Origin of the sequence: Nosocomiicoccus sp. HMSC09A07, from assembly GCF_001808485.1 — a bacterium.
GTDB classification, from domain to species: Bacteria; Bacillota; Bacilli; order Staphylococcales; family Salinicoccaceae; genus Nosocomiicoccus; species Nosocomiicoccus ampullae_A.
In genome coordinates, this window is the sequence record NZ_KV793634.1 from 169,338 (window position 1) to 225,821 (window position 56,484).

50 protein-coding genes and 1 pseudogene are annotated in these 56,484 nt (G+C 35.4%); 36 read left to right on the forward strand and 15 right to left on the reverse strand.

Annotated features, from left to right (window positions below):
- The first annotated feature begins 61 nt into the window (after positions 1-61).
- The 3 genes from HMPREF3177_RS05150 (at position 62) to putP (ending at position 3,993) form a co-directional block, all read left to right on the forward strand.
- A complete protein-coding gene (locus tag HMPREF3177_RS05150; protein ID WP_070457442.1) occupies positions 62-1,006 on the forward strand; it encodes a beta-ketoacyl-ACP synthase III in 945 nt (314 codons plus the stop codon).
- A 14-nt stretch (positions 1,007-1,020) separates the two neighbouring features.
- Positions 1,021-2,259: a beta-ketoacyl-ACP synthase II gene (gene fabF / locus HMPREF3177_RS05155; protein WP_070457444.1), complete on the forward strand. Its 1,239-nt coding sequence runs from the start codon at positions 1,021-1,023 to the stop codon at positions 2,257-2,259.
- Positions 2,260-2,442: 183 nt separating this feature from the next.
- Positions 2,443-3,993, forward strand: coding sequence for a sodium/proline symporter PutP (gene putP, locus HMPREF3177_RS05160; protein WP_068127841.1), 1,551 nt, complete (start codon positions 2,443-2,445; stop codon positions 3,991-3,993).
- 38 nt (positions 3,994-4,031) lie between these two features.
- Here putP and trpS read toward each other — a convergent pair whose 3' ends face one another.
- Positions 4,032-5,030 carry a tryptophan--tRNA ligase gene (trpS, locus tag HMPREF3177_RS05165; RefSeq protein ID WP_070457446.1) on the reverse strand — a complete coding sequence of 333 codons (999 nt, stop codon included), beginning with the start codon at positions 5,028-5,030 and terminating at the stop codon, positions 4,032-4,034.
- Between the two features lie 228 nt (positions 5,031-5,258).
- Between trpS and spxA the strand changes: the two genes are divergently transcribed.
- The 4 genes from spxA to pepF all read left to right on the forward strand — a co-directional run bounded on the left by spxA (position 5,259) and on the right by pepF (position 9,399).
- Complete coding sequence (gene spxA / locus HMPREF3177_RS05170) at positions 5,259-5,654, forward strand: transcriptional regulator SpxA (protein ID WP_068127847.1); 396 nt, start codon at positions 5,259-5,261, stop codon at positions 5,652-5,654.
- A 122-nt stretch (positions 5,655-5,776) separates the two neighbouring features.
- Positions 5,777-6,532: an adaptor protein MecA gene (locus HMPREF3177_RS05175; protein WP_068127849.1), complete on the forward strand. Its 756-nt coding sequence runs from the start codon at positions 5,777-5,779 to the stop codon at positions 6,530-6,532.
- 50 nt (positions 6,533-6,582) lie between these two features.
- On the forward strand, positions 6,583-7,557 hold the full coding sequence (locus HMPREF3177_RS05180) for a competence protein CoiA (RefSeq protein ID WP_070457448.1): 975 nt from the start codon (positions 6,583-6,585) through the stop codon (positions 7,555-7,557).
- Between the two features lie 42 nt (positions 7,558-7,599).
- Complete coding sequence (gene pepF / locus HMPREF3177_RS05185) at positions 7,600-9,399, forward strand: oligoendopeptidase F (protein WP_070457450.1); 1,800 nt, start codon at positions 7,600-7,602, stop codon at positions 9,397-9,399.
- Between the two features lie 65 nt (positions 9,400-9,464).
- On the opposite strand, the gene HMPREF3177_RS05190 is transcribed toward pepF, so the two are convergent.
- From HMPREF3177_RS05190 to HMPREF3177_RS05200, 3 genes are read right to left on the reverse strand one after another with little or no spacing between them, the layout of a single operon-like run.
- Entirely contained in the window at positions 9,465-10,244 is a 780-nt protein-coding gene (locus HMPREF3177_RS05190) for a DsbA family protein (protein ID WP_083286877.1), read from the reverse strand.
- 27 nt (positions 10,245-10,271) lie between these two features.
- Complete coding sequence (locus tag HMPREF3177_RS05195) at positions 10,272-10,637, reverse strand: globin domain-containing protein (protein ID WP_070457454.1); 366 nt, start codon at positions 10,635-10,637, stop codon at positions 10,272-10,274.
- Positions 10,638-10,647: 10 nt separating this feature from the next.
- A complete protein-coding gene (locus HMPREF3177_RS05200) occupies positions 10,648-11,217 on the reverse strand; it encodes a CYTH domain-containing protein (RefSeq protein ID WP_083286878.1) in 570 nt (189 codons plus the stop codon).
- Positions 11,218-11,332: 115 nt separating this feature from the next.
- Between HMPREF3177_RS05200 and HMPREF3177_RS05205 the strand changes: the two genes are divergently transcribed.
- The 5 genes from HMPREF3177_RS05205 (at position 11,333) to fabI (ending at position 15,381) form a co-directional block, all read left to right on the forward strand.
- Positions 11,333-11,683, forward strand: coding sequence for a UPF0738 family protein (locus tag HMPREF3177_RS05205; protein ID WP_070457456.1), 351 nt, complete (start codon positions 11,333-11,335; stop codon positions 11,681-11,683).
- 15 nt (positions 11,684-11,698) lie between these two features.
- Positions 11,699-12,319 (forward strand): GTP diphosphokinase, encoded by a 621-nt coding sequence (locus HMPREF3177_RS05210; protein ID WP_070457458.1) that lies wholly within the window; start codon positions 11,699-11,701, stop codon positions 12,317-12,319.
- A gap of 17 nt (positions 12,320-12,336) precedes the next feature.
- Positions 12,337-13,134 carry an NAD kinase gene (locus tag HMPREF3177_RS05215; protein ID WP_068127875.1) on the forward strand — a complete coding sequence of 266 codons (798 nt, stop codon included), beginning with the start codon at positions 12,337-12,339 and terminating at the stop codon, positions 13,132-13,134.
- 5 nt (positions 13,135-13,139) lie between these two features.
- The gene (gene mgtE, locus HMPREF3177_RS05220; RefSeq protein ID WP_070457460.1) at positions 13,140-14,543 is read left to right on the forward strand and encodes a magnesium transporter; all 1,404 of its coding nucleotides are present in this window, start codon (positions 13,140-13,142) and stop codon (positions 14,541-14,543) included.
- Positions 14,544-14,613: 70 nt separating this feature from the next.
- Positions 14,614-15,381 (forward strand): enoyl-ACP reductase FabI, encoded by a 768-nt coding sequence (gene fabI, locus HMPREF3177_RS05225; protein WP_040929324.1) that lies wholly within the window; start codon positions 14,614-14,616, stop codon positions 15,379-15,381.
- Between the two features lie 39 nt (positions 15,382-15,420).
- On the opposite strand, the gene HMPREF3177_RS05230 is transcribed toward fabI, so the two are convergent.
- Entirely contained in the window at positions 15,421-16,146 is a 726-nt protein-coding gene (locus tag HMPREF3177_RS05230) for an alpha/beta hydrolase (protein ID WP_083286879.1), read from the reverse strand.
- Positions 16,147-16,272: 126 nt separating this feature from the next.
- Between HMPREF3177_RS05230 and HMPREF3177_RS05235 the strand changes: the two genes are divergently transcribed.
- Both HMPREF3177_RS05235 and HMPREF3177_RS05240 read left to right on the forward strand, forming a co-directional pair.
- Positions 16,273-17,379, forward strand: coding sequence for an AI-2E family transporter (locus HMPREF3177_RS05235; protein ID WP_070457465.1), 1,107 nt, complete (start codon positions 16,273-16,275; stop codon positions 17,377-17,379).
- Positions 17,380-17,448: 69 nt separating this feature from the next.
- Positions 17,449-18,120, forward strand: a complete 672-nt coding sequence (locus tag HMPREF3177_RS05240; RefSeq protein WP_168161313.1) for a peptidoglycan DD-metalloendopeptidase family protein — start codon at positions 17,449-17,451, stop codon at positions 18,118-18,120.
- A 38-nt stretch (positions 18,121-18,158) separates the two neighbouring features.
- On the opposite strand, the gene HMPREF3177_RS05245 is transcribed toward HMPREF3177_RS05240, so the two are convergent.
- The gene (locus HMPREF3177_RS05245) at positions 18,159-18,560 is read right to left on the reverse strand and encodes a hypothetical protein (protein WP_068127890.1); all 402 of its coding nucleotides are present in this window, start codon (positions 18,558-18,560) and stop codon (positions 18,159-18,161) included.
- A gap of 196 nt (positions 18,561-18,756) precedes the next feature.
- Here HMPREF3177_RS05245 and HMPREF3177_RS05250 point away from each other — a divergent pair, with 196 nt between their 5' ends.
- The 8 genes from HMPREF3177_RS05250 (at position 18,757) to HMPREF3177_RS05285 (ending at position 29,486) form a co-directional block, all read left to right on the forward strand.
- Positions 18,757-19,551 (forward strand): gluconate 2-dehydrogenase subunit 3 family protein, encoded by a 795-nt coding sequence (locus tag HMPREF3177_RS05250; RefSeq protein WP_070457470.1) that lies wholly within the window; start codon positions 18,757-18,759, stop codon positions 19,549-19,551.
- 15 nt (positions 19,552-19,566) lie between these two features.
- Entirely contained in the window at positions 19,567-21,294 is a 1,728-nt protein-coding gene (locus HMPREF3177_RS05255; protein ID WP_070457472.1) for a GMC family oxidoreductase, read from the forward strand.
- Positions 21,295-21,785: 491 nt separating this feature from the next.
- A complete protein-coding gene (tatC, locus tag HMPREF3177_RS05260; RefSeq protein WP_070457474.1) occupies positions 21,786-22,556 on the forward strand; it encodes a twin-arginine translocase subunit TatC in 771 nt (256 codons plus the stop codon).
- 68 nt (positions 22,557-22,624) lie between these two features.
- A complete protein-coding gene (locus HMPREF3177_RS05265; protein WP_070457477.1) occupies positions 22,625-24,109 on the forward strand; it encodes a UDP-N-acetylmuramoyl-L-alanyl-D-glutamate--2,6-diaminopimelate ligase in 1,485 nt (494 codons plus the stop codon).
- 30 nt (positions 24,110-24,139) lie between these two features.
- Complete coding sequence (locus HMPREF3177_RS05270) at positions 24,140-25,696, forward strand: peptide chain release factor 3 (protein WP_070457479.1); 1,557 nt, start codon at positions 24,140-24,142, stop codon at positions 25,694-25,696.
- 186 nt (positions 25,697-25,882) lie between these two features.
- Entirely contained in the window at positions 25,883-26,674 is a 792-nt protein-coding gene (locus tag HMPREF3177_RS05275) for a TerC family protein (RefSeq protein WP_070457481.1), read from the forward strand.
- Positions 26,664-28,037: a S1C family serine protease gene (locus HMPREF3177_RS05280; protein ID WP_070457484.1), complete on the forward strand. Its 1,374-nt coding sequence runs from the start codon at positions 26,664-26,666 to the stop codon at positions 28,035-28,037. Before HMPREF3177_RS05275 ends, HMPREF3177_RS05280 begins: the two co-directional genes overlap by 11 nt.
- Positions 28,038-28,136: 99 nt before the next feature.
- Complete coding sequence (locus tag HMPREF3177_RS05285; protein ID WP_083286880.1) at positions 28,137-29,486, forward strand: TrkH family potassium uptake protein; 1,350 nt, start codon at positions 28,137-28,139, stop codon at positions 29,484-29,486.
- 75 nt (positions 29,487-29,561) lie between these two features.
- On the opposite strand, the gene nhaC is transcribed toward HMPREF3177_RS05285, so the two are convergent.
- The 3 genes from nhaC to HMPREF3177_RS05300 all read right to left on the reverse strand — a co-directional run bounded on the left by nhaC (position 29,562) and on the right by HMPREF3177_RS05300 (position 31,798).
- Entirely contained in the window at positions 29,562-30,989 is a 1,428-nt protein-coding gene (gene nhaC, locus HMPREF3177_RS05290) for a Na+/H+ antiporter NhaC (protein ID WP_070457486.1), read from the reverse strand.
- 99 nt (positions 30,990-31,088) lie between these two features.
- Complete coding sequence (locus HMPREF3177_RS05295) at positions 31,089-31,262, reverse strand: DUF2187 family protein (protein WP_148128608.1); 174 nt, start codon at positions 31,260-31,262, stop codon at positions 31,089-31,091.
- An 80-nt stretch (positions 31,263-31,342) separates the two neighbouring features.
- On the reverse strand, positions 31,343-31,798 hold the full coding sequence (locus HMPREF3177_RS05300; protein WP_070457490.1) for a sigma-70 family RNA polymerase sigma factor: 456 nt from the start codon (positions 31,796-31,798) through the stop codon (positions 31,343-31,345).
- Between the two features lie 197 nt (positions 31,799-31,995).
- On the opposite strand from HMPREF3177_RS05300, the gene HMPREF3177_RS05305 reads away from it, so the two are divergent.
- The 6 genes from HMPREF3177_RS05305 to HMPREF3177_RS05330 are packed head-to-tail and all read left to right on the forward strand — an operon-like array spanning position 31,996 to position 37,999.
- On the forward strand, positions 31,996-32,505 hold the full coding sequence (locus HMPREF3177_RS05305; protein WP_068127919.1) for a competence protein ComK: 510 nt from the start codon (positions 31,996-31,998) through the stop codon (positions 32,503-32,505).
- A gap of 27 nt (positions 32,506-32,532) precedes the next feature.
- Positions 32,533-33,354, forward strand: a complete 822-nt coding sequence (locus HMPREF3177_RS05310; RefSeq protein WP_068127922.1) for a hypothetical protein — start codon at positions 32,533-32,535, stop codon at positions 33,352-33,354.
- A 55-nt stretch (positions 33,355-33,409) separates the two neighbouring features.
- Positions 33,410-34,135: a WecB/TagA/CpsF family glycosyltransferase gene (locus tag HMPREF3177_RS05315; protein ID WP_068127925.1), complete on the forward strand. Its 726-nt coding sequence runs from the start codon at positions 33,410-33,412 to the stop codon at positions 34,133-34,135.
- 17 nt (positions 34,136-34,152) lie between these two features.
- Positions 34,153-34,743, forward strand: a complete 591-nt coding sequence (locus HMPREF3177_RS05320; protein ID WP_068127928.1) for a YveK family protein — start codon at positions 34,153-34,155, stop codon at positions 34,741-34,743.
- A 19-nt stretch (positions 34,744-34,762) separates the two neighbouring features.
- A complete protein-coding gene (locus HMPREF3177_RS05325; RefSeq protein ID WP_070457492.1) occupies positions 34,763-35,395 on the forward strand; it encodes a tyrosine-protein kinase family protein in 633 nt (210 codons plus the stop codon).
- Positions 35,396-35,407: 12 nt separating this feature from the next.
- Positions 35,408-37,999, forward strand: a complete 2,592-nt coding sequence (locus tag HMPREF3177_RS05330) for a CDP-glycerol glycerophosphotransferase family protein (protein WP_070457495.1) — start codon at positions 35,408-35,410, stop codon at positions 37,997-37,999.
- 22 nt (positions 38,000-38,021) lie between these two features.
- Here the strand turns inward: HMPREF3177_RS05330 and HMPREF3177_RS05335 are convergent, their stop codons facing one another.
- Genes HMPREF3177_RS05335 through tagD form a run of 4 tightly spaced genes read right to left on the reverse strand, consistent with a single transcriptional unit; the run spans position 38,022 to position 41,354 of the window.
- The gene (locus HMPREF3177_RS05335) at positions 38,022-38,447 is read right to left on the reverse strand and encodes a GNAT family N-acetyltransferase (protein ID WP_070457497.1); all 426 of its coding nucleotides are present in this window, start codon (positions 38,445-38,447) and stop codon (positions 38,022-38,024) included.
- A gap of 54 nt (positions 38,448-38,501) precedes the next feature.
- A complete protein-coding gene (locus tag HMPREF3177_RS05340; protein WP_070457499.1) occupies positions 38,502-39,809 on the reverse strand; it encodes an LCP family protein in 1,308 nt (435 codons plus the stop codon).
- A 35-nt stretch (positions 39,810-39,844) separates the two neighbouring features.
- Positions 39,845-40,969, reverse strand: coding sequence for a CDP-glycerol glycerophosphotransferase family protein (locus tag HMPREF3177_RS05345; protein ID WP_070457501.1), 1,125 nt, complete (start codon positions 40,967-40,969; stop codon positions 39,845-39,847).
- Positions 40,962-41,354, reverse strand: a complete 393-nt coding sequence (tagD, locus tag HMPREF3177_RS05350) for a glycerol-3-phosphate cytidylyltransferase (protein ID WP_070457503.1) — start codon at positions 41,352-41,354, stop codon at positions 40,962-40,964. The genes HMPREF3177_RS05345 and tagD overlap by 8 nt, the downstream gene beginning before the upstream one ends.
- Before the next feature lie 157 nt (positions 41,355-41,511).
- On the opposite strand from tagD, the pseudogene HMPREF3177_RS05355 reads away from it, so the two are divergent.
- The 4 genes and pseudogenes from HMPREF3177_RS05355 to HMPREF3177_RS05370 form a co-directional block, all read left to right on the forward strand.
- Positions 41,512-42,681, forward strand: a pseudogene (locus HMPREF3177_RS05355) (CDP-glycerol glycerophosphotransferase family protein); the annotation flags it as partial.
- 19 nt (positions 42,682-42,700) lie between these two features.
- On the forward strand, positions 42,701-43,522 hold the full coding sequence (locus HMPREF3177_RS05360) for an ABC transporter permease (protein ID WP_070457507.1): 822 nt from the start codon (positions 42,701-42,703) through the stop codon (positions 43,520-43,522).
- A 12-nt stretch (positions 43,523-43,534) separates the two neighbouring features.
- On the forward strand, positions 43,535-44,872 hold the full coding sequence (gene tagH, locus HMPREF3177_RS08725; protein ID WP_070457510.1) for a teichoic acids export ABC transporter ATP-binding subunit TagH: 1,338 nt from the start codon (positions 43,535-43,537) through the stop codon (positions 44,870-44,872).
- Between the two features lie 3 nt (positions 44,873-44,875).
- Positions 44,876-46,768, forward strand: a complete 1,893-nt coding sequence (locus HMPREF3177_RS05370) for a glycosyltransferase (protein ID WP_070457512.1) — start codon at positions 44,876-44,878, stop codon at positions 46,766-46,768.
- Between the two features lie 39 nt (positions 46,769-46,807).
- Here HMPREF3177_RS05370 and HMPREF3177_RS08405 read toward each other — a convergent pair whose 3' ends face one another.
- Positions 46,808-48,979: a bifunctional glycosyltransferase family 2 protein/CDP-glycerol:glycerophosphate glycerophosphotransferase gene (locus tag HMPREF3177_RS08405; protein WP_083286882.1), complete on the reverse strand. Its 2,172-nt coding sequence runs from the start codon at positions 48,977-48,979 to the stop codon at positions 46,808-46,810.
- A 156-nt stretch (positions 48,980-49,135) separates the two neighbouring features.
- Here HMPREF3177_RS08405 and HMPREF3177_RS05380 point away from each other — a divergent pair, with 156 nt between their 5' ends.
- From HMPREF3177_RS05380 to HMPREF3177_RS05395, 4 genes are all read left to right on the forward strand, one after another.
- On the forward strand, positions 49,136-49,894 hold the full coding sequence (locus HMPREF3177_RS05380) for an RsiV family protein (protein WP_070457514.1): 759 nt from the start codon (positions 49,136-49,138) through the stop codon (positions 49,892-49,894).
- An 85-nt stretch (positions 49,895-49,979) separates the two neighbouring features.
- Positions 49,980-53,120: an efflux RND transporter permease subunit gene (locus tag HMPREF3177_RS05385; protein ID WP_070457516.1), complete on the forward strand. Its 3,141-nt coding sequence runs from the start codon at positions 49,980-49,982 to the stop codon at positions 53,118-53,120.
- 100 nt (positions 53,121-53,220) lie between these two features.
- A complete protein-coding gene (locus tag HMPREF3177_RS05390) occupies positions 53,221-54,999 on the forward strand; it encodes an SLC13 family permease (RefSeq protein WP_070457518.1) in 1,779 nt (592 codons plus the stop codon).
- A gap of 62 nt (positions 55,000-55,061) precedes the next feature.
- Entirely contained in the window at positions 55,062-55,574 is a 513-nt protein-coding gene (locus HMPREF3177_RS05395; protein ID WP_068127980.1) for a type 1 glutamine amidotransferase domain-containing protein, read from the forward strand.
- Between the two features lie 90 nt (positions 55,575-55,664).
- On the opposite strand, the gene HMPREF3177_RS05400 is transcribed toward HMPREF3177_RS05395, so the two are convergent.
- Positions 55,665-56,312 carry an immunoglobulin-like domain-containing protein gene (locus HMPREF3177_RS05400; protein WP_068127983.1) on the reverse strand — a complete coding sequence of 216 codons (648 nt, stop codon included), beginning with the start codon at positions 56,310-56,312 and terminating at the stop codon, positions 55,665-55,667.
- Positions 56,313-56,484: the final 172 nt, after the last annotated feature.

Consider the following 56,484-nt stretch of genomic DNA (forward strand, 5'->3'; position numbering starts at 1 on the left):
GATTAAAACAAAAAAATGTGCTAAATTAGTACCTAGTAATAAAAGGGTGAGGTGTGGTGAGATGACGGATGTAGGGATCATCGGTATGGGTAGTTATTTACCAGAAAAAGTAATGACCAATCACGACTTTGAAAAGATTTTAGATACGTCAGATGAATGGATTACTGAAATGACGGGTATAAAAGAAAGAAGATTTGCTGAAGAAGATATGGATACGAGTGATATGGCAGTAATAGCAGCTAAAAGAGCGATGGAGAACTCTGGAGTACCAAAAGATGACATCGATATGATTATCGTTGCTACTTCAACACCAGACCATCACTTTCCAACAGTCGCGAATATCGTTCAAAGTAAACTTGAGTTAAATCATGTACCATCATTTGACCAAGCAGCGGCTTGTACAGGATTTATATATGGGTTAGCGACTGCTTATAATTACATAAAAGCAGGGACTTATAAAAAGGTGCTTGTCATCGGTGCAGATAAGTTATCAAAAAAGATCGATTTTGACGATCGATCTACGGCGATACTTTTTGGAGATGGTGCGAGTGCAGCTGTCGTTGGTGAAGTCAGCGAGGGTTATGGTATTAAATCGTTTGAACTCGGAAGTAACGGTGACGGTGGTAAGTGGCTATATGACGATAAAGATACGAAATACATTAAAATGAACGGAAGAGAAGTCTTTAAGTTCGCAGTAAGAATTATGGGTGAACTTAGTGTCTCTGTTACAGAAAAAGCAGGTATGTCAAGTGAAGATATCGATATGCTCATACCACACCAAGCGAATATTCGTATTATGGAGTCGGCTAGAAAGAGAATGAACTTACCGAGAGGAAAAATGAGTGAAACGATTCAATTATATGGAAATACGTCTGCGGCTTCAATTCCAATTAGCATTGAACATGAAGTCAAACATAATAAAATAAAAGATGGAGATAATATCGTCTTAGTTGGGTTCGGCGGCGGCTTAACATGGGGCGCTGTCTGTATGACTTGGGGAAAATAATAGGAGGAATATAAATGAACGAAAGAAGAGTTGTAATTACAGGTATGGGAGCATTAACACCGATTGGAAATACTGTCGATGAGATGTGGGAAAACGCATTAAACGGTGTAAACGGAATTGGTGAAATTACGAGAATAGATACGAGTGATTATGATGTACACGTCGCTGGTGAGCTTAAAGACTTTGACGGTGAAGAATATTTTGGCCGTAAAGAAGCACGTCGTATGGACCGTTTTACGCAATATGCAGTTGCTGCTTCAGATGAAGCGGTTAAAGATTCTGGGTTAAATATCGACGAAATTTCAGAACGTACAGGTGTATGGATAGGTTCAGGTATCGGTGGTATTCAAGCATTAGAGGACGGGTTAAGAGTATTATTTGACCGTGGTCCAAAACGTGTGAGCCCATTATTTGTACCGATGATGATTCCAGATATGGCAGCTGGTCAAGTATCGATTCGCCATAACGCAAAAGGGCCTAATGGTGCGACTGTAACTGCATGTGCAACAGGTACGAATTCAATTGGTGACGCGTTTAGAATCGTTGCAAGAGGCGATGCTGACGTTATGATTACAGGTGGAACAGAATCGCCAATTACACATATGGGTGTTGCTGGATTCCAAGCGAACCGTGCATTAAGTAAGTCGAATGATCCAGATTATGCTTCTGTACCATTTTCAAAAGACCGTTCAGGTTTTGTAATGGGTGAAGGTGCAGGGATCGTTATTTTAGAAGAGTTAGAGCATGCGAAAGCACGTGGTGCTAAAATCTATGCTGAAGTCGTCGGTTACGGCTCAACAGGAGATGCGCATCATATTACAGCACCAGCACCTGAAGGTGAAGGTGGTGCACGTGCGATTCAAGCGGCGTTAAACGATGCTGGTATTCAACCAGAACAAGTTCAATATATTAACGCACACGGTACATCAACACCATACAACGATGAGTTTGAAACGCTTGCGATTAAAACAGTGTTTGGAGATCATGCATACAATTTAAAAATCAACTCAACAAAATCAATGACTGGTCACTTACTCGGTGCAACTGGTGCTATGGAAGCGATTATTACTGCGAAAAGTATTCAAGAAGGCAAAATCCATCCGACGATTAACTTAACAAATCAAGATCCTAAACTTGATTTAGACTATGTTAAAGATGGACAAGAAGAATTAGACATCGAATATGCGGTTACAAATAGTCTAGGATTCGGTGGTCATAACGCGACACTTGTGTTAAAAAAATATACAGAATAATATATAGGCAAACTTTTAATACATGCGATATCTAAATTGATATCGCGTGTATTTTTTTATACTAAATAAACATGTATTAAAACAATAAAAAAGAATTATTTATATAAAAACGCTTTAAATACTATGTAAAACGCTTTTATGATTTTGTATACTAAACTTATATTGTAAAAGGAGGCGCTATTAGTGCTATTATTAGGAGCTACACGTGTACGTGATGCTGTCACTTTAGATTGGCAAACGTACGTTATGATTGTACTTTACTTCTTAATATTATTATTCATTGGTTGGTACAGTTACAAAAGATCTACTGGAGACTTAAACGAGTATATGCTAGGTGGTCGTAACATTGGACCATATGTAACCGCACTATCCGCAGGAGCAGCAGATATGAGTGGTTGGATGATCATGGGGCTACCGGGTGAGGTATACTCAGTTGGTCTTTCAGCAGCATGGCTTGCGATTGGTTTAACAGTGGGTGCTTATGTGAACTACTTCGTCGTTGCACCGAGATTACGTGTGTATACTGAAATCGCAAATGATTCGATTACGATTCCTGAATTTTTAAATAACCGTTTAAGTGATAACACAAACTTAATTAAGATTATTTCAGGTCTGATTATCGTTGTATTCTTTACATTATATGTAAACTCAGGACTCGTTGCAGGTGGACGTTTATTTGAAAGTGCATTTGGTACGTCATACCACTTCGGTTTAATCTTAATTGGTGTAATCATCATCGTTTACACATTCTTTGGTGGATATCTAGCAGTATCACTCACAGACTTCTTCCAAGGTGTTATTATGTTAATTGCGATGGTAATGGTACCGATTGTGGCGATGCTTCAATTATCAGGCTTTGATACGCTAAGCCAAGCAGCAGAAATTAAACCGACAAACTTAGATTGGTTTAAAGGTACGACAGTTATCGGTATTATTTCATTTATTGCATGGGGTCTAGGTTACTTCGGACAACCACATATCATCGTTCGATTTATGTCTGTTCAAAACGTTAAAAAATTAAGAACCGCACGTCGCTTTGGTATTGGTTGGATGGCAATCAGCTTACTCGGTGCGGTACTCGTTGGTTTAACAGGAATTACGTTCGTAAATAGTAACGGATTAGTACTCGAAGACCCAGAAACAATCTTCATTTTAATGGGGCAATTATTATTCCACCCATTAATTGGTGGGTTCTTACTCGCAGCAATTTTAGCAGCGATTATGAGTACGATTGCGTCACAATTAATCGTAACGTCTAGTGCGTTAACAGAAGACTTCTATAAGTTAATTCGTGGTAAAGAAAATGCTGAAAATCGTCAAAAAGAATTTGTTATGGTTGGACGTGTTTCAGTACTACTCGTTGCAGCAGTAGCGATGGTTATTGCATGGAGTCCGAATGCTACAATCCTAGACTTAGTAGGTAACGCATGGGCAGGATTCGGTGCAGCATTTGGTCCAATCGTAATCCTCTCACTTTACTGGAAAGGTTTAACAAGAACAGGTGCATTATCAGGTATGATCGCAGCATCAGTGACGGTTATTCTTTGGATTACAGTTATTTCACCAATGGGTGAGACGGGTTCAGATTTCTGGAACTTATATGAAATTTTACCAGGTTTCATCGTTAACTTAATCGTAACTGTTGTTGTAAGTCTATTTACAGCAAAACCAGCTCAAGATGTTGAAAAAGAACTTAATACAGTAAAATCAATTATCAAACATGAATTAGAATAAAATAAAACGGGGAAATTTTCCCCGTTTTATTTTTGTGCTTATTTTCTTTTTCGTCCAAGTCCGACGGCATTTTCCATTTTAGTTAACGTTTTTATTGTCTTCTTAAATGCACGATCACGGCCTTCATCTAAAATTTCGTCGAGTTCTTCAGAGTTTAAGTAATGATTTACTTTTTCTTGGAAATCGATTAAAAACTCTTTAACGATTTCGCCTAAGTCTTTTTTAAAGTCGCCGTAAGTTTTACCTTCATATTTCACTTCGATTTCTTCAATCGTATAATCTGTAAAACTCGAATAAATGACGAGTAGGTTAGAAATTCCTGGTTTATTTTCTTTATCATATTTTACAACCATGTCAGAATCCGTCACTGCGCTACGGATTTTTTTTGCAGCAGCATTTGGATCGTCCATTAGAGAAATAAACGCTTTTTGATTTGCATCACTTTTGCTCATCTTGCTCGTTGGATCTTGTAGGCTCATAATACGCCCACCAAATTTTGGAAGTCGTGTTTCAGGAATCGTAAAGATTTCTTTATAACGGAAGTTGAAACGCTCAGCGAGTGTGCGCGTTAACTCTAAGTGTTGCGCTTGGTCATCACCAACTGGTACTACGTCTGCATTGTATAGTAAAATATCTGATACCATTAATGTTGGATAAGTAAATAATCCGACTGGAATACCTTCTTTTTGAGATTGTTTACGTGCTTTATCTTTAAATTGTGTCATACGTTCTAATTCACCCATGTACGATAACGTCTGGAAAATCCACGTTGCTTGTGTATGCGTTGGAACTTCAGATTGTATAAAAAGTGTAGCCTTTTTAGGATCCAATCCAGCTGCAAGATAAATTGCAGCGAGTAGTTTAGTATTTTTACGTAATTCTAATCGATCTTGTGGTACAGTAATCGCGTGTTGGTCGACGATACAAAAATAAGACTCATACTCTTCTTGCATTTCGACGAACTGGGTAATCGCTCCGATATAGTTACCAATTGTTGGTATACCACTCGGTTGAATACCAGAAAATAATGTTTTCATATGGTTTGCCTCCGAAAAATGTATTATCTTTATTTTAATACTGTTTATAGTTTCTATCAAATGTCGATTTTTCTAGCATAATTTAACATTTTTATCAAACTTTTTAAGAAATTTTCATGTTATTTTAATGTTCAGGGTTTATAATATAATCATCAGGGGAATAAGATGTTTAATTAATTAAAAAATGTCTGTTTTTACTATAAATGAAAATATTGGAGTGTGAAAATTATGGTTACATTATTTACATCACCGAGTTGTACGTCTTGTCGCAAAGCTAAAGCATGGTTAGAAGACAATAACATTCCATACACTGAAAGAAATATTTTTTCAGAAGCATTAACGCTTGATGAAGTTAAAGAAATTTTAAGAATGACTGAAGACGGAACAGATGAAATCATCTCAACACGTTCTAAGACATTCCAAAAATTAAATGTAGATATAGACAGTTTACCAATGAATGAACTGTATACTTTAATTATGGATAATCCTGGTATGTTAAGACGTCCAATCATTATCGACCATAAACGACTACAAGTCGGTTATAATGAAGATGAAATTAGACGCTTCTTACCAAGAAAAGTTCGTACATTACATTTAGAAGAAGCAAAACGTATGGCTGAATAATTATATAAACTAATAGCTTGTAACTGAAAAGTTACAAGCTTTTTTATTTGAGTTTTTAAATTGGCATTTTTGTTGCAAAACTCGTATAATGAACGTTACTATTAAAAGTGAGGGGTGAGTGCATGAGATTTGAAAGAATTGACGATGAGACGTTGAAATTCTATATTTCTTATAATGATATTGAAAATCGAGGTTTTAGTCGAGAAGAGTTATGGATGGATCGTAAACGTGGTGAAGAATTTTTCTGGAAACTCATGAACGAAGTTAGTGACGAACATACAAAAGAATTCATGAGTGATGGCCCGTTATGGATTCAAGTTCATGCATTTGACCGAGGAATCGAAGTAATCGTGTCAAAATCCCAATCAGAAAACAAAAATGGATTTGGACTTTCAAGTAAACATGATGATTTTGAATTACAACAATTACTCGATGAAACGTTCAACGACGATGATGATATAGATAATAAAAAAGATAAAGATGATTTAATTGAAGACTTTTTAGAAACGCAAGAATCAATGGATGTAGAAGAATTCGAGAAATTAAAAGAAATGTTACAAGAAGAAATGGAGCGTGATTATACGCGACCGTTTATCGTTAAATTTGATGATATCGATACATTAATTGATTATAGCTATCGTCAAGAAGAAGATGAAACGCTATATGACGATTTACTTTTATCATATAATAATTCGTTCTATTATTTAGTGTACTTCACAAATGAGGGCCATCCGTATGCAGAGAAAATGAAACTCAATTTACTTGAGTATGGTGAACGCTCAGATAGAAACGAAGCAGTTTTAATCGAATACGGAAAGACAATTATGGCATACAACGTAAGACGTCAATTAAGAAAACAATTCGAAATTAAAAAATAAAAAAAGACAAAGCCCCTTTTTCTAGCATATATAGAAAAAGGGGTGTTTTTATGTTAATCGCAATTGATAAATTCGGAAATGAAATCGATGCAAAAGACGCCAAACGAAATGAAAAATATTACTGTCCGGTATGTAATAGCGAAGTTCAACTAAAACGTGGCGATATTAAAAAAGAGCACTTTTCACACATCAGCATTCATATGTGTGAGCGCCATTTATATAACCGTGAATCTGAACTTCATCTAAAATTAAAACACGACTTATACTTTAAATTTGGACAAATTTTTAACGTGAAAATGGAATACTATTTAGAACGTATCCAACAAATACCAGATTTACTTATCGATGATAATCACGCAGTTGAAATTCAACTATCAAAAGTTTCTCCGACGATTATATTAAATCGAACAAAAGGATATAAAAAAGAAGGAATTGACGTCACGTGGTTATTAAAAGAAGAGGACTTAATTCTAAGAGGGAATCTTCTGTACTTAACACAGTTTCACTATGCAGTGATGAAAGATTTCGTATTATATACAGTTAACGATCAACTCACTGTAAAACGCTATGTATTACTTAAAAATATTGAACAAAACAAGTGGCTCTTTAAAATCGAAACGATTAGATACGCAGAAATATTTAATCATTATTGTCCTTTATTTTCGATTGAAACGAGAAGTAATGATGATCTATTATCTGAAATTCAAAAAGAAAGAAATAAACGTAGTTATTTAAACCCGACGATTTCACTTTTATATCAGTTATCCCTTAATACAAATCATTTACCAAAATTTCTATACTACATGACACCATCCGAGAGATTTATTAATAATAATCCACTTGAATGGAAGCTCTTTTTGTACCATGCTGCAATTAATAAAAATTATGACTTTAATCAATTTGTAAAATCTCTAAGTATACGAAAAGTGAATGGGATGAGTGAATATGATATCGCGAATCGATTATTAAAAGAATTTAAAGAAATATTTCGAATTGCGAACAAAATTAGTTGCATCAAAGTCTAAATATTGAGAAAATGTAAGTGATTACAAATTTGGAGGTACATTATGGGAGAATTATTAAAACGTGAAGATCAACGCGTAGAAGATACGTGGGATTTAACATCAATTTTTGAATCAGATGAAAAATGGGAGGAAGCATATAAAGAAGTAGAAGATCGTCTTTCTGAAGCGGATACGTTCAGAGAAAAAGGCATTCAAAGTTCTGACGACTTACTAGAAGTGCTTGAAGCTGAAAGAGATTTAGGGGTTACTTTATCTCAAGTATATGTATATTCGCATTTAAAACATGACCAAGATACATCAAACAGTAAATACCAAAGCATGGAATCTCGTGCAATGTCTTTATATACAAAATTTGCTTCAGCATGGAGCTTCTTAACTCCAGCACTTATGCAAATCGATGAAGAGACGTTAAACAGCTATGCTGAAGAAGATAAATTAAAAGAATTTAAGTTCGACCTAGAAAAGATTAACAAACAACGTGCACACGTATTAAGCGATAAAGAAGAAAAGTTACTCGCTCAAGCAGGTCTCGTATTAAACAACCCAGGATCGACATATGCGATTTTTAATAACGCAGATTTATCGTTTGATAATGCAGTAGACTCTGACGGAAATTCACACGTATTAACTCAAGGGACGTATATTGATTTACTTAAATCAAGCGATAGAACGCTTAGAAAATCAGCATATGAAACTCTATACAAGAAGTATGGAGAATATGAAAATACGTTAGCTCAAACACTTTCTGGTGAAGTCGATAGTCATGTGTTCACTGCTGAAGCACGTGGCTACAAGTCAAGCCGTGATCAAGCGTTATCAAACAACCACATTCCTGAAGAAGTATATGACCAACTTGTTGACGTAGTTAATGATAACCTTCATTTACTACACAGATATACTGAATTACGTAAAGAGATGTTAGGTTTAGATGAGTTAACGATGTATGATATTTATACACCACTTGTTAACGAAGACTTTAAAGTCACATACGAAGAAGCAAAAAATCACGTCATCGAAGGAATGGCACCACTCGGTGAAGAGTATCAAGAGATTTTAAGAGAAGGATTTAACAACCGCTGGGTAGATATTTACGAAAACAAAGGTAAACGTTCTGGTGCGTATTCTTCTGGAACATATGGTACAAATCCATATATTTTAATGAACTGGCAAGATAACGTTGATAACATGTTTACGTTAGCACATGAGTTTGGGCATTCAGTACACAGCTACTACAGCCGTAAAAACCAAACAGCGAACCAATCAGGGTATTCAATTTTCGTCGCAGAAGTGGCTTCTACATTTAACGAGGCATTACTTGCAGATTATCTATATAAAAATTTAGATGACGATAAAAAGAAATTATATCTATTAAATGAGCAACTTGAAGGATTCAGAGGAACGGTATTCCGTCAAACGATGTTTGCTGAATTCGAACATAAGATTCATACGTTAAAAGAAAGCGGCGAGCCGTTAACAGCGGACAAATTAAACGAAGTGTATGGTGATTTAAACAAGAAATATTACGGTGACGCAGTATCATATGACGATTTAATAAGTAAAGAGTGGGCAAGAATTCCACACTTCTATATGAATTACTACGTCTATCAATATGCAACAGGTTATTCAGCAGCTGCGACGTTATCTGAAATCGTATTAAACGGTACAAAAGAAGATAGCGATCGCTACATTAACGAATTCCTGAAAAAAGGTTCATCAAACTATCCAATTGAAATCTTAAAAAATGCGGGTGTCGATATGACTACGCGTGAACCAATTGAAAAAGCGATGAAATTCTTTGAAGAGAAGTTAGATCAATTCGAACAACTCATTAAAAATAAATAATGATATAAACTAAATATGAGAGTCACTCGTGACTCTCATATTTTTATATATAAAAAAGCAACCATTTATACATGGTTGCCGACTGCTTCAAAATAGATTTCATCTCCGTGTGTGACAGAGCTGATATACTGTGACAATTGTAGTTGTTTTAATTCTTTTAGTAGTACAGAATCTTGCCAATCATAGATTATCTTTAACTCATCGATGCTGACGAGTTCGTTCTTTTTAATATATTCATAAATATGAGGCAATGCTTTCTTTTGTATATCGATTTCTAGTAATTCATGGATGACGTATGAGTAAATGAAATATTCGTTAACACCTTCAATTTTGAGACCTTCGGACTCAATGTCACCACTAAAAAATACAAATGTTGGTAGTAGATTGATATCTAGTTCATGATATAATGCAAGATCACGATTTAATAACGTGTGTAAGTTTTCAGATTCCATCTCATCCATAAATGAATGAATATCAAGGTTTGCGAGCGTTGCGCTTTCGATAATATGTTCTTTTGTGCACACAGAATTCGTCGGTGAAATTCTGTTAAATAAATAACGCATAAACTTACGTGCTCTATTTCTTCCTTGCACTTCTGCTGCTTTGTACGCAAGAGCGATATTGTCAATCTTTGAAGTCGACTGTGCCTGACATTTTGTCAGTACTCTTAATGAGGGAGCAAGTATTTTATTGATACGAACATAATCACCATACTCGAGTAGTAGCTTGTTTACGATTGCTTCCATTTTTAAAGCATCTTTATGGAACGGATCAAAGAAATAATATATTTCAATTTGATGTTCTACTGGTTCGAGGAATAGTGAAATTACATTTGAATGTTTCAAAATCTGTCACCTCTAAATAATAATAAATCAGCGACTGTTAACCATCGCGTTTGCTGTAATTTCATAACGTCTTAATACTTGAATTTTAACTTCGTCTGGAATGTTTAAGTCATTCATTGCCTTAGACATATTGTCGAGCCAAGCATCTCTTTCCTTTGTTGTGATAGGAAACGGCATATGTCTCATTTTTAACATCGGATGACCAAATGTTTCATTATACTTATTTGGACCACCGAGAAATTGGATTTGAAAGAGTTTTTGTTTGTAGCGCGTTTCAGTTAAATCATCTGGAAATAAAAAACGCATGCGTGGGTCTTTATCAACATAATCATAAAAACGATCGACTAACGCTTCGATTGTCTCTTCACCAAGTTGCTTATATACTGTAACCATCTATTTCTCCTTAATTCGACTCTAATGCATTATAAAAACGTTCAACTTTAACGGGTGTATCTTTTTTTGTAATGTTAAACGTATCTAACAGCTCATTGAAGACCGTCTCTTTCGACACGTCATCTACTTCAAATTCGATTTCGTAATCTTCATGACCTAAATATGTACTGTAATCTAAAACGAGTGTTCCACCATTATAATCTATTTCTTTACGAAGTGTCGTTAATTTGCCTACGACACGTAATGTTCGGTTAATTAAATGACTACGTATAATTAAAAACATCGGACGACTGAGCATATCTTTATTTACAATATCTCCGATATGTATATCTTCATAAAGAGGGTTGTGAAACTCTTCAGTCACGTGTTCATCCATCGGAACTTTTAGCGTCAACATATTCATATCTTCACGCTTTCGAATACGTAGCATTAAGTGATTACTTCTTAAATCGAAACGGTCCGTATCGACGTAGTAATTCGTCTGAGAGACAGCTTCAACATCTTTAAATAACGCACGTTCTATATTTTCAAATTCATCTTTAGTTAATAAGTTTTTAAATTCAATTTCAGTCTCTTGCATAATGACCTCCTATTCATTATTATTGCGATTTCATAAGATTAAGTAAAGCATTACACATTAAGTACGTCGAAAGGGTACAAGTGTGGTAGAATAAGTACCGGTAGAGGTGAAAGTAATGGATATCTATATTAATGAAATTAAATATGAAGACGATACATTAAAATGTTATGTTGAAAATGATTTGACGAATAAAACACTCATAAGTACAGAGCAAATGATTGTAGACTCTGATAACTTTACGATTATTTACATATTAGATGATGGTGAAGAGTACATCCGCACGCATTTCGTATCCGAAACGTGGGAAATGTTAGCGAGATACTATAACAAAACTGTCACTGTAAACGATCAAGTAGAGCTTAAAGAGTTTTTCACGGAATTAGATGTGTTACTCGACAATATTAAAGATAATAGTAATTATGGCAAAGAGTTTGAAGGTAAAATTGTAGAAACTTTTGCAATTTAAAAGGGGGCTTAAAATATGGATGAGTGGAGCGTATTTTTATCTCCGTATCGACAAGCCATCGATGAACTTAAAATTAAGTTAAAAGGTATTCGACAAGAATATAAATTAACGAACCGTTCGTCTCCAATAGAATTTGTTACTGCAAGAGTAAAGCCAGTACAAAGTATTATTGAGAAGGCGAGTAAAAATAATATCTCTTATGACGAACTTAGAAAAGATATGTACGACATCGCTGGTGTCCGTATTATGTGCCAGTTCGTCGATGATATTATGATTATTAGAGACTTAATCGATAAGCGAGAAGATATGAGAATTATCGAAGAGCGTGATTATATTAAACATACGAAAGAAAGTGGATATCGTTCGTATCACATCATTATAGAATATCCCGTTTCAACAGTAGAAGGTACGGTGAATATATTAGCAGAGATTCAGATTCGTACACTTTCTATGAACTTTTGGGCGACGATTGAACACTCGCTGAACTACAAATATAAAGGTGAGTACCCAGTAGAAATAAAAGAAAGACTTCAAAATGCAGCGGACGCCGCGTATCAGCTCGACCAAGAAATGTCATTAATACGCGAGGAAGTTCAAGAGGCACAGAAATTCTTTTCTAAGAAGCGCAACATCTAAACGAGGAGGAGATAATTATGCGATTTACAGTTATCTCAAAAAACGACGAAAAGTCAAAGTATACACGCGAGTATTTAATTCAAGGGATGAAAAAACGCGGTATGGAAGAAGATAATATACATCCGGAAATTATTATCTCCGTCGGTGGCGATGGAACGTTACTCGGTGCGTTTCATATGTATCAACATTTATTAAAAGAAACGATGTTTGTCGGTGTCCATACTGGAAACCTTGGATTTTACGCAGACTTTCATCCAGAAGAAGCGGACCTGTTAATAGACTTAATAGACCGTGGGAAATTTGTTGAAACAGAATTCCCATTAGTCGCTGTTACAGTAAATACAGATGACGGTGAAGAACGTCATCTCGCGTTAAATGAGACGACATTAAAAATGGTACAAGGGTCGACGCTTGCGGTGGATGTTGGTATCGGTGGGAAACATTTTGAAAAGTTTAGAGGAGACGGTATTTGTGTGTCCACACCGTCTGGTTCTACAGCATACAACAAGTCACTGGGTGGTGCGTTAATTCACCCGTCATTTCGATCGATTCAACTTACAGAAATCGCATCGATTAACAACCGAGTATTTAGAACGATTGGTTCATCGATTATTTTACCGAGCCATCACACGTTAAACGTGTATCCAAATAAAGCAGATACGCATTTACTGACAATCGATCACCTACATTTTCAGAAAAATGGTATTCGTTCAATTGAATATCAAGTGGCAGAGGAAACGATAAAATTTGCCCGTTTTAGACATTTTCCATTTTGGCATCGAGTCAGGGAGTCGTTTATATCAAGTGAGAGGTGAGTAAGATGTCAGTTGAAACAGAAGAAAAAGACTACACAAAACATGTGGAAGATATAGAGATAAAAGCAGCATATGATAACTTGATTATGCTGTTAGGACAAGAATCTTATGAGCCGTTTCGAGAAGATTTTTTAAAACTCCACGAATACGAACAAGGTGAGTTCTTCAGTCTATTAAATGATGAAGATAGAGAAAAATTATATCATTTACTCAGTCCAAAAGAAGTGGCGGATTTCTTTGACACGCTATCTATTTCGAATGAGGAAATGGAAGAGATTTTAACAAGTATGGACGCGAGATACGCTGCACAAGTACTCGGTGCAATGCAGTACGACAACGCAGCGGACATTATGAACTTCTTACCAAAAGAAGTCATGATGAGCTTCTTAGCACTAATGAAAAAAGAAGACCGCGAAGAAATTCGTATATTAATGAACTACGAAGATGATACTGCGGGAGGTATCATGACGACGGAGTTCGTCTCAATCGACAGTGAAATGACTGTCCATGAGGCGATGGTGCACTTAAGGAAAGTAGCTCCAGATAGCGAGACGATCTACTACTTATTTGTCACTGATATTAACAACAAACTCGTCGGTATTATTTCGCTTAGAGATTTAATAATTGCGGATGAAGACGAATATATTGGCGATATTATGAAAGAACGTGTCATCTCGGTAAATGTCGCAGACGACCAAGAACAAGTTGCGTACATGATGAGAGACTATGACTTCTTAGCAGTACCAGTTCTAGATTATCAAGAACACTTAGTCGGTATCATTACTGCCGACGATATCATGGACGTTATCCAAGAAGAAGCAGAGGAAGACTACTATAGACTTGCCGGTATGAGTGATGAAGGGTCACCACTTGACGATTCATCATTTACAGCAGCTAAAAAGAGACTTCCATGGCTCATTGGTTTAACGCTTATGGGTATGATTACCGCGACGATGTTATCTACGTTTGAAGAAACGCTTGAAAAAGTAGCGTTACTTGGAGCGTTTATACCGATTATCGGTGGAATGTCAGGGAATGCTGGGACGCAAAGTTTAGCGGTCGCTGTCCGTGGACTTGCTACAGGTGAAATTAAACGTGTGAGCCTATTAAAACTTGCGATTAAAGATATTCTTACAGGTATGATGACAGGGTTCACTTGCGCGGTATTACTATTCATTATCATTACGATTCTATTCGGACAACCTGTCGTCGGAATTATTGTAAGTATTTCATTATTTGTAGCGATGACATTTGCGACGTTGTCTGGAACATTTATACCGATGGGGATGTCAAAGTTTGGAATTGACCCTGCAGTAGCAAGTGGTCCGTTTATTACAACATCGAACGATATTATTAGTTTAATGATCTATTTCTCACTCGCAAATGCATTAATGAGTGCTTTAGTATAGATTTTCGTTGCATTTTTTTGAGAATTAATTTAAAATTAGTAGTAGGTACTAATAAGAATGGGGGATTCTCATGGATTTAAAAGGTAAAACATATGTAGTAATGGGTGTTGCGAACCAACGTTCAATTGCTTGGGGAGCAGCGCGTGCATTAGACAAAGCGGGAGCGAATATCGTATTCACGACGTTAAACGACCGTTTTAAAGATCAAATCGAAAAGTTAAAAGGTGAACTCGAAGGCGACCATGACTTCATGGTAAACTGTGACGTTACGTCAGACGAAGACGTTGAGCGTGCATTTAAAGAAATCGGTGAACACACAGGTGGGATTGATGGTGTGTTACACGCAATTGCATTTGCGAATAAAGACGAGTTAAAAGGTGGATACTCTGAAACATCACGTGCAGGATTCCAACTTGCATTAGACATTTCAGCATATTCTCTTGCGATCGTTTCAAAAGAAGCGAAGAAAATCTTAAACCCAGGTGGGTCAATCGTAACGATGACTTACTTAGGTGGAGAGCGTGCACTTCCAAACTATAACGTTATGGGTGTTGCGAAAGCGGCATTAGAAGCAAGTGTTAAATACTTAGCACTTGACCTTGGTGAAGATGGATACCGTGTAAACGCGGTATCAGCTGGTCCAATTCGTACGTTAAGTTCATCAGGAATTGGTGAATTCAAAACGATTCTTAAAGAAATCGAAGAACGTGCACCATTAAAGAGAAACGTCGACCAATTAGAAGTTGGTAATGCTGTAATGTTCTTATTATCAGATTTAGCATCAGGAATTACAGGAGAAGTATTACACGTCGACTCAGGATATCACGCAATGGCATAAAAATTAAGCTAAGACAATCTGGTCTTAGCTTTTTTATCTTTACACTCCATAAAAAAATCTAAGTGCGTGTTCAATTTCTGGTTTCCACGTCTTCCATATATGGCCACCGTCTAGCTCTTTATACTCGTATCGTTCTGGAATTGAAAAGAGCACTTCGTTTAATTCGCGGTTTGGATCTAAGAAGTTCGCTTGTCTGCCTGTAATTGTTATGAAATCTTGCTCTTCAAGTCCGATTGTATGGTAAAGATGAATGTTTTCAGTGCCTTCTCTTTCGATAATTTCATTATAAAATTCATCAGTAACCTCGGGACTAAAAGCGAGAACATTTTTAAACATTTTTGGGTAATTAATCGCGAGTTTAATACTGAAACTACCCGCTAAGCTTTCACCCATTAAAGCTCTACTGTCGCGATTTTGAATTGTAGGAAACGTATCGTCGACAAACGGAACAAATTCTTTAGCTATAAATTCCATAAATTCGTCTGTATGTTCACCTTCTGGTTGGAAGTGATGGTTACGCCACTCGACACTCGGGTATGGGATTCCGACGATAATCGCAGCTTCTATCTCACCGTTATTGTAAAGTCTTTCGTATATACGATTGATTTGTCCATATTTAAAAAAGTCTTGTGAGTCAAACGTATAATAGACATGATATTTACGATTCTCGTCAAAATTCTTTGGTATATAATACTCAAATTTAATCGTTTCGTTTAAAACTTTGGAATGTATTTCGTTATTATGAATGCCTATTGTAAAATTCATTATTATCTCCTTTTTATATATAGTGTAACGTATTTACAAAATATTGCAGTTAATCAGGATAATTCTTTCAACTATTTCTTGCATTCAATGATATAATAAAAACAAGTTTCGAAAGGAGACACGTCTATGCTGAATAAGGTTTGGTTTCAAAGTGGTGTAGCGCTGATTATGACGCTCATCATTATATACATGACAGTGAAAGTACAGTATATATTTGTACCGTTTTTCCAAATCATTGCGACAATTTTCGTACCTGTACTACTTGCTGGCGTCTTATTTTACATTACGATTCCAATTCAAGAATACCTAGAACGCCATAGCGCACCACGCTGGCTATCGATGACTTCTGTATTTTTAATTATTGTGATCGTTATTGCAGTGTTATCAATTTCGGTTATTCCGGTAATTACTGAGCAAGTTCAAAACTTAATTACACGTGGACCGCTCATTCAACGTGAAATTCAAAGCTTCATGAACACAGTAATTACTCAAAGGGACCGTTTACCGTTTGAAGTAAATTTAGATGAAATAACGAATCAAGTATTTGAAACAGGGTCTACGATGTTTAGTAGCGTCGTAGCGAATGCATTTAAAATTATAATGAGTACAGTATCGATTGTGATTTCACTTATTTTAGTACCATTTTTCTTTATCTTTATGTTAAAAGATCACGAAAAATTTGTACCGACAATTACACGTCCATTTACAGGTCGTTTTAAATTATTTTTACTCGATATGATTAAAGATATCGATAAAACACTCCGTGCATTTATACAAGGACAAATGCTCGTGTCGTTTATATTAGGTATTATTTTATTTATCGGTTATCAGATTATCGGTTTAGATTACGCACTATTACTCGCGGTGTTTGCGCTATTTATGAACGTCGTACCGTTCGTTGGACCATGGGTCGCATTTTTACCAGCAGCGATTTTAGCGCTCATTCAAGATCCAATTATGTTCATTTGGGTATCGCTCATCACACTTGCAGCGCAGCAAATCGAGTCGAATATCATTACGCCAAACGTTATGGGTCAGCAACTTGCGTTACATCCTTTAACAGTTATTACAATTGTACTTGCAGCAGGAAATATCGCAGGATTCATAGGAATTTTAATTGCGATTCCGACATACGCTGTTATTAAGTCGATTGTTCAAAACATTTGGCGTTATAGACGTGATTTAAGTCAAACGTTAATTAGTGACGTTAAAGTACCAAAACAAAAATATTAAATAGCTAAATCCTCTCCTGTACTCGATATATAGAGTAAGGAGGGGATTTTTTTGAATCCAATAGATATTTTGATTAAGAATAACTTTAAAATGACGAGTAATCCGCATGCGATGACACCGTTTGGGTTTAGAAATTACACAGTGAATGGATTTAATTATGACGCGTATTGTGGAGGGTTTCACAGAGCGTATGATTTTGCAAAACATGACGGTGCAGCGATTCCTGCAGTGATGAGCGGGGTCGTCGTACAAGGGACGAGTAATTACGGAAATTTTGGTGGAACAGTCGTAATTGCAAACGAGAAAATTGGCTACCAAGTGATATACGGCCATTTAAAGAGAAATTTAATCGTGACAATCGGTCAACATGTGAAATACGGTGAAACAATTGGATATCAAGGAGATACAAACAATTTAAATGCACCTATGGCAAGCCATCTTCACATTCAGTTTCAGCGATATGGGTATTTAAAAGAAAAAGATTTTGTATGCAATGGTATTAGTGCATACGATATTGATTTAAGAAAAGATCGATATTTTAACGGGATATTTATCCCGAAATACAATATGAACATTAGAAATAAACCGAGCTTAAAAGGGGAAGTTATTTCATCTGCACAACCGAATGATAGATTACAGTTTAGAACAGTAACTTATAAAGACGGACACTATTGGTTAAAGTTAAATATTGGATATGTGTCATCTGGTACTCAACAAAATATTTATGGTCATTTTAAATAAAAAAAGGCTTCAAATCGTTAAGATTTGAAGCCTTTTAATTATTTACGACGACCGTTATTTCCGGCACCGTCATCAATTTCTTTTAACATTCTGTTAATTGTAACTTGGTTGAACATTTCAACAACGAAAATTACAATGAATGCATATACAACAGCAAATCCAGCTGGTAAGATCGTCCCTTTGACGACAGTTAATACAAGTGCAGGAAGCAATACTGCAGCAATGTATAACACGAGCATCATAATACGATTTGACTCAATTTGATCTTGTGCTTGTTTGATTCTTGACGCAAACTCACGTGTAACAAAACCTACGTCAGCATCGTTTGCTCTATCAGTATCGTAAACGCGAGTAACGACTGGTAAGTTCGTATACTTATCTGTCTCATAACGCAGATCCATGTGATCATTTGGCCATCTTAATGCTTCAAAAAACTTCATTGTGTGGTGTCTCCCTTTCAATATCCTTTTAATACTTTAATTATAGACAATTTTTCACAATTTATAAAGACAATTCGAAAATTATTTCACAATTTTGACATAAAATTGTCAAAACCTATTTATATCTTCTTTAAAAGGTGTACAATTATAGTTATCTATTCTATTTGCAGATGAAAATTATTAAGGAGTGAGGATTATGGCGGATGAGAAACAATTCTCAAGACGTGATTTCCTAAAAACAACGGGAGTAGCTACTGGTGGTATTATCGGTGGTAGTTTACTTGGAGGTTTAATCGGATTTAACCTCGATGGTAAATCAAGTGACAGTTCAAAAGATTCTAGTGATCAAGGCGGTGGAGATAGCCACGGTGGTCACGATGGTCATAGTGACGGAGGTATGTTCGACGTACCAGACAAAGGTCGTGTTTTCTTTGAAAACGATGCAGATTTTGCAACGATTGAAGCAGCAATGGAAAGAATCTTTCCAGAAACTGACGTTGGACCAGGAGCTAAAGGGCTCGGTGCAGCTTACTTCTTAGATGGACAACTCGCTGGAGCTTACGGCTTTAACTCTAAAGAATACATGCAAGGACCTTTCCACGAAGGACTTCCTACTCAAGGGTACCAGTCACACTTAAACCGTGCAGAATACTTCAGACTCGGTGTTAAAAAACTTCAAGAAGAAGCAAAAAGTCGTCACGACGAAAGCTTTTCTCAACTCGATGAAAAGAAACAAGATGAAATTCTAAAAGACTTCCAAGAAGGTAAAGTTGACTTTGGTGTACCAAAATCAACAGCAACTTCAAGTTACTTCTTTACGATGCTACGTTCAGCAACTCTAGAAGGTGCATACTGTGATCCAATTTACCACGGTAACAGAAACATGGAAGGCTGGAAAATGAAACAATTCCCAGGCCACCAGCACTCATACTTAGACGTAATTGAATCAGATGAATTTATGGACATTGAACCATTACCAAACTTTGGTTAAAAGGAGAATTATTAAATGGCGAAAGAACTAGAAAAAGTAGATGTACTTACAGTCGGAGCCGGCTGGACAGGGGGCATTGTTGCAGCGGAAGCAGCAAAAGCAGGATTAAAAGTACTTAGCCTTGAAAGAGGTAAAGAAAGAGGTACAGCAGATTATCAACACGTACACGACGAATTAAAATATGCGATTCGTTATGAATTAATGCAAGACACTTCTAAAGAAACTGTTACATTTAGAAACAGTCCAGATCAAAAAGCATTACCAATGCGTCAACAAGGATCATTCTTACTCGGTGACAACGTCGGTGGTGCAGGAACACACTGGAATGGTTGGGTATACAGATTTTTACCATATGACTTTGAGATCGCATCTAAAACGAAAGAGAGATACGGTGAAGAGAGACTTCAAGAAAAAGACGGATACCGTTTTAGGGACTGGGGTATTACGTATGACGAGTTAGAACCATACTTTACACAATTTGAACAAACAGCTGGTATCGGTGGAACAGTGAACCACTTCGAAGGTAAAAGAAGTAAAGACTATCCGAACGGTCCAATGATTAAAACTAAAATCATGAAAATTTTTGAAGACGCGACGAAGGATATGGGTTATCATCCTCACTTTTTACCATCTGCAAATATGTCAGCAGCGTATGAAAACCCAGATGGTGAAAAAATGAATCCATGTCAATATTGTGCGTTCTGTGAACGCTTCGCGTGTGAATACGACGCGAAAGCAACACCAGAAGTAACTGTGTTAAAAACAGCACGTCGTCACGATAACTTTGAATTACGTACACATTGTAACGTTGTAGAAGTTTTAACAGATGACAAAGATAAATCAAAAGTTACGGGTGTTAAATACGTTGACACACTTACGAAAGAAGAATTCATTCAACCTGCGGATATCGTCGTATTAACAAGTTATATATTTAACAACTACAAATTACTTGCGGTATCTGACATCGGTGAACAGTACGATCCAAAAACTGAAAAAGGTACGTTAGGACGTAACTATTGTTACCAAACTTCAGGTGGAGCAACTGGATTCTTTGATGAACAGTTCAACACATTCATGGGCGCAGGAGCGTTAGGTATGTCAATGGATGACTATAACGGTGATAACTTTGACCATGAAGATGTAGATTTCTTACATGGCGGAAGTATTACGGTAATTCAGTCAGGTGTCCGTCCTATTTTAACGAACCCTACTAAAAGTGGTACGCCTTCATGGGGTGCAGAATTTAAAGACGAGTCAATTAAACAATTCACACGTTCATTCTATGTTGGTGGTCAATGCGCAACTAGCCCACATAAAGATAACTACTTAGATCTTGATGAGAATTATAAAGATGTATTCGGTGTGCCGCTCGTTAAGTTAACTTATAACTTTACAGATATGGACCGTAATCGTAACAAATACCTAGCAGAGCGTAGTGTTGAAATCTTAGAGAAAATGGGTGCTAAACATATCGACATGGACCCAGACCTAGGAGATTACGATATCGTACCTTATCAAACAACACACAACACGGGTGGTACTACAATGGGAGACGACCCTGAGACTTCAGTTGTTAACAACTGGTTACAACACTGGGACAGAGATAACCTATTCGTGGTTGGAGCAGGAAACTTTGCACATAACTCTGGTTACAACCCAACAGGAACAGTCGGAGCATTAGCTTACCGCTGTGCAGAAGGTGTTATTAAGTATCATAAAGATAAAAAACGTTTAGAGAAGTAAATTAATTTATATGAGACTGTAGATGTTTTCTACAGTCTTTTTTCTTTATCGTCAACGAATAGAGATACAATTTAACGCAACACGCAATTGCGTAAACGACTATGAAATTAATTTTACGCAAATCAAAATTTACGAGTTTTTTCATCTGAAAGACAGGTCGGAAATGTATCAGAGGTGCCGTTAGCACGTTTAATTTAACGCAAATCCCTTTTGCGTAAAAGGGTAGTTCATCTATTTGACAATTACGCCGTTTGCGTGAAATAAACAGAGGTCCGTTTAACACAAATCGTTTTTGCGTAAAAAGGTAATTCATCTATTTAACGATTACGCTGTTTTGGATCAACTATACACAGGTTAGAAAATAAAACCGCTTCAATCACCTCCATCCATGTTTATAATCTTTTATATCAACACAATGTGTACTATAATAGATAGATGATTTAATGCGTTATTTTTAAAAATTCGTTGATTGGATTAGGTGGTACATATTTATGTCTAACAATGATGAATATAAAGAAGTAAAAGTGAGACGAAAGCGTAAAAAGCTAACTCAAGAGGATAATATGGCGCCTTTAATGGACCATATTCTCGATTTAAGATCTGTCGTTATTAAATCAGCAATCACTGTCGTTTTATGCTTTATTGTGATTTTTGCGACGGTCGGTTGGTGGTTTCCATACGTGTCAAAGGGTGCGAATATTGTCGTATTAGGACCTTTTGAAGTGATTCGTTTTTACTTACAAACATCTGGTGCGATTAGTGTTGGGTTATCTATACCATTTATTTGCTGGTTTATTTGGGGCTTTATGAAACCAGGACTCGTCGAAAAAGAGACGATGTTTATTAAAAGTTCGTTACCAGGAATGTTAATTTTATTTATAGCAGGTTTACTATTTGGATACTTTGTCGTTCACCCGGTCGGTTATTTCTTTTTAATTTCACTCGGAGAAAAGAACTTTGAAGTAATTGTTACTGCAGATGAATATATGAGATTTTTATTAATGACGACAATTCCTTTTGGGTTAATATTCCAACTGCCTGTTGTCATACTGTTTTTAAACTATATAGGATTATTAAATGCAGAAACGATGGTCGCTATAAGAAAATACGTTTACTTTGGACTGTTAGTTTTAACGGCGATTATTATGCCTCCAGACGTATTCACACATTTAATAACACTAACGCCAATGATTGTGTTATATGAGATTAGTATCGTACTTATAAGACGACGTGAAAGACGTCAACAAAAACGTGCAGAATAAATACGCCTCTAGGGGCGTATTTTATTTTTATTAATGTATAATTAAATCAAACCGTTAGAGGTGAGAATATGAAAACTGAACAACTAATTTCATTACTAAAAATAAAAGAAATATATGGGACGTTACCGGAAGATGTATTCGATATTACAATCGACTCTAGAGAAGTATCTGAAGGAACGATATTTGTTGCGTTAAAAGGTGTAACGACAGACGGATTTGATTATATTGATCAGGCGATTGAAAAAGGAAGTAAGATGATTTTATCGGACCGAAATAGGGAATTACCTGAAGGCGTTGGGTTATTAAAAGTGAAAGACCCAGTTAAAGTGTGTGCATTATTTGCAGAGTACTTATATGATTTCCCTCATGAAAACATGACGATGGTCGGTGTCACTGGGACGAATGGTAAGACGACTGTTTCAACGATGATTCATAACTTAAGTATGAGTATGAATAAAAAGAGTGCATACTTAGGAACGAATGGATTTATGATAAATGAAGATACGTACCCATCATTAAATACGACACCTGAAACGACAAGGCTACATAAAAACTTTAGTCAAGCAGTAAAAAAAGAAACTGAAGTATTTACGATGGAAGTGTCGAGTCACGCGTTAAAGCTTGGACGTACGTTTGGCATTGATTTTGATATTGTGATATTTACGAATTTAACACAAGATCATTTAGATTTTCATGGCACGATGGAAAACTACGGGTTCACTAAAGGGCTACTCTTTTCTCAACTCGGTCAAGATTTAAAAAAGACAAAATACGTCATATTAAACAATTCTGATCCGTGGTCAAAAGAATATGCTACGATGACACCTTATGAAGTGATTTCATATGGACTAGACGATTCAGCAGATTTTTATCCGACAGATATTAAAGGGAGTTTAGAAGGAACGACATTTACGTTACACACGCCAGACGGTGAGTTTTATGTAGAATCACCATTTGTTGGAGATTACAATATTGAAAATTTAATATGTGCGATTATAAGTGAATGGTTACAAGGGTATGATTTAAATGAGGTTATTGAAGCAATTAAGCAAATGAAAGCTGTATCTGGTCGTTTAGAAGTGTTAGACAATGAATTACCGATTCATTTAATCATCGACTTTGCACATACGCCAGATGCGTTAGAAAAAGTCATTCAAACAATTCGTCCGTTTAACGATGGTAAATTGATTACGGTGTACGGTATGACTGGTGAAAGAGATTATTCAAAAGCCGAAGAGATGGGGCGTATTGCGAGTCAGTCAGATTATGTCGTGATAACTGTTGATAACCCAGGTAATGACGATAAAAACATGTTAATTGATATCGTCGAAAAAGGGATGACTCACGATAATTACACGACAGAAATCGACCGTGAACAAGCAATAAAAATCGCTATAGATTATGCTGAACCTGGAGATACTGTGTTCCTTGCAGGAAAAGGGCGCGAGCCGTATCAAATTATGGAAAATCATGTTAAAGAACCGCATCGCGATGATTTGATTGCATTAAATTTTGCGTATAAAAAATATAACTTTCCAGGATATGAAAACTAATAATAGATAGAATTGAATTAAGGAGATTGTATGGGACTTAAAGAAGAAATCAATAAAAGAAAAACATTTGCGATTATTTCGCACCCGGATGCCGGGAAAACGACGCTAACTGAGAAGCTATTACTATTCGGTGGTGCGATTCGTGAAGCGGGTGTCGTTAAAGGTAGAAAGACAGGTAAATTCGCAACATCAGACTGGATGAAAGTCGAACAAGAGCGTGGAATCTCAGTAACGAGTTCTGTCATGCAGTTTGATTTTGACGGATATAAAGTAAATATTTTAGATACACCTGGACACGAAGACTTCTCAGAAGACACGTATCGTACACTAATGGCCGTTGACAGTGCTGTTATGGTCATCGACGCAGCAGAAGGGATCGAACCTCAGACGTTAAAACTCTTTAAAGTAGCAAAAATGCGTGGGATTCCAGTGTTTACATTTATCAATAAACTTGACCGAGTCGGGAAAGATCCGTTTGAGCTTTTAGAAGAAATCGAAGAAACGTTAGATATTGAAACGTATCCGATGACGTGGCCAATTGGTATGGGACCAAGTTTCTTTGGGATTATTAATCGACGTACAAAAGAAATTAATCCGTACCGTGAAGAGACGATGTTGAAGTTAAACGACGATTACGAATTAGAAAAGTCTCACGACATCGAAAAAGACTCTGCCTTCCAAGAGTCGATTGAAGAGTTTATGCTCGTCGAAGAAGCAGGGGACGCATTCGATGAAGAAAAAATCGCAACAGGAGATTTAACACCTGTATTTTTCGGTTCAGCATTATCTAACTTTGGGGTTGAAGAATTTTTAGACACGTTTGTTGACTTTGCACCGAGCCCAGAACCACTTGAAACAAAATCAGGTGAAGTAATCGATCCGACAGAAGAAGAATTTTCAGGATTTATCTTTAAAATTCAAGCGAACATGGACCCAAAACATAGAGATAGACTCGCATTTTTACGTATCGTATCCGGGCAATTTAACCGCGGTATGGAAGTGAAATTACAACGCACAGGTAAAAAACAAAAAGTCACACGTGCGACGATGTTTATGGCAGATGACACAGAAACTGTAGACGTTGCATATGCTGGAGATATTATCGGGTTATACGATACAGGAAACTACCAAATCGGTGATACGCTAACATCTGACAAGCATATCGAATTTAAAGAGTTACCACAGTTTACGCCAGAGTTATTTATGAAAGTCTCTGCTAAAAACGTGATGAAACAAAAGCACTTCTACAAAGGTATCGAGCAACTCGTTCAAGAAGGTGCAATACAGTATTATAAGACGATTCATACGAATCAACCGATTATCGGCGCAGTCGGTCAACTTCAATTCGAAGTATTTGAGCATCGTATGAAAAACGAATATAATACAGATGTCGTGATGGAACCAATCGGTAATAAACAAGCACGTTGGATCGAAAATGAAGAAGATATCAGAGATCAAATGGATACACAGCGCTCGACACTTGTGTATGACCGTTACGACAACAAAGTATTTCTATTTGAAAATGATTTTGCACTGAGATGGTTTAGTGATAAATATCCTGAAATCAAATTATATAGTTTACTTTAATCAAGTAAAACGCGTATAATAATGTCAATGAATAATATATGGGGAGTAACGACTAGTTTACTAGTAACACATCGTCATTACGGCAAATCGCCCGGTGTGTTAAGCAATATTTATTGTTCTGTGAGACCATAGTAATTAGACAGTGTCTATTTGCTGTGGTCTTTTTTATATTTAAGGAGTGAAGAAATGGATTATGCTATATTATTAGAATACGCATGGGTACTTATTGTACTTGTCGTATTAGAAGGTTTACTTGCAGCAGACAATGCGGTTGTACTTGCGGTTATGGTGAGACATTTATCGCCAAAAGATCGTAAGAAAGCACTATTTTACGGGTTACTCGGAGCGTTCGTATTTAGAATGATTGCGATACTATTACTCGTTTGGCTCGTACAATGGTGGTTTGTCCAAGCGTTCGGTGCGTTATACTTATTCTACGTATCGATTAGTCATTTAAAAGATATATATAAGCATAGAGGTCGATCAGAAGAAGAAATTGACGCATTAATTGAAAAGAACGAAAAAAAGGGTTCAGGATTTTGGATGACTGTACTTAAAGTAGAAATCGCAGATATTGCGTTTGCAATCGATTCGATTTTAGCAGCTGCAGCTATTGCCCTTGCGTTACCACATGTCGGTGGAGATTTCTTCGGAGTAAACGTGGGTCAATATACAGTGATGTTAATCGGTGGTTTACTTGGAGTTATTATTATGCGTTTCTTTGCGAACTGGTTCGTAAAATTACTTGCCGAACGACCAAGTTTAGAAGTCGCAGCATTTACTATCGTTGGTTGGGTTGGTGTTAAGTTAGCAGTGTTAACACTCTCGCATGAAGCAGTCGGTATTTTACCAGAGACTTTCCCACATTCAACAATTTGGAAATTAACATTCTGGGCAGTAATGCTTATCATTATCCTAATCGGATGGTTTGCTGGTGGTAAAAAAACAGATGTGAAGGATGATATGAATGCGCAATGATGATAGAAGAGAAAGTTTTGACGAAAAATATAGACGTCGCACGCACGCTTTAGATGAGCACGATACAGTTCAATTTGAAAAGATCGATGATGATGATTTAAAAGATGTAGATTCACATGAACATGTTGAAAAGAAAGAAGAAAAACTACCTCATGATGATGTTAATGAAGCGAATGAAGTACCTAAAGAAGATACACCTAAACCACGCGCTAAACGTGAGAAATCATCGTTCTTACCCGGATTACTCGCTGGTATTATCGGTGCGATTTTAGTCGTTTCGTTGTATCACTTTTTATCTAACGACTCAAACAATACAAATGATGTCGTAAACAACACAAAAGACACAGCAGAAGTTCGTCAAGAAATTGAAAGTAAACATGAGGACAAAGTGATTACAGATACAATTGTCGCTGTTGAAAAAGCAAAGCCTGCAGTCGTATCAGTCATTAACTTACAAAGCCAAACGAATTTATTTGGTAATGAGTCGTCACTCGCTGAAGCGGGAACTGGGTCTGGAGTCATTTATAAAACAGATGACGAATATGCTTACGTTATTACAAATAATCACGTAATTGATAAAGCAACTGAAGTTCAAGTAAACACTTCTGAAGGTGACAGTGTTGAAGCAGAGATTCTCGGCACAGATATTTGGACAGACTTAGCAGTTTTAAGAATGCCAAAAGGTAACATAACTGATGTAATCGAATTTGGAGATAGCGATAAATTACTCGTCGGTGAAGAGGCAATCGCAATTGGTTCACCACTCGGTGATATGTTTAGTGGATCTGTATCTAGAGGAATTGTATCTGCATTAGATAGACGTGTACCGGTTGATATTGATGGAAACGGTACGGATGACTGGGAAGCGGCAGTACTTCAAACAGATGCAGCTATTAACCCAGGTAACTCTGGTGGTGCACTCGTAAATAGTAAAGGTGAATTAATCGGTATTAACTCGATGAAAATTGGTTTAGAGAATGTCGAAGGTATTGGTTTTGCGATTCCATCAAACGATGTTAAAGCAATTGTTTCAGAGTTAGAAACTGGTGGAGAAGTGGATCGTCCTTTTATCGGAGTTGGCTTGCTCGACTTATATTTAATTAGTACGAGCGATCAACGTAACTATTTAAAATTACCGAGCAATGTTAAACAAGGCGTCGTTCTTTCAAGTATTGAACCAGGTTCTCCAGCTGAATATGCAGGATTAGAAGAATTAGCGGTCGTTACGAAATTAGATGACACTGAAGTCAATAACGCGATGGAATTTAGACAATATTTATATGGCAACAAAAAATCAGGCGACACGATTACTGTAACGTATTATTTAGACGGTAGACAGTATGAGACTGACGTCCAGTTATAAAAAGATTTTAAACGAGCAGTAATGCTCGTTTTTTTATATTAAAATAAATTGAAAGATTGATTTAATAGGCGTATAGTATGTCTAAAGGAGAGATACTGTGTGAGAATAATTATTAATTTGTTAGATAGTATGAGCCCACAACGCTCGATATTCTTATATTATTTAGGCGCGTTAATTGTTTCTACGTTACTCATGCAACTGCCGTTTTTCTATAATGAAGGCACATACATATCATTTATGGATACGTTATTCGTCACAGCTTCAGGTATCTCTGTTACAGGACTTACGACGGTAAATATTGTCGACACGTTTAATACATACGGGATTATTCTCTTAATGTTCATACTCAACCTCGGCGGTATCGGTATTATGGCGACGTCGACATTTATATGGATTTTACTCGGTAGAAAGATCACATTAAGAAACCGAGCAGCAATCATGGTCGACAACAACCAATCCGCAATTGCAGGTGGGGTAAAGCTCGTTTTAAATATCGTGTCTTTACTGTTTTTAATCGAACTGATTGGTGCAATTATTTATACGTCAGTGTTTTATTATTTAACCGGTTCGTTTAAAGATGCACTCCTTCAAGGGACGTTTTTATCAGTATCTGCGACGACAAACGCTGGATTTGATTTATATCATCAATCGTTGATCGGACATAGTACAAACTTCTTTCTTACGGTTCCAGTAATGTTCCAAATCGTTCTCGGAGCGATTGGATATCCTGTATTAATCGAAGTGAAAGAGTTCTTTAGTCATAAAAACCCTCACTTTAGATTTAGTTTGTTTACGAAAGTGACGACGACGATGTATGCGTTACTTTATGTAATTGGTACAGTGTTTTATTTAATCATCGAGTGGAATGGTCCGCGTTTTCAAGATTCATTTATTACTAAAATGACGAACGCCTCGTTTATGAGTGTATCGTCAAGAAGTGCAGGAATCGTTATCGAAGACCCGTCGCTACTAAACGAAGCCACACAGCTTGTTTTAAGTATGTTAATGTTTATCGGATCATCACCATCCAGTGCGGGTGGGGGGATTCGTACGACGACATTTGCGATTTTGTTACTGACAGTAATTGCATTTGCAAGAAGTAAAGAATACCCGACGATATTTAAACGGACGATCGCAAAACAAGATGTTGAACGCGCATTTGTCGTGTTCGTCATGTCAATGGTTTTACTATTTTTAGGAATATCCGTCATCACGTTTGTTGAAGGTGACAAACATAGTTTAATGTCTATCATCTTTGAAGTATCGAGCGCGTTCGGAACGTGCGGGATGTCGATGGGCATAACAAATGACTTACAGACAAGCAGTGAGCTTATATTGATTGCACTGATGTTTATTGGCCGTGTCGGTTTTGTGAGTTTCTTATTAAGTTTTGGTAGCAAGAAAAAGACGATAATCAAATATCCGACAGAGCATTTAACAGTCGGTTAAAATGAGTTATAAAAAAGATTTAAAACAATTAAAAGAGAACTCTATAAAGAAAAATAAGAGCGGATAATTCTGCTCTTATTTTATTTCATTTGGATAATATTTTTTATAAAAGTTTAATTTATCTTCATCTGTAATTTTCTTAATACCGATACCTGTCGCAGCGAGTATTAGCGCGATGATTGGTGCAGCGTAGTTCATGACAGCAAAAGGTCCATATTCAAGTACTGAAATACCGAGTGCTCCGTATATAAAGACGCCATCTGTACTCCACGGAATGAGTGCAGACGTTACAGTTCCACCGTCTTCTAGTGTTCTTGATAAGTTACTCGTATCGAGGTTGTTATCAACAAATGGTCGAACGAACATTCTTCCAGGTACGATAATCGAAATGTAGTGCTCTGCACACGTTAAGTTAATAAAGATCGCAGAGAGTAACGCACTGGATACTAATCCGAATGTATTTTTCGCGAATTTTAAAATATGATCTAAAATAACTTGTAACATGCCAGAGTGTTCCATAATACCAGCAAAACTCATCGCAACAAATGTCATCGTCACTACAAACATCATATCCATCATACCGCCACGGTTAAACAAGACTTCAATCGACTCGTTAGAAGTCGTAATCTCAAAGCCATCAATTAAAGTTGTTAAGCTTGATGGTAACGTATCGTTTTGTACGAATAACTGTGCGAGCGTTCCAAGGAATGCTCCAACGATTAGTGCAGGTGCTGGTGGCACTTTAAATAATATAACCGCTAAAACAATGACCGGTGCAAGTAGTAACCATGGTGAAATAACGAACGCTTCAGAGATGTTTTGTCTAAGAGCTTCAATACTATTTAAGTCAACAGATGTATTATTAATATACTTTACGGTATACCACTGAAAGACGATTAGCGTAATAATAAAAGCAGGTACAGTCGTATAAAGCATATGTTTAATGTGTTTAAAAATATTTGTGTGTGTTAAACCGGATGCTAAGTTTGTCGTGTCAGAAAGTGGTGACATCTTATCTCCAAAAAATGCTCCAGCAACTATCGCACCTGCAGTTGGACCGAGTGGAATATTTAAACCAACACCAATACCTAATGACGCGATACCGACTGTCGCAATCGTTGACCATGCGCTCCCAATTGTTAATGAAACAATCGAACAAATAATAACGACAGTGACTAAAAAATACTTCGGACTAATGATATTTAAGCCGTAGTAAATCATCGTTGCTACAATGCCACCGCCGACCCAAGAACCAATGACGAGTCCAACGAGTAAAATAATGATCAGCGCAGGTAGCGCTAATTTAATTCCACGATACATAAAATCTTCGATTTCAGACCATGAGTATCCATGGAAATAAGCGATCCCTCCTGCGACGATGGCCCCGATAATTAACGGGATATGTGGTGTAATGTCCAGTACAACGACGCTATATAGCATTGTTGTAATCATAACTAAAAATGGTACGAGTGATGTAATAAAACGAAATGGACGCTTATCCATAGCGCTACCTCCTTTAAAATATAATGTTCATAAGTATACATAATATTTCAACAAATATAAACAAAAAAACGGCCAAATTTAATTTAGCCGTTTTAACTATTACTTTTTAATTTTATATCGTTTATGGTTTACTACTGTCTTTTCAAAATCTTCGTTTTCGTTCCAGTCCTCGTTTATTGTAATGTCGACGATGACTGAATTTTCGTTGATTTTTTCAACTTTACCAAGCATGCCATCGAACTCAACAATATCTCCGATTTCTGCTGGTACAATTTCTACTTCGTCTTTGTTCTTACTCATCGTAACCCCTCCAAATAATCATTATACTATTATACAATTTTCAACTATTTTTCTCAATAGAAGTGTGTATACAACGTTTTTCTCGCTTGTTTTCTTATGTTTTTTGCTGTTGATAAACTCACCCCTAAATGTTTGGCGATCTCAACGAGTGCATATCCATCAATCGTCATAAGTAGCCATGCATATTCTCGCTCAGTTAGTTTTTCTTTTACACCGATTAAATACAAATTCGCATCGATAGAATCGATAGGGATCGTATCTAGAACTCCATCTTCTGTCACTTGATATCGCTCTAATCGACGTGCATTTTTTCGAATTTCATCGATTAAACGTTGATAAATCATCGTGTAGACAAATTGTGATTCTTTACATTTGGACTCGTCGTGCTTGTTTAACGCTTCGTAAACCGCTAATCGGCCAATTTGCATATACTCATCTCGGTCATATAAAATGTTCAGCCTGTTAATAATTGAAGCAATCATCGGTTCATACGATATAATCTTTTCCATTGTGACTCCTGTAAGAATCGATTCTTAAATTATTTCCGGATATGTGTAATGTACCGGGTTTTTAATCGTTCAAACAGGCGTCTTAATTAACAAAAGTTAACCTTAACTATAATAATAGTTAACAATGTAATGTATTTAAACATGAAATGATGTATAATTCGTTCTAATACTATAATTTTAATGAAAGAGGACTTCCTATGAAAGGATTGCCATATTTTACAAGAGACGTTAAATATATAGAACCGATTTATGATCCAACATATATGTGTCAGGCTGTATCAGAATCTGGTATCGTTCAATATAAGAAATCGTCGGAAAACTGGTTAAATGAGTATTTAACATATTTTTATGCGACGAATCTATCTGCAATACGTAAACATGTTCAATTGAATTTCAACATCCATCGTATGATACCGATTTGTGTGGATCTCGAATATCAATTTATTATGTTTCCGTTAAATTCAAATAAAAATAAGAACGTGTATTTTATTAATTTGGCTAAAGTATATCGGTGTATAAAACGTGAAAGTGGTACGACGATTGAGTTTATATGTGGAGATACGTTAGATGTCGAAATTTCATATAACCAATGTGAAAGTCAGTATGTAAAAGCGACGCAAATATATGATAGGTATGTGAAGTTTAGACATTTTAGAAGAAGATATTTAAGCGCAGAAACTAAAAAAACAATGTATAATATAAACTAAATGAAACGATGCGAAAAGAGGGATTGTATGGAAATTAAAGTCAAAGTTAAAGATAGTACGCATCAATTACAAATTTTTAAATATAAATTATCACTTGATCAAAAAGTAAGAGATTTGATTGCGTTGTTAACAGACGATTTACCATATTTAACACATGAAGTATCTAAGCTAACATATGGTGAGTATTCGTATAGCGAATTGTATGAAATGAAGTTAAATAAGTTGTTCGATGCTTTAAATAAAGCGAAGTTATCGTCAGATGATTTAACGCTAGAACTCTCAATTTTAGAAAGTAAAGATAAAAATATCGCACACTTAGATTTAGACTATACACAGTTTATTAAAATGTCAGATTTATATATCGATATTAAAAAAACATACCGTGTACCGAACAGTACGATCTTTTATATCCAACAAAATGGAGAGCAGTACGTCATTCGTAAAGAAGAAAACCATTTAGAGTTTTATAGTTTTAGACAGCAATTTGACGAAGCGTTTAAAGAAGACGATAGACTCCCATTTTTTGCGATTGAGTATAAATCAAAAGATGAAATGTCTCAAAAAGACATTCATTGGATTAAAAAATATCGATATCCTAAAAAAGAAAAAGAAAATCCATTTATCCATATCGAAGTCGCTAGAATATCACAAAGTATATTAGACGATATTACACGACTGATTCATAGGTTATACACGATTATTGGGCGTTTTGAACGCGGAAAAGTTCCATTTACTGAGGTCGATAAATTGCCAACGTATATAGAACAAGATGGAAAAGTTACGATTGGTTACGTTCCGATTCTACAACTCGAACGTATTTTACAACAAAAAAAGAGCCCGAATAATTAAGAAAAAAGTTTAAAAATCATGTATGATATAGATAAGACTGAAAGTAGTGAAAGACATGATTAAAAGGGTAGTACATTTACTTGGAATTCCGTTTGTAAATACGACACATGAACAGTTTGTAGACGAACTAAAGAGACGTCTTGAGCAAAAAGAAAAGACGTTCGTCGTAACAGCAAACCCAGAAATTTTAATGAAAACAAAAGAAGATAACGAATTTCAACATGTCGTTAAACGTGCGGATTATGTCACGCCGGATGGTATCGGAGTTGTATTACTTTCAAAGTTAAAAAGACGTCCGCTAAAAGAGCGAATTACCGGGTTTGATTTAACGGTCGATTTACTTCAATATGCTGATGACGAAAATTTAAGTGTGTATTTACTCGGTGCAAAAGAGTCTGTCAATAAAGAGGCGGCAAAACAAATTCAATCGACTTATCCGAATTTAAATATTGTCGGCAGACATCACGGATATATCGATATTGATGATGAAAAAATTCATGATGAGATTTATGAACAGTCACCAGATATCGTATTCGTCGCGCTCGGTGCACCAAAGCAAGAATTATTCATCGATCGTCATATTAAAAATGCACAAAAAGGGCTATTCATCGGTGTTGGTGGAAGTTTAGACGTCCATGCGAAAGCAGTGAAACGTGCGCCAGATATTTGGATTAAATTAAACTTAGAATGGTTGTACCGCATGATTAAACAACCAGAACGCATTAAAAGAAATATTAAAGTGTTTAGTTTTATGATAAAAACACTACTAAAAAATGATTAAACGTTAAGGAAGATTCTATGTCAAAACGTAATGTATCAAGTAAAGATTTTATATTATTAGCGAGTATATTAATTGGTGGAATAGTTGCGTCGTTATTTACATTGTTTTTTATTGATAACCAGTACAACGCGACTGCTGAATTTAACGTGCATACGGAAGAATCAGTAGATCCAGGAATTTATGAGGCGATTATTAAATCTGATAAAGTCGTTACAAAACTAAAAGAACAAGAGAACATTACGCTTCCTGTTCAAAAATTAAAAGAGAAGATTACTGTCACGTATAACGAAGATTCAGATACTTTAAAAGTTTCGGTAAGTTTAGACAATAGACGCGACTCTATACTGATCACAGAGAGCCTTGCACAAATCGCTACTGATGAAATAGAAACATTTGTACAAGGGAGTACAGTGGAGTATGTGACAGCTCCAGATGACGGTGTAGTAGAAGACAAGTCACATAAAGTTAAATTAATCTACGTTATTGTTGGGCTTATTATTGGATATTTTGTTGGTACGTTAATTGACACATTTCAAAAACCACGTGTCGGCAAACGTAAATCAGCGGAATCAGATTATACGGTACTTGGTTCGATACCAAAATATTAGTGTAGGTGAGTGATAATATATGTTAGACAATAGAAGACATATCGTAGTGAATGAGCCAGAAAGTGATGTCGCTTTAAAATATTTTAATATCGCAGACCGTATTAAATATTACACACAAAACAAGCAACGAGTGTTATTATTTGCATCTGAATATCAAAAAGAAGGGGTTACGACAATCGCAACTAACGTTGCGATCGCTTTAGCACGTAGGGGCGCGAATGTCGTATATCTAGATGCAAATTTAGACGACCCGACAATTCACGACACATTTCACGTTCAATTAAGAAGCGGTATTACAGATGCGATAGCGACTGACAAAAGCATACTATCAGTGACGTATGACACACCAGTATATGGACTTTCTATGATTCATGTTGGGCTACAAACGTCGATTGGCAACGAAGTCTTTTTATCGAGTAAATTTAAATATATCATTGGCACGTTAAGAAATAAATTTGATTATTGTATTATTGATGCTGGCATGAGAATGTATGACACAGCGAATGTCGATGCAACAAAAGAAGCAATCGATGCGGCGGTGATTGTAAAAAATAAGGAACGTCATATCGTTCAGTCAAACGAACTGGCTTCAAGACTAGAAGAAAGTGGCATAGAGATTTTAGGTGTCGTCAATAATTTTGATGAAAGTTAAAGGTGAATATGTATGAGTCGATTTACAAATTATTTCTCTAAACATGTGAGAGAACGATTTACAAAAGAAATTGAACTCATCGATATTAATAGAAGAGGGGGCGACTTTATATTTACTTATAAAGTCCTCCCGTTTATTAATATACGTGTGATTTCAAATTATAATGCGACTGTTTTAATCGATGAAATAGAACACGCAGTTCCATGCGAGTATAATGACGATTTAATTACAGTACGTGTGTCTGAAGCGTATTTTAATGATGAGCCAGACAATCTATCCGTTCAGTTATATTCGTTTAACGAGAAGATGCGTATTAAACGTAGTAAGGAACTTAAAGCGCGTACTCAATATTTTGTGAACAATAAACTATATAACATTAAAGTAAAAAGAGATGTACATATTTCTAAACGATATATGACGCTAAACTTTACTGATGAAACACAACTTGTAAATGACGCGAACGTATTAAAAGATTCTTTAGTTTTAACGTTTAATACGAAAGTGGACAAAGATTCTGTACTCTTTTTAAGTTATATTCATAAGTTCGTAGAAATACCGACGACGTTAGTTGATGATTATACGTTAAAAGTAACGGGGCTAGAACAACTTACAAACGGTGAAGCGGTATTTTATATCGCTCAAAAAGAAGATGTTTATTTATTAAAAGGCAAATTAAAAGAGCACGAACTTTTTACTGAATATTATTCGTACACACTTAAGACAGAGCCGGAGTTAACGCTTGAAGTTAAAGAGCATGTGATCGTGCTCGAATCATTTTACGTGAGTGAAATAAAAGATAACGTCGTCACAGTCAATATTCAATTAGAAAAAGATATATTAATCAATCAACCGAAATTAAGTATCTTTAACCCGAGGCTTGATACGTCGGTGGATATCGATTTAACAGATCAATTACGATGTGATATACCAATTGGAGTGCTGATTGACGGATTTACAAATAAAAAAATCAACTTTATAAATGATGGTATCGTGTATCAACTTGATATTCGATATGCAAAAATTACCGATGATATGGTCGGTAAACATCTTCATGACAATGAGTATCTCAACACTCATTTTTATAGAAGAAAAGACAACTACTTAGGTTTTAAAGTATCTCGTCCACGTATAAGAAGACGTATGACATCTATTAAAGACTTTACGTTTAAAGGTTTTATGAAGGGGAGAGAGTCGTTCTCTAATGCTGAGAACGTCATTATATTTGAAGATCGTATCAATCAAAAAACTGTCGAATATCCAGTAGACGATAAATTTAAAATAAAAGTAGTACCTGAAGATATCATAAATTTGATGAGTCGTGGTAAGACAGTGATTGATATTTACGTCGGTATGAGAAATGAAGACGGCGACATCATCGCAAGGGAAAAAATCCCATACAAACATTCAGATTATAAAAAAGATAATTTTTACGATTTAAAAATTGTCCAAGAAAAAGACCGAGAAGTTTATTTACTCGTGACGACAACACCATTTAACAATTTAAAAATCGAAACATTTGTTGTACCAAAATCAGTCAACACGAATGTCACGCGAGACAACAATATATGGTTACTCGGAGAACGTACAGATACTGCACAAGAAAATGGATATGCATTGTTTAAATATTTACAAGACAAACAAGTCGAAGCGTACTACGTGATAGACGGAGAATCTAAAGATTATGAAAAGATAAAAGACGAAGAAAACGTACTCGTTTTTGGTAGTGAAGCACACTATGATATTAGTTTAAGAGCAGGGGTATTACTATGTACGCACGATTTTGAAAATATTTTACCGTACAAACCAGCGAAAGAATTCTTTAACTATGGTGATACTTTTAAAGTGTTTCTACAGCACGGTGTACTCGGTAGAAAACCAGCTGAATATCATAAAAAATACTATGAGGATCCGTTTGATATATTTATCGTATCGAGTTCAAGTGAGAAGTACGACGTCGTCGTTGAAGAGATGGGATACGATGAAGATGAAGTCATCGTTACAGGTCTTGCACGATTTGACCAATTACCGATTGGCAAAAAAGGGAAAGACATATTACTTATGCCGACGTGGCGTGACTGGATTAACACTGACGAACGATTTTTAAACAGTGAGTATTATCACCGTTATAAAAATTTAATCGAAAACGAACGCCTTCATGAAGTACTAAAAAAATATAACGTCAAATTAAATTTCTACCCGCATTATCGTGCACAGCAGTTCTTTACAAAAGAGCATATTGAAGCGACAGATAACATTGAATTTATTACGCTAGGAGAACGTACTGTACAAGATTTACTCATTGAACATGCGTTACTCATTACAGATTTTAGTAGTGTAAGTTTTGACTTTACAATGATGAAAAAACCAGTAATATACTATCACTTCGACGAAGATCGATTCTTTAATAGAGGGATATTACGACCTGTAAATGAAACATTTTTAGGAGATATCGCGGAAACAGAAGAACTTCTGATTAGCTATATCGAAGATTCGATTAAACATAACTATGAAAATAAAGTAAAAGATATTAGTGGCATTATTAAATATCAAGATCAACATAACTGTGAACGTATATATGAAGCGGTGGAACGAAAAAAACTCTAACATTTTTGTTAGAGTTTTTTTATTACAACTGTTTAATCATATCGATATGTGGGATGTTTGCGTCTAAATATTCATCGGAAAAATTTTCATAGCCGAGTTTGTTATAAAATTTAATCGCGTGAGTTTGTGCACCAAGTTTTGCCCATACGTAACCTTGTTGTCTCGCATGAATATGAACGAACGTCATTAAGTTATGTCCGAATCCGAGCTTTCTATATTCTTTTAAAACAGCCATTCTTTCGACTTTAATTGTAGAATCATCAAGCACTCGGTAACGTACTGTACCGGCTGGTTCATCGTTAAATAGTAAAATGATATGAACGCATTCTTCTTCGTACTCATCTAATTCTAAATCAGCTGGAACACCTTGTTCTTCTACAAATACTTTATTTCTAATATCCACGCAATCATCGTAGTATTTCTTATCATCTGTAATATATATATTCATAATAGACACTCCTAAAAAAATAATGACTAGGCAGTACCTAGTCATTATATAACACTATTCATAATTCTCTCTATCATCACGCTCAGGTGGAAAGTATTCATCTCTTGGGTTTGTACCTGGATCGTAATAATAATCGTCGTCATATGACTCATCTAAATTTTCTTCTTCTGTTGGTTCAGTGTAGTCTTGTCCGTCAGGTTGACTAACATCTGTGTCGCCTTCATTGTCTTCATAGTTTTCTAATTGTTCTTTTGGAATGTTAAAGCCGTCACCATACTTACTTTTATATGTTGGATCGGCAAAAAACGGTATATCTTCACCTTCGAGTTTATAGTTATTAATAATATCTTCGCCGATTAGTACTGTTGGGTTTAGCCAGTAGGATAGGCGAATATTTGCGAAGTCATTTACGTCTGGTGCTTTTAAATCAAGAATCTCTCGTAACGTTCGACTTAATACAAATAAATGTTCTTCACTTGGTTTGTAGTAATACGCACCAGTATATCCGGCATAATCTTCACCGAGTAATCTTGTTGTTTCAAATTTGACATCGTTACTCGCAAAATACTTTGCTAAGTTCGTAAGTTCTTTCATCGTAAAGTTATGTGTGACATTTTTAGAAACAACATCGACAAGTTCATCGATTTTTGTAATTGCACCAGTAGATTTTGAACGATTCATAATCGCTTGAATCATTTGCATTTGACGTTCACCACGTCCAAAGTCTGAGTCTACTCGGCGACTTCTAACTACTGCAAGTGCCTCTTCACCTGTTAACATTCGTTTTCCTTTTTTTACTTTTATTTTACCTGAATCATCTTGGTTTGGTTCTTCCATATCAAATGGTACATCGAACTCAACTCCACCAAGTGTATTTACGATATCTACTACAGAGTCAAAGTTTACACGAATGTAAAAGTCGACAGGGATGTTGAATAAGTTTTCAACTGAATCGACAGCTCCTTCAATTCCGCCGAGTGCATGTGCGTGGTTGATTTTGTCGAATGCTTGTTCATCACTAATTAGACTTAGCGTATCGCGAGGGATGTTGATCATTTTAATGACGTTACCTTCACGGTCAAACGTAGCTAAAATCATCGTATCCGTTCTAAATTCATCTCTTTTTAATTGTTCTTTTTTAGCACGTTTTTCGTTTTCGTCAATTCCTAATATTAGTACTGTAAAACTATCTTCGATATCTACTTCTTCACCATCTTCACGAAGTTTCGACTTATCCTCTAATCCGGAAAATGAAGAGTTTACTCCTTTGTTGACTGTATAGTATATATAACCACCATAAGCGGCCCCAGCAATGCCGAGTACTAAAAGTATGACGAAAATAATTTTAAGGAATTTTTTCATAGTAATCTCCGAACTTCAAAATAATATAATAACCTTTATTGTAGCATTGATAAAAGAGTATTTGTATTATTTTGGTTGTTATAATCATTCCAAAGATCTTTAAATTGACGTATTTCTTCCGCAGAGAAGTCATCATTTTTAATCATTTCAAGAATTTCATCTGTGCTATATGCGATATTTGTCGTGACGAGAGATTCATAATCATCTATTAAACCTTTTGTATTCTTATACTCATCTAAATCATAAGGATAATAGATAACTGGGCGCATAAGGTTCGCAAATTCAAAGCCGACAGAAGAGTAGTCTGTAATTAAAATATCAGTCACACTTAACACTTCTTCTAACGAAAATCCGTCATTTAGATCAATGACACCCTTAATATCAGTGTCTAACTGAACAGTAGGGTGTAGTCTTAACGCGATTCTATAATTGCTTGGCAACTGTTGACTCATTTTAGAGATGTCGAGTGGTATATCAGAAATATTAAACTGATTTTCTCTATACGTCGGCGCATACGTTACAACGATAACTTCGTCGTCTAAATTTAAGCGACTTCGAACATTATCTCGAGTCGATTGAATATTCGACTGTTCTCTATAAAAATCAAGACGTGGCATCGCTGCTTTTATGATTTTTTTATCTTCAATAGAAAACGTCTGTTTAAAAATATCTGCCATACGTTTAGATCCAGCGACATAATAATCCACATTTTGATACGTTTTTTTAAACCGAGTTTTTGCACAGTCTGGACGGTGTTTAAATGACTCATCCATTAACCCAAACGCCTTTACAGCACCAACCGCATGCCACGTTTGAAATACTTTAACATAAGGTTTTAATGTAGACATACCACCAATTACAGGGAAATGATTATCGACAATAATATTTTTTGCACGACCAATTTCATATAATTCTTTTACGCTTAAACTACTATGTGTATACACTTTAACGTTATCAAACGTTTTAAAATCATACTGGCGCGATGAAAAAATATTAACTTCATTGTAGAGACGCATCTTCGGATGACGGATAATATAATCGATATTATCGCCAAAAGAAGTTAAAATCACGACAGAATTTTTTAATGGTAATACGCGCATCAATAAAAAGAAACGTGAGACAAAAAAATTGTACACACGTAACATAATTTCTTTAATCATTATTATTTAAATCTCTCTTAATTTTAGTCGTAGAAATCCCTTCTGTTCTAGGCAGATACACAACTTCACATAAGTCTTTCAAGAAGTCAAACTCACCTTCCCAGTCATGACCCATTACGAATGTGTCAATGTTGTGATTTTTAACATCTTCACGTTTTTGATCCCAAGTGTTTTCTGGAATCACTTCATCGACATATTTAATCGCTTCTAAAATCAATTTACGATCTTCATATGAGTGATATGCTTCTTTATGTTTTAAGCTGTTAAATTCATCTGTTGATACAGCAACGACTAAGTAATCACCAAGATCCTTAGCACGTTTTAAAATGTTTATATGGCCGACATGTAATAAATCGAATGTTCCATAAGTAATTACTTTTTTCATAACAATTCACCTTTTTGATTCATATTATATTTTAGTTTATACCATTATAAGTGTTAATGCGATAATTTATTATACAGAAATTGGTTTTCTAGTTCTAATCTTAGGTATAATATAGACTATATATTATAATTGTTTAAGATATGAAGAAAGTTAGGTTGTTATGAAATTCGTAAAAGCTATTCTATTATATGTATATAAAATTGTATTCTCTATCGCAGGAAAGATATTACCAAAGAAAAAGAATCGTATTATATTCGAGAGTTTTCTAGGTAAGCAATATAGCGATAACCCTAGAGCATTATACGAATACTTGTTAGAGCATTACCCAAGTGAATATGAACTGATTTGGAGTGTAGATAAACGTTACGTAAAACTATTCGAAGAAAAAGGAGTACCATACTATAAAAGATTTTCTGTTAAATGGTTGATTGCAATGAACACAGCAAATCTTTGGGTTTCTAATAGTAGGCTTCCTTTATGGATACCTAAACCAAAAAAGACAACTTATCTACAAACGTGGCATGGAACACCATTAAAAAAATTAGCGCTCGATATGGATGAGGTTCATATGCCAGGTACTGACACTGAAAAGTATAAAAAGAACTTTACAACTGAATCTAAAAAATGGGATTTTTTAGTGTCTCCAAATACGTATTCATCAGAAATCTTTAGACGTGCGTTTAAATTTAATAAGACGATGTTAGAAACTGGCTATCCAAGAAATGATCATTTAGTCAACAACAATAATGAGGAATATATTCATCGCCTGAAAGTGGACCTTGGCATACCACGTGGAAAAAAAGTAATTCTTTATGCGCCAACTTGGAGAGATAATGAATATTACGCACGTGGGCGTTATAAGTTCGACATCAAACTTGATTTAGAAAAGATGAGAAAAGAGCTTGGTGATGATTATATAATCTTACTCAGAATGCATTACTTAATCTCTGAAAATATTGATGTAACTCAATATGATGGATTTGTACAAGATTTTTCAACATATGAAGATATTAGAGATTTATATTTAGTATCTGATACGTTGATTACAGATTATTCATCTGTCTTTTTTGATTATGCAATATTAAACCGTCCAATAGTATTCTTTACATATGATTTAGAAAGCTATAGAGATACGTTACGCGGTTTTTATTTTGATTTTGAAGAAGATGCACCTGGACCACTATTATTTGATACTGATTCAATTATTGAAGCGGTGTTAAACGAAGATGATCCATATTATAATAAACGTCAGATATTTAGAAATACGTATTGTAGTTTAGAAGATGGGCAAGCATCTAAACGTGTGTTAGAACACGTCATAAAATAAAGATTTGAAAGGAATTAAAATGAAATCTTTGTTTAAATTAATACAAGAACAAATTGAATATTTTTATCTAGCTCGACGACTCTCACTATACGAGCTAAAAAGTAACAATAAAAACAACTATTTAGGCATGTTATGGGAGTTATTAAACCCGCTCACACAAATACTTATTTACTGGTTTGTATTTGGAACACTGAGAAATAGAGCGCCAGTTGAAGTCAATGGTGAAGAAGTTCCATTTTTACTTTGGTTAATCGTAGGTTTTTTAGTTTGGATATTTTTCTATCAAGCATCAATTCAAGCTTCTAAATCTATATATTCACGACTTAGAATGTTATCAAAAATGAACTTCCCGATGAGTGTGATACCGAATATACCGATATTCTCAAGACTCTATATTCACTTAGGTATGATTGTTATCGCATTTTTCATCTACCAATTTTCGGGATATCCAGTGACGATCTACATCGTCCAGTTTTTCTATTTTTTAATATGCTTATATGCAATTACATTTGCGTTTGGTTTAATTATGTCGACCTTATCGACAATCGTAAGAGACGTTCACCTTTTCTTAAACTCGATTTTAAGAATGGGACTTTATGTTTCTGGTGTATTATGGCCACTCACAATATTAGATGATTTTCCGAAAGTTCAAGCAATATTAAAATTTAACCCGCTTGTTTATGTCGTAGAAGGATATCGTTATGCATTTTTAGGTAGAGGTTGGTATATTATCGATCAATGGCAATATGGCTTATATTTCTGGGGACTAGTTTTAGTTCTTCTACTTATCGGCGCAGTATTACACATGAAATTTAGAAGAAACTTTATTGATTATTTATAGAGGTTGAATATTATGGAAAAAGTTATAGAGGTAAAAAACTTAACGAAGCGATATAAATTATTTGACGATTCAAAAGAGAAGTTTTTAAGCCTTTTTAATAGTGAAAAATTTGGTAAAAACTTCTATGCACTCGATCAAGTTAACTTTACTGCATATGAAGGAGACGTCATTGGATTTATCGGGACAAACGGTTCTGGTAAGTCAACGCTTTCCAATATTATTGCAGGTATCGTACCTGAAACAACTGGAGAGGTCCAAACGAGAGGCGAAGTTGCGTTAATTGCTGTGGCTGCTGGCTTAAATAATAATTTAAACGGAAGAGAAAATATCGAGTTAAAGTGCTTAATGCTCGGATTTAGTAAACAAGAAATTAAAGAATTAGAACCAGAAATAATAGAATTCTCAGAACTTGGTGAGTTTATAGATCAACCCGTTAAGTCGTATTCAAGTGGGATGAAATCTAGACTTGGATTTGCGATTTCAGTAAGTGTTGACCCAGATGTACTTATTATCGACGAGGCACTGTCAGTCGGAGACAAAGCATTCGCAGAGAAAAGTTTACAAAAAATGAAAGAATTTAAAGAGCAAGGTAAAACGATGATCTTCGTTTCACACTCCCTCGGCCAAATGAAACAGTTTTGCGATAAAATTTTATGGCTAGAGTTCGGTAGAGTGAAAGCATATGGAGAAGTCAACGAAGTGCTCGGAATGTATGAAAACTTTTTAAATAAATGGCAAAAGATGTCAAAAAAAGAACGTGATGAGTACCGTACAAATGTTTTAGCAACACCTGTTCAGACAAATACGATTTCAAAGTCAGATGAAACTTTCGTTTATTCGACAACAGATGAATTTATAGAAGAAAACGATAACTATGAAGTTCATTTAGAAAGTCGTCTTGCGCATATACGCGGTGGAAAGTCTTATGTGTATGAGGCCCCTAACAAACAAGATAGCTATAAATCTTCTGATGAACTGAAAAATAAAGTCTATTATGTAAAACGTTCAGCATCATTTAGGTTTGAGAAGTTTTATCTAATAAGTACGAAGCCTAGTGGAGAAGAAGGCTTAGTAGGTTGGATGAAAGAAGCGGATTTACAAACACACGTCACGACGTTTGTTGATAATGATAAAAAAACGTTCAAGTTAAATGGTAAGGGATCAGCATACGACGCCCCGTGGGGTGGTAGAAAGCAATTTGTATTTAAAGATTTAGCAGATATGGAGAACGAAACAATAAACGTAGAAGAAACGTGGTTTATAGGACGAAACACGTGGTATAAAGCTACTGTTGATAATCAGGAAGTGTGGGTTAACTCAAAATATACAAAAGAAAATTCGGAGGTATAGTCTGTGAAGGATTTATCGATTATTATACCTGTATATAATAAAGAACCGGCTTTAGAGCAGTGTTTAAAATCAGTTGTTGAATTAGATATTGATCACTCTAGAATAGAGGCGATAGTTGTTGATGATAAATCAACTGACAAATCAATGGAAATTGTTAATATATTCGCAGATAAATATGACTTTTTTAATGTAATTGAATTAGAAACTAATTCTGGAAGTCCATCAAAACCCAGGAATGTTGGTATTAAGGAGGCACAAGGGAAATATATTGTATTATTAGATGCTGATGACTGGTTAGATAGCCGAGGCATTCCTGAAATTTTACAGCAGGCCCTTGAGAATAATTCTGATTTTGTATTTGGCCATGCAATTAAACACACCGAAAAAATTGTGACTAAACTTGGTAGATTTACCTCATATAAAAAAGAGAACAATATAATTCCGTATGATATTAACAAAATTTATAGAGCTGTTGGTCCTCCTGGTAAGCTCTTTAAACGTTCAATTATTATAGATAACAACATTGAATTCAAAAATTTAAAATTTGGTGAGGATAAATTATTTTTTATTGAGGCGATAGCACTTAGTGAAACTGCATCGATGAATCCAGCTCCTGTATATCATGTTAATCGATATGAAGGTAATGAATCTTTAGTCGGTCAAACTTCTATAATTGAGAAAAGTATCTTGAACTTAGCAGTGTTAGAAGAGGTAATAAAACTAGATATACCGTCAAGAGCTAAATATCAGGCGATAAATAGAATAATCGAAGTTGATTATTTAGCACGATTGTTTAACAGAGTAAGGTTCCTAAGAGCAGATAACAAACAACCATTTTATGATGTGTTTTATGAAATGTTAAGGGTATTAGAGAAATATGATTTAGCAGTAGATGAGTTTGTAACTAATAAAAAATTAAAAAATATTCTACAACTTATTCTCGAAAAAAGACACGATGATCTTCATGAGTATGTTCATATGCTAACTCGTGGAGAAAAAGCACGGAAATATATTAAAGATGATATAGTTCATTTTATATTGCCTGAAAAATTAACAGAATTTTATCCTATCACTGAAGAGATGTTTGCAGTATATACAGGTGCTAGAGAGATAGATGGTGAGATTTTTGAGACGATAACAGTTTATTCAAAAAAGATTGATAAGATAATTAAAGTTTTATTAACTGAAATGAAGAACGAAATAAATGAGAGAGAAATAGAATATAGAATTCATGATAACGTAATATACATCAAAACAGAGGACCTTGAATTCGATAGTAATAACTTTAATATCATAATCATTTATGATGACTACAAACCGTTTATTGTAAATGCATCTTATCCATCAGCTGTAAATCAAAGTCGCTTAAATAGACAAAGTTTTAAGGCCGAGTTCATTGATCATGAATTTGATGATTATTACTATAAACCAGAGTTAACGTACTTAAATTATATTAAGAACTTTGCTAAAAATGTTATTACGTTAAAGGAAATATCAAAATATAAGACTATTATTAGCGATGAATTAGAAACAGAAAAGATACCTAAAGGTACTGTTATGAAAGTTAAAGATTTTGTAAGAGATAGGCTAGGTAATGCACGCTTTATTTTAAAAAATGATGATATTATTGAGGCAAATTTTAAAAATATAAATCCACTGAATCCTAACTTAAAAGACAGCTATATTATTGACGTTCCACAAAAAGTTCGGATTCGTCAAAAGTGTAATCTTTATAAAGAAATCACTTTTAAAAGTCGTCCAATTAAGACTTTATGGCCGGGATCGTTTTTAGAAATAAAGAAAATTGAATATACGAGTAGTAACACACCTCGTCTAGTTACAAAAGACAATTATTATATCACAGCAAATAAAGAGTTTGTTAAAGTAATTGAATAATTTAAAAGCTTCTCTATTTCTAGAGAAGCTTTTTTAAAATTATGTCAAACTTTTTTGTATTTCATTATGAATCATATCTCCAATGATTTTTGCAGCATTTCCTTGTTCTTTAGAACAAAATCTATCATAAAATTTATTGAGATTATCTTCATATTCATTTTTAATATAATCAATATTTTTAAGCTGTTCAATTAAATCGTCAGCTTTTGTTGTGATAGGACCTGGTAGGTCTTTCATGTAATCTAGGTAAAATCCTCTTAATTCTCCCTCATATTTTTCTAAGTCATAGGCAAAGAAGATTTGAGGTCTTTTTAAAATCCCATAATCAAACATTACGGAAGAGTAATCTGTAACTAAACAATCACTAATTAAATATAAGTTAGAAACATTATTATAGTTTGAAACGTCTATTGCAAAATCTTCGTACCCTTTAATATCGATTTGGTTCGCAATGAGATAGTGCATTCTTAATAGAATGACATAATCGTCGCCGATTTCTTCATACATTTTAGGAAGATTAATTTTTAATTCGAATTGATATTTACCTTTTTGTATATACTCATCATCGCGCCAAGTCGGTGCATATAATATTACTTTCTTGTCGTTCGGTATGTTTAAATCTCTTTTGATTTTTTCAATATATTTCTGATCATTTTGTTTATTAACGAGAACATCATTCCTAGGATATCCAATTTCTAGTATGTCTTTAGAATCCATCCAAAATGCAGATTGAAAAATCTCTGTAGAATACGCATTTGGTGAGATAAGAACGTCCCATCTTTTAGTTTCGTTTCTAAAGTTACGTTTATATTTTTCAGTATTTGTTCCAGGCATTTTTACCTCTGCCATATCATTACCAAGTCGTTTTAATGGTGTTCCATGCCAAGTTTGAATATAAGTTTGATTCTCTTTTTTGTATAAATGAAGCGGTGTTCTAGCATTGCTCACCCAGAATCCAGCTTTTGAATATGCTTCGTAATATTTTTTAGAGGATCTTTTAATTTTTTCTGCTGGCTTTGGTACGTATGTCGAATTCGGTTTACGTAGAATCCACTTATAATTATATTGAGGATAAGCTTTTGCCATATACTCGTATATAGCCTTCGGACTATCACTATATGCTTGACCTCCAAATGATTCAAAAACAATTGTTTGAGGATCGACTTTAGTATACTTATTAGTCAGTTCATATTTGGAACGGTTTTTAGTCTTATGGCCTGTTAATACATGTCTAAGTAATCTTGATTTATATCTAAAATCATTAATACGATTTGCAAAACCGGTACTTCCTCGCATTAATGCATACATCTCTATATTAAAGAAAGGTTTATTTTTATTAAATATATCTTTATTTAAAAACTTCGCAGCAAGTTCTAACACATCTTTATTATTCTTGTATCGTTCATCAATTTGAGGATGATGAGGATCGAACTCTGTTTCGATTTTTTCTTTTAAATCATTAATCATAAATTGACGAACATTTTCATTGTGTGACTTGTCTATATAACGAATAAAGTTTTTAACATATGATCTAAACTCATCATCGAAGTCATTTTCAGCATATATTAAAATATCGAGTGATTCATTATTTTCATCACGATAATATAATGGGAAATTATAATAATAAACAGGACTTTTTGATTTATAAAGTGCATCAATGACAAAAGCCCATTCTGCATATGTTCCAATATCGGTATTAAAACTTATTTCGTTGTCTTTTATAATCGAAGTTTTAAAAATAATGTTTGTCGAAGTACTTCTTCTTTCTACATCGATATTGTTATTTTTTAATAAGTTTTTATTTGATTTCAATAAGTTTTTATCGATGTATTGTGGAATTGAATATGTTTTTGAAAATAATTCAGAAAAAACAATATCGTGTTTTTTAATTTTGTCTAAATAAAAACCAGTCGTATAAGACGGTAATATATCGCCAGCATCTATGAACATAAAATAATCAGATGAAATATGTTTTAATGCGATATTCCTTTTTTCAATAAAACTTAAAGTTGAATCGACCTCTATGAAATTATAATTAATATTTAAATGATTTAGTTTTTCAGTTATTAAGTCTTTAATTATTTCGTCAGATTTAGAAATAATAAATGAAATATTAAAATTTTGCTCCGTTTGTTTTAGGATACTTTTTAGGGTAGTTAAGGTTCTCTTTTCGTTCCCTAAACAATCCATGATGTAAGTTAATGTATTCATTTTAAACTCCTAACTCATCTTAAGGTTATCAATAATTATAATATAAGAGAAAAATAAATTAAACTCGTACTTGTTTCAAGGGCTTTAAATACTCAATGACTTCTTCGTTATGTTAAAATAAAAGTAATGAATATAGTTTACATTGGAGGCATTTATATGAAGCGTTTTGGCCTCTTTTCACTGTTCATGATTTTTGCTTTTATTCTCGTTGGATGTTCGGCTACGAATGAGCCGATTAAGTTAAAGCATGGTGTTGTATATAAAGAACATCCAAATAATCAAGATTTTGATAATATGAAATTTGTTGCGAATGATTATAACGTTGAAATTCACTACCCACATTTTGGTGTGGAACGTGTCGATAAAAAGATCGAAGGTGCACGTAATAAGGAGTTCGAAGATTTCATAGATATTGTTAAAGATGATGATGAGCATATGGATTCATCGTTAAAGATTGTTTTTAACGCACATGATGTTAGAGGCGATATTTACATGTTTAACATTACGAGAGTTGTTAAGCTTTCTAAAGATACGGAATACTCGATTCACGGTGTACTTGTAGTGAATACCGCGAGTGGTGAAGCGGTTATAAGCGACAACTTGTTTAACATCGGTCAATCATCACGAGAGGCGTTATTTAAACGATTAGATCAGGCGATTCGTGATAATCCGGCGTATGCACCGTATTATGACGCGAAAAAATTAGAAGATCGAACGATGGATATTTCAAAGACGTTTTCGAATGTTGACTTTAAAGGAGACGTCGTACAGTTCCACTATGATCAAAACGAAATCGGAAGTGGTGCGATGGGAACACCTAAAGTAGAAATACCGTTTAGAGACGTCATCGAATTTTTAGAGCCGACAATTAAAGCAGTCGTTGAAGGTGAATTGATACCGACGAATGAAGACTAACATTTGCCAAAGGGATATCGTAACGCTGCCCCTTGGCTTTTTATCAATTAGAAATACATATTGAAATAAATAAAGAGGTGCAAATGTGGTAAAAAGAATTGTAGATTTCTCGATTAAAAACAAACTCGCAATCGTATTAATGACGATTATCATCGCGCTTGGTGGTGTGTATTCCGCTTCAAAAATGAAGATGGAAATGTTACCGGACATCGACTCACCAGTGCTGACAATCACAACACCGTATCCAGGTGCGACGCCAGAGACGGTATTAAATGACGTGACAGAAAAAATAGAGTCACGTGTAAAATCGATGGAAGGTGTCGAAGATATTCAAAGTCAGTCGCTTCAAAATGCGTCTGCAATCACTGTGATTTATGATTACGGTACGGATATGGATAAGGCGACTGACGAAGTCGAAACGATGATTGATGAATTAGATTTACCAGACGGTGTGGAGTCATCTAGTATCGATACGATTTCGATGTATACATTCCCAATTATCAGTTATTCATTTACCGAAAAAGACAATGATCTTAAAGATTTAACACAGCGTTTAGAAGAAGATTTAATACCTGAACTTGAAGGAGTCGAAGGCGTATCAAGTGCGTCATTTTCAGGTCAACAAATCGAAAGAGTCGAGCTTTCTTTCGATGAAGCAGCATTAAAAAAGCATGATTTAAAAGAAGAAGATGTCCTCCAGTTTATTTCAGGAACGTCAGATAACTTCCCGCTCGGATTATATACGTTTGACGATGAATTCCGTTCTATTTTAATCGATGGTCGTTTTAATACGGTAGAGGAGTTAAAAGAGTTAAACATACCAGCTGGAGAACCTGAAGCACCTGAAATTGACGATGAAACGAAAATGAAACTTGCTGCAATGAGTGACGCTGAGCGTGAAGAATTCCAAAAAGAAATGGAACAAAAAGCGTTAGATGCAGGACTGAAAACAGTTAAATTAAAAGACGTTGCAGAAATTAATACGGTATCAGAAAGAGATTCTATCTCTAAAACGAATGGTAAAGACTCGCTTGCGATACAAGTTGTAAAATCTAACGATGCGAACACAGTAGCAGTTGCGAATGAAATTAAAGAAGCAGTCGATACGTTTTTAAAAGATAACAAAGATATCGACGCAGTTTTAATGATGGACCAAGCAAAGCCGATTGAAGATTCAATTAAAACGATGTTCGAAAAAGCACTCCTCGGAGCAGCTTTTGCAGTAATCGTTATTTTACTCTTCTTAAGAGACTTTAAGTCGACGTTAATTTCTGTCGTGTCGATTCCAATGTCGATTTTAATGGCATTTGTTATTTTAAAACAACTCGACGTTTCGATTAACATCATGACACTCGGTGCAATGACTGTCGCAATTGGGCGTGTCATCGATGACTCGATCGTCGTTATAGAAAACATATACCGAAGACTTACGAAAGAGGATGAAACGTTGCAGGGTCGTGAACTGATTACAGCTGCGACAAAACAAATGTTTATCCCGATTATGTCGTCGACAATTGTAACGATTGTCGTATTCGTACCACTTGCATTTATTACGGGTGAAGTCGGTCAGATCTTTAAACCGTTCGCGTTAACAGTCGTATTTGCACTACTTGCGTCACTTTTAATTGCAATCACGATTGTACCGATGCTTGCGCACTTCTTCTTTAGAAAAGGTGTGAAAGTCAAACCACATCATAAGAAAAACCGTATCGCAGATAGCTATAGAAAGATTTTAGAGTGGACACTATCACACAAAGTGATTTCGAGCATCGTCCTTGTTGTCATTTTTGTTGGAAGTTTAGCGTTAACACCATTTGTTGGAACGAGCTTTATTTCAACAGGTGAAGATAAGTTCTTAGCACTCACATATAAACCGTCACCAGGTGAATCGATCGAAGAAGTCGTGAAACATGGTGAGGAGGCTGAACAAGAACTTAAGAAAAATAGTGACGTGACGAACATTCAATATTCTGCTGGAGGAGATAATCCATTTAACCCAGTCGCATCGAATGATATGGCGATGATGGTCGAGTATAAATCTGATACAGAGAACTTCGAAGAAGAATCTGCAAAAGTGTTAGAAAAACTCGAACAATTTGACCATAAAGGTACGTGGTCGAGTATCGATGTCGCAACAGGTGGTGCGTCTAACGAAGTCAAAGTAACAATTAAAGGTACAGACTTCGATAAAATTAAAGCAGCATCTGAAGAAGTAGAAGCTGTTTTAAGTGAGCACAAAGAATTATCTAACGTCAAATCCGATGTCAGTGATTCGTATACAGAGTATCGTATCGTCGTTGACCAAGAAAAGGCAGCGAAACTTGGTCTAACTGCAGGTCAAATCGCGATGGAGTTAAACCAATACGAACCGAAACAAGTCGTGACTGAAGTCGGTGAAGTAGGTAAAACACAAGAAGTCATCTTAAAGCACGATAAAAAAGAGAACTGGACAGAAGACGATTTAAAAAATAATACGATTAAATCTCCACTCGGTAAAGACGTGAAGTATAGTGAGTTTACTACGATTGAAACTGGAGATACTCAAGATACAATTAAACGTTTAAACGGAGATATGTACGCGACAGTGAGCGGTAAAATATTATCAAATGACGTCGGTACTGTTACATCTGAAGTCCTTCAAGAAGTGAATAAACTAGAAGTAGAAGACGGTGTTACAGTTGAAGTTGGTGGAACGAACGATGATATTGAAGAAAGCTTTCAGCAACTTGGCCTTTCGATGTTAGCCGCGATTCTTATCGTATATGTCGTTCTCGTGTTAACATTCCACGGTGGAATTGCACCTTTCTCAATATTATTTAGTCTACCATTTACAATTACTGGGGTAATTATCGCATTACTCATTTCAGGTGAGACGTTATCCGTACCAGCACTCATTGGATTACTCATGCTGATCGGTATTGTAGTTACAAATGCAATCGTATTAATCGACCGAGTCATTCATATGGAAGAAAGAGGACTTTCAACGCGAGATGCATTACTTGAAGCAGCATCTACACGTGTCCGTCCAATTCTAATGACAGCACTCGCAACGATTGGTGCGTTAATTCCACTTATTTTCGGTGGAGATTCATCGATATTAATTTCAAGAGCACTCGGCATTACAGTAATCGGTGGACTCGTATCGTCTACGTTACTGACGTTAATCGTCGTACCGATTGTATATGAAGTGCTGATGAATATTAAACACAAATTCGTTAAAAATTAACATATGTGTTATTAAACCACTTGGTAAACTTATCAAGTGGTTTATTTTTTTATAAAATACGGCATCATATAAGTAATCAATCTTTTTAAGGAAGATGCCTATGACATTAGAAATGCTGTTTGTACTCGGCATGGTCGTTGTTATGCTTACGTTATTACTGTTTGAAGTAAGCCGAGCTGACTTTGTCGTATTTTTATTTTTAGTAATATTTTTAATGACGAATGTCATTTCGACTGAAGACGCACTTAGCGGTTTTAGTAACGAAGGTTTAATGACGATATTACTATTATTTGTCGTCGCGAGTGCGATTGAAAAGCACGGCATTATAGAAGGAGTCGTCTACAAATTACTCGGCGATAAAACGACGCCAAGAGGCGCATTATTAAAACTTTTACCGCCAGTCGGTGTGTCGTCAGGATTTTTAAATAATACACCGATCGTATTAGCACTCACGCCGATTGTTAAAGACTGGGCGTTAAAACGTGGCTTTAGTCCGTCGAAGTTTTTAATCCCGCTCTCTTATATTACGATTATCGGTGGTACGCTCACGTTAATTGGTACGTCGACGAACTTAATTATCCACGGGTTGTTAATCTCTAGTGGTAAAGACGGGTATAGTTTCTTTCAGCTTGCACCTGTCGGTATTGTGATTTTAATTTTCGGACTTATATATATCGTGACAGTTGGTTACAAGTTACTGCCAGAGCATTTAACTGCGACTGAAAAAATTCAAAGTGAGGCAAAAGAATTTTTAGCAGAAGCTGAGATAAGTGAAGACTTTGAGTATTGTAATCATTCGATTATTGACGTGACAAAACATGCGTTAAAAGGGATTTATATCATTGAAATTATTAGGGATAAAAGACCACTCCCTGAAGTGAACGCCCATTCGTATATTCAAGCTGGAGACCGTATTATATTTAGTGCGACGCTAGACGCGATTGGAGATATAAAGGACGTCAAAGGGTTAAAGTTAAGAACAGGTAGTGAACTCACGCTTGAAGACCTTCAAACTGAAGGGGCCGTACTGATTGAAGCGGTAGTTTCACACCGTTCGATTCTTCTAAATAAGACACTAAAAACATCGCGATTTAAAACGCGTTATCAAGCTGGGGTTATCGCGATTCACCGTAACAATAAACGTATCAACTCAAAAGTTGGAGATATCGTCTTAAAAGCAGGGGATACGTTACTATTACTTGCGGACGAATCGTTTTTAGATGTTAATAAGTATAGCGATGACTTTTATATCGTGAGTAACTTAACACCCCCAGATAAGTTTATGCAAAATAAACGTCAAGGATTTGGTGTTCTATTATTACTCGGTATTATGATCGGATTAGTCGTTGCTGGTATTTTATCGATGTTAAAGGCAATGCTTGTTATGGTCGTTATACTATTCGTGTTTAAAATTATATCTCCAAGAGATGCGATGACTTCGATTCAGTTTGACGTCATACTGTTAATAGGAAGTGCATTTGGAGTCGGTAAAGCAATTACGAATAGTGGACTCGCAACGTTTGTCGCAGAGCATATCGTAATGTTCGCTAAACCAATTGGAGTACTCGCGCTACTCGCTGCACTTTATCTGATTACAAATATATTTACAGAGCTGATTACGAATAGTGCTGCTGCTGTAATTATGTTCCCGATTGCTGTTGAAGTCGCGGAAATGATGAACACGCATTATCTTGGATTTGTAATTGCGATTACGATCGCTGCGAGCAGTAGTTTTATCACACCGATTGGTTACCAGACAAACTTAATCGTCTACGGGCCAGGGGGATATAAGTTTACCGATTATATTAAAGTCGGAGTTCCGCTATCGATTATTACCATGATTATTACAGTCACGACGGTTTATCTTTTATGGTTTTAATGTTTAAGTGTATGTAAATTCGGTTATATATGTACTACAACGATTTAGGAGGCAATTATTTTATGACTAAAAAAGTTGCAGTATTAATGACAGATTTAGTAGAAGATAGTGAGTACACAGTACCAAAAGATACAATTTTAGAAGCAGGATACGAAGTAGAAGTCGTATCACCAGAAGGTAAAGTAGTTGAAGGTAAGCAAGGCGGAAAATTTGAAGCGGATGTTTCAGTAGCCGATGCAAATGCTGAAGACTACGCAGCACTTCTCGTACCAGGTGGATTCTCACCAGACGTTTTACGTGGAGACGCTGAAGATAGACCAGCAAAATTTGCAAAACATTTCTTAGAAGCAGATAAGCCAGTGTTTGCAATTTGCCACGGACCACAGTTTTTAATCGACACAGGATTATTAAAAGGCAGAAATTTAACGTCAGTTAAAAACGTTAAAACTGACTTAATTAACGCTGGTGCAGACTGGGAAGACAAATCAGTCATCGTCGACAACAACTTAGTGACGAGCCGTACACCAGATGACTTCGATGATTTCACAAAAGCAATCGAAGAAGCTCTTAAATAAATTTAAAGGGTGAGACGTAGTAAATGCGTCTCACCCTTTTTTGTTGTGTATTGAGTATTTGTTGTGTTGTGGTGTTTTGTCGGGAGTGTTTTATTCGACAGTCACCGTAATGGCTTTCGCGTTCGGCTTACCGAAGCGGTCGATGACTGTATAAGCGATATAGTACTCTCCTGGCTTGTCAGTGTTTACTTCATCTCCAACGATGTAGACATCTTCAGTAATATCATGGCCGTCTGTGTCGATGACAGTGATATCTTTTTTAGGATCAAACGACTCGCCTTGAGAAACTGTCACGTCTTTCACGTTTTTAAATGTGACGCGTGGACCTTCTTTACTTTTTGAAGGTGACTTAGGAAGTTCAGTCGACGGCTCTTGTGACACAGTAACGAGTCTAGAGTTTTCATACCATGACCCGTCTTCAGCTGTTACTTTATAATTTAATACGTACTGACCCTCAGTATTCGTATCAACGTCACCAGATACTTCAATGTCAGAAGTTAAATCATCTTTAGAATCAATTGCGTACACACCAGCGAGCGGATCAAAGCTATCACCGACTTGAACATTCACTTCACCGATGTTGTAAATCGTCGGATAGTTGCCGTCGTAGTCCTCGATTAGTTTATCAATTTGAACAGAATTATCGCTATTATCTTCTATCGTAGCATGCTCTAATGCATCAGCAGAAAAAGCAGTCGGTAAAATACCAATCATAATTTTAATTAAAGCAGTTTTCATACAAATTTCTCCTTCAAACATCTTAATAATAGTTTACTATGAAATCTGAAAAGAAAAAAGCATCAACTTGAGTGAAGGTGTGGCTTGCTTCGTTTATTTAACAGAATTTGCTTGTTTTTGTTAGATATTTTGGGATAATTAACAAAAACCGGGTTGTAATGCTGGGATTTGT

Bases quoted from the DNA above. Each gene is read 5' to 3' on its own strand.
- HMPREF3177_RS05150 (WP_070457442.1), top strand. From the start codon at position 62: ATGACGGATGTAGGGATCATCGGTATGGGTAGTTATTTACCAGAAAAA.
- fabF (WP_070457444.1), top strand. From the start codon at position 1,021: ATGAACGAAAGAAGAGTTGTAATTACAGGTATGGGAGCATTAACACCG.
- trpS (WP_070457446.1), bottom strand. From the start codon at position 5,030: ATGAAAACATTATTTTCTGGTATTCAACCGAGTGGTATACCAACAATT.
- spxA (WP_068127847.1), top strand. From the start codon at position 5,259: ATGGTTACATTATTTACATCACCGAGTTGTACGTCTTGTCGCAAAGCT.
- HMPREF3177_RS05175 (WP_068127849.1), top strand. From the start codon at position 5,777: ATGAGATTTGAAAGAATTGACGATGAGACGTTGAAATTCTATATTTCT.
- HMPREF3177_RS05180 (WP_070457448.1), top strand. From the start codon at position 6,583: ATGTTAATCGCAATTGATAAATTCGGAAATGAAATCGATGCAAAAGAC.
- pepF (WP_070457450.1), top strand. From the start codon at position 7,600: ATGGGAGAATTATTAAAACGTGAAGATCAACGCGTAGAAGATACGTGG.
- HMPREF3177_RS05195 (WP_070457454.1), bottom strand. From the start codon at position 10,637: ATGGTTACAGTATATAAGCAACTTGGTGAAGAGACAATCGAAGCGTTA.
- HMPREF3177_RS05200 (WP_083286878.1), bottom strand. From the start codon at position 11,217: ATGCAAGAGACTGAAATTGAATTTAAAAACTTATTAACTAAAGATGAA.
- HMPREF3177_RS05205 (WP_070457456.1), top strand. From the start codon at position 11,333: ATGGATATCTATATTAATGAAATTAAATATGAAGACGATACATTAAAA.
- HMPREF3177_RS05210 (WP_070457458.1), top strand. From the start codon at position 11,699: ATGGATGAGTGGAGCGTATTTTTATCTCCGTATCGACAAGCCATCGAT.
- HMPREF3177_RS05215 (WP_068127875.1), top strand. From the start codon at position 12,337: ATGCGATTTACAGTTATCTCAAAAAACGACGAAAAGTCAAAGTATACA.
- mgtE (WP_070457460.1), top strand. From the start codon at position 13,140: ATGTCAGTTGAAACAGAAGAAAAAGACTACACAAAACATGTGGAAGAT.
- fabI (WP_040929324.1), top strand. From the start codon at position 14,614: ATGGATTTAAAAGGTAAAACATATGTAGTAATGGGTGTTGCGAACCAA.
- HMPREF3177_RS05230 (WP_083286879.1), bottom strand. From the start codon at position 16,146: ATGAATTTTACAATAGGCATTCATAATAACGAAATACATTCCAAAGTT.
- HMPREF3177_RS05235 (WP_070457465.1), top strand. From the start codon at position 16,273: ATGCTGAATAAGGTTTGGTTTCAAAGTGGTGTAGCGCTGATTATGACG.
- HMPREF3177_RS05245 (WP_068127890.1), bottom strand. From the start codon at position 18,560: ATGAAGTTTTTTGAAGCATTAAGATGGCCAAATGATCACATGGATCTG.
- HMPREF3177_RS05250 (WP_070457470.1), top strand. From the start codon at position 18,757: ATGGCGGATGAGAAACAATTCTCAAGACGTGATTTCCTAAAAACAACG.
- HMPREF3177_RS05255 (WP_070457472.1), top strand. From the start codon at position 19,567: ATGGCGAAAGAACTAGAAAAAGTAGATGTACTTACAGTCGGAGCCGGC.
- tatC (WP_070457474.1), top strand. From the start codon at position 21,786: ATGTCTAACAATGATGAATATAAAGAAGTAAAAGTGAGACGAAAGCGT.
- HMPREF3177_RS05265 (WP_070457477.1), top strand. From the start codon at position 22,625: ATGAAAACTGAACAACTAATTTCATTACTAAAAATAAAAGAAATATAT.
- HMPREF3177_RS05270 (WP_070457479.1), top strand. From the start codon at position 24,140: ATGGGACTTAAAGAAGAAATCAATAAAAGAAAAACATTTGCGATTATT.
- HMPREF3177_RS05275 (WP_070457481.1), top strand. From the start codon at position 25,883: ATGGATTATGCTATATTATTAGAATACGCATGGGTACTTATTGTACTT.
- HMPREF3177_RS05280 (WP_070457484.1), top strand. From the start codon at position 26,664: ATGCGCAATGATGATAGAAGAGAAAGTTTTGACGAAAAATATAGACGT.
- nhaC (WP_070457486.1), bottom strand. From the start codon at position 30,989: ATGGATAAGCGTCCATTTCGTTTTATTACATCACTCGTACCATTTTTA.
- HMPREF3177_RS05300 (WP_070457490.1), bottom strand. From the start codon at position 31,798: ATGGAAAAGATTATATCGTATGAACCGATGATTGCTTCAATTATTAAC.
- HMPREF3177_RS05305 (WP_068127919.1), top strand. From the start codon at position 31,996: ATGAAAGGATTGCCATATTTTACAAGAGACGTTAAATATATAGAACCG.
- HMPREF3177_RS05310 (WP_068127922.1), top strand. From the start codon at position 32,533: ATGGAAATTAAAGTCAAAGTTAAAGATAGTACGCATCAATTACAAATT.
- HMPREF3177_RS05315 (WP_068127925.1), top strand. From the start codon at position 33,410: ATGATTAAAAGGGTAGTACATTTACTTGGAATTCCGTTTGTAAATACG.
- HMPREF3177_RS05320 (WP_068127928.1), top strand. From the start codon at position 34,153: ATGTCAAAACGTAATGTATCAAGTAAAGATTTTATATTATTAGCGAGT.
- HMPREF3177_RS05325 (WP_070457492.1), top strand. From the start codon at position 34,763: ATGTTAGACAATAGAAGACATATCGTAGTGAATGAGCCAGAAAGTGAT.
- HMPREF3177_RS05330 (WP_070457495.1), top strand. From the start codon at position 35,408: ATGAGTCGATTTACAAATTATTTCTCTAAACATGTGAGAGAACGATTT.
- HMPREF3177_RS05335 (WP_070457497.1), bottom strand. From the start codon at position 38,447: ATGAATATATATATTACAGATGATAAGAAATACTACGATGATTGCGTG.
- HMPREF3177_RS05340 (WP_070457499.1), bottom strand. From the start codon at position 39,809: ATGAAAAAATTCCTTAAAATTATTTTCGTCATACTTTTAGTACTCGGC.
- HMPREF3177_RS05345 (WP_070457501.1), bottom strand. From the start codon at position 40,969: ATGATTAAAGAAATTATGTTACGTGTGTACAATTTTTTTGTCTCACGT.
- tagD (WP_070457503.1), bottom strand. From the start codon at position 41,354: ATGAAAAAAGTAATTACTTATGGAACATTCGATTTATTACATGTCGGC.
- HMPREF3177_RS05360 (WP_070457507.1), top strand. From the start codon at position 42,701: ATGAAATCTTTGTTTAAATTAATACAAGAACAAATTGAATATTTTTAT.
- tagH (WP_070457510.1), top strand. From the start codon at position 43,535: ATGGAAAAAGTTATAGAGGTAAAAAACTTAACGAAGCGATATAAATTA.
- HMPREF3177_RS08405 (WP_083286882.1), bottom strand. From the start codon at position 48,979: ATGAATACATTAACTTACATCATGGATTGTTTAGGGAACGAAAAGAGA.
- HMPREF3177_RS05380 (WP_070457514.1), top strand. From the start codon at position 49,136: ATGAAGCGTTTTGGCCTCTTTTCACTGTTCATGATTTTTGCTTTTATT.
- HMPREF3177_RS05390 (WP_070457518.1), top strand. From the start codon at position 53,221: ATGACATTAGAAATGCTGTTTGTACTCGGCATGGTCGTTGTTATGCTT.
- HMPREF3177_RS05395 (WP_068127980.1), top strand. From the start codon at position 55,062: ATGACTAAAAAAGTTGCAGTATTAATGACAGATTTAGTAGAAGATAGT.
- HMPREF3177_RS05400 (WP_068127983.1), bottom strand. From the start codon at position 56,312: ATGAAAACTGCTTTAATTAAAATTATGATTGGTATTTTACCGACTGCT.